The sequence below is a fragment of the Desulfurobacteriaceae bacterium genome (assembly GCA_039832905.1).
In the GTDB taxonomy this organism is placed as follows: Bacteria; Aquificota; Aquificia; order Desulfurobacteriales; family Desulfurobacteriaceae; genus Desulfurobacterium.
Genome location: JBDOLX010000095.1, coordinates 1 through 57,539, shown reverse-complemented (window position 1 = coordinate 57,539; position 57,539 = coordinate 1). Strand labels below are relative to the sequence as shown.

At 35.5% G+C, this 57,539-nt stretch carries 61 protein-coding genes and 1 pseudogene; 39 read left to right on the top strand and 23 right to left on the bottom strand.

Going from position 1 to position 57,539, the window contains the following annotated elements:
- Nucleotides 1–40 precede the first annotated feature (40 nt).
- Nucleotides 41–1,633: a phosphoglycerate dehydrogenase gene (serA, locus tag ABGX27_07410; protein MEO2069321.1), complete on the bottom strand. Its 1,593-nt coding sequence runs from the start codon at nt 1,631–1,633 to the stop codon at nt 41–43.
- A gap of 207 nt (nt 1,634–1,840) precedes the next feature.
- Between serA and ABGX27_07405 the strand changes: the two genes are divergently transcribed.
- Complete coding sequence (locus ABGX27_07405) at nt 1,841–3,403, top strand: FIST N-terminal domain-containing protein (protein MEO2069320.1); 1,563 nt, start codon at nt 1,841–1,843, stop codon at nt 3,401–3,403.
- The gene (locus tag ABGX27_07400) at nt 3,391–4,662 is read left to right on the top strand and encodes a bifunctional diguanylate cyclase/phosphodiesterase (GenBank protein ID MEO2069319.1); all 1,272 of its coding nucleotides are present in this window, start codon (nt 3,391–3,393) and stop codon (nt 4,660–4,662) included. The genes ABGX27_07405 and ABGX27_07400 overlap by 13 nt, the downstream gene beginning before the upstream one ends.
- 5 nt (nt 4,663–4,667) lie before the next feature.
- Here the strand turns inward: ABGX27_07400 and truD are convergent, their stop codons facing one another.
- Nucleotides 4,668–5,738 carry a tRNA pseudouridine(13) synthase TruD gene (gene truD / locus ABGX27_07395; protein MEO2069318.1) on the bottom strand — a complete coding sequence of 357 codons (1,071 nt, stop codon included), beginning with the start codon at nt 5,736–5,738 and terminating at the stop codon, nt 4,668–4,670.
- Nucleotides 5,739–5,805: 67 nt separating this feature from the next.
- On the opposite strand from truD, the gene ABGX27_07390 reads away from it, so the two are divergent.
- The 10 genes from ABGX27_07390 (at nt 5,806) to ABGX27_07345 (ending at nt 14,750) form a co-directional block, all read left to right on the top strand.
- Complete coding sequence (locus ABGX27_07390; protein MEO2069317.1) at nt 5,806–6,045, top strand: hypothetical protein; 240 nt, start codon at nt 5,806–5,808, stop codon at nt 6,043–6,045.
- A gap of 141 nt (nt 6,046–6,186) precedes the next feature.
- On the top strand, nt 6,187–6,393 hold the full coding sequence (locus ABGX27_07385) for a cold shock domain-containing protein (GenBank protein ID MEO2069316.1): 207 nt from the start codon (nt 6,187–6,189) through the stop codon (nt 6,391–6,393).
- 99 nt (nt 6,394–6,492) lie between these two features.
- A complete protein-coding gene (locus tag ABGX27_07380) occupies nt 6,493–7,746 on the top strand; it encodes a DEAD/DEAH box helicase (protein ID MEO2069315.1) in 1,254 nt (417 codons plus the stop codon).
- Nucleotides 7,747–7,789: 43 nt separating this feature from the next.
- Nucleotides 7,790–8,530, top strand: coding sequence for a DUF481 domain-containing protein (locus tag ABGX27_07375; protein ID MEO2069314.1), 741 nt, complete (start codon nt 7,790–7,792; stop codon nt 8,528–8,530).
- Between the two features lie 21 nt (nt 8,531–8,551).
- Nucleotides 8,552–9,103, top strand: a complete 552-nt coding sequence (locus ABGX27_07370) for a hypothetical protein (GenBank protein ID MEO2069313.1) — start codon at nt 8,552–8,554, stop codon at nt 9,101–9,103.
- The gene (locus ABGX27_07365) at nt 9,039–11,513 is read left to right on the top strand and encodes a TIGR03936 family radical SAM-associated protein (protein MEO2069312.1); all 2,475 of its coding nucleotides are present in this window, start codon (nt 9,039–9,041) and stop codon (nt 11,511–11,513) included. The genes ABGX27_07370 and ABGX27_07365 overlap by 65 nt, the downstream gene beginning before the upstream one ends.
- Nucleotides 11,500–13,002 carry an Rne/Rng family ribonuclease gene (locus ABGX27_07360; GenBank protein MEO2069311.1) on the top strand — a complete coding sequence of 501 codons (1,503 nt, stop codon included), beginning with the start codon at nt 11,500–11,502 and terminating at the stop codon, nt 13,000–13,002. The genes ABGX27_07365 and ABGX27_07360 overlap by 14 nt, the downstream gene beginning before the upstream one ends.
- Nucleotides 13,003–13,015: 13 nt before the next feature.
- A complete protein-coding gene (gene bamD / locus ABGX27_07355) occupies nt 13,016–13,963 on the top strand; it encodes an outer membrane protein assembly factor BamD (GenBank protein MEO2069310.1) in 948 nt (315 codons plus the stop codon).
- 11 nt (nt 13,964–13,974) lie between these two features.
- The gene (rsfS, locus tag ABGX27_07350) at nt 13,975–14,340 is read left to right on the top strand and encodes a ribosome silencing factor (GenBank protein MEO2069309.1); all 366 of its coding nucleotides are present in this window, start codon (nt 13,975–13,977) and stop codon (nt 14,338–14,340) included.
- On the top strand, nt 14,337–14,750 hold the full coding sequence (locus tag ABGX27_07345) for a 23S rRNA (pseudouridine(1915)-N(3))-methyltransferase RlmH (protein ID MEO2069308.1): 414 nt from the start codon (nt 14,337–14,339) through the stop codon (nt 14,748–14,750). Before rsfS ends, ABGX27_07345 begins: the two co-directional genes overlap by 4 nt.
- Nucleotides 14,751–15,444: 694 nt before the next feature.
- On the opposite strand, the gene ABGX27_07340 is transcribed toward ABGX27_07345, so the two are convergent.
- Together ABGX27_07340 and ABGX27_07335 are read right to left on the bottom strand one after the other, a co-directional pair.
- Entirely contained in the window at nt 15,445–16,362 is a 918-nt protein-coding gene (locus ABGX27_07340; GenBank protein ID MEO2069307.1) for a TIGR01212 family radical SAM protein, read from the bottom strand.
- A 21-nt stretch (nt 16,363–16,383) separates the two neighbouring features.
- On the bottom strand, nt 16,384–16,758 hold the full coding sequence (locus ABGX27_07335) for a hypothetical protein (protein ID MEO2069306.1): 375 nt from the start codon (nt 16,756–16,758) through the stop codon (nt 16,384–16,386).
- Nucleotides 16,759–16,834: 76 nt separating this feature from the next.
- On the opposite strand from ABGX27_07335, the gene pgsA reads away from it, so the two are divergent.
- The 8 genes and pseudogenes from pgsA to ABGX27_07295 all read left to right on the top strand — a co-directional run bounded on the left by pgsA (nt 16,835) and on the right by ABGX27_07295 (nt 22,469).
- Complete coding sequence (gene pgsA, locus ABGX27_07330; GenBank protein MEO2069305.1) at nt 16,835–17,407, top strand: archaetidylinositol phosphate synthase; 573 nt, start codon at nt 16,835–16,837, stop codon at nt 17,405–17,407.
- Entirely contained in the window at nt 17,404–18,435 is a 1,032-nt protein-coding gene (mltG, locus tag ABGX27_07325; GenBank protein MEO2069304.1) for an endolytic transglycosylase MltG, read from the top strand. The genes pgsA and mltG overlap by 4 nt, the downstream gene beginning before the upstream one ends.
- Nucleotides 18,395–19,555 (top strand): ATP cone domain-containing protein, encoded by a 1,161-nt coding sequence (locus ABGX27_07320; GenBank protein ID MEO2069303.1) that lies wholly within the window; start codon nt 18,395–18,397, stop codon nt 19,553–19,555. The genes mltG and ABGX27_07320 overlap by 41 nt, the downstream gene beginning before the upstream one ends.
- The gene (gene crcB, locus ABGX27_07315; protein ID MEO2069302.1) at nt 19,552–19,923 is read left to right on the top strand and encodes a fluoride efflux transporter CrcB; all 372 of its coding nucleotides are present in this window, start codon (nt 19,552–19,554) and stop codon (nt 19,921–19,923) included. The genes ABGX27_07320 and crcB overlap by 4 nt, the downstream gene beginning before the upstream one ends.
- 24 nt (nt 19,924–19,947) lie before the next feature.
- Complete coding sequence (locus tag ABGX27_07310) at nt 19,948–20,556, top strand: TIGR00296 family protein (GenBank protein ID MEO2069301.1); 609 nt, start codon at nt 19,948–19,950, stop codon at nt 20,554–20,556.
- 10 nt (nt 20,557–20,566) lie between these two features.
- The gene (locus ABGX27_07305) at nt 20,567–21,190 is read left to right on the top strand and encodes a site-2 protease family protein (protein ID MEO2069300.1); all 624 of its coding nucleotides are present in this window, start codon (nt 20,567–20,569) and stop codon (nt 21,188–21,190) included.
- Nucleotides 21,191–21,200: 10 nt separating this feature from the next.
- Nucleotides 21,201–22,226 (top strand): thymidine phosphorylase, encoded by a 1,026-nt coding sequence (locus tag ABGX27_07300; protein MEO2069299.1) that lies wholly within the window; start codon nt 21,201–21,203, stop codon nt 22,224–22,226.
- A gap of 12 nt (nt 22,227–22,238) precedes the next feature.
- A pseudogene (locus ABGX27_07295) lies at nt 22,239–22,469 on the top strand (hypothetical protein).
- Here the strand turns inward: ABGX27_07295 and ABGX27_07290 are convergent.
- The 11 genes from ABGX27_07290 to ABGX27_07240 all read right to left on the bottom strand — a co-directional run bounded on the left by ABGX27_07290 (nt 22,466) and on the right by ABGX27_07240 (nt 31,300).
- Complete coding sequence (locus tag ABGX27_07290; GenBank protein ID MEO2069298.1) at nt 22,466–23,203, bottom strand: methyl-accepting chemotaxis protein; 738 nt, start codon at nt 23,201–23,203, stop codon at nt 22,466–22,468. The pseudogene ABGX27_07295 and the gene ABGX27_07290 sit on opposite strands and share 4 nt — an antisense overlap.
- Nucleotides 23,176–23,958 (bottom strand): MBL fold metallo-hydrolase, encoded by a 783-nt coding sequence (locus ABGX27_07285; GenBank protein MEO2069297.1) that lies wholly within the window; start codon nt 23,956–23,958, stop codon nt 23,176–23,178. Before ABGX27_07285 ends, ABGX27_07290 begins: the two co-directional genes overlap by 28 nt.
- A 91-nt stretch (nt 23,959–24,049) precedes the next feature.
- Complete coding sequence (locus ABGX27_07280; protein ID MEO2069296.1) at nt 24,050–25,033, bottom strand: carbohydrate kinase family protein; 984 nt, start codon at nt 25,031–25,033, stop codon at nt 24,050–24,052.
- A complete protein-coding gene (locus ABGX27_07275; protein ID MEO2069295.1) occupies nt 25,030–25,569 on the bottom strand; it encodes a YlxR family protein in 540 nt (179 codons plus the stop codon). The genes ABGX27_07280 and ABGX27_07275 overlap by 4 nt, the downstream gene beginning before the upstream one ends.
- Complete coding sequence (gene nusA / locus ABGX27_07270; protein ID MEO2069294.1) at nt 25,569–26,693, bottom strand: transcription termination factor NusA; 1,125 nt, start codon at nt 26,691–26,693, stop codon at nt 25,569–25,571. The genes ABGX27_07275 and nusA overlap by 1 nt, the downstream gene beginning before the upstream one ends.
- Before the next feature lie 16 nt (nt 26,694–26,709).
- The gene (gene rimP, locus ABGX27_07265) at nt 26,710–27,198 is read right to left on the bottom strand and encodes a ribosome maturation factor RimP (GenBank protein ID MEO2069293.1); all 489 of its coding nucleotides are present in this window, start codon (nt 27,196–27,198) and stop codon (nt 26,710–26,712) included.
- 153 nt (nt 27,199–27,351) lie between these two features.
- Nucleotides 27,352–27,816, bottom strand: a complete 465-nt coding sequence (gene smpB, locus ABGX27_07260; protein ID MEO2069292.1) for an SsrA-binding protein SmpB — start codon at nt 27,814–27,816, stop codon at nt 27,352–27,354.
- Nucleotides 27,792–28,808, bottom strand: a complete 1,017-nt coding sequence (locus tag ABGX27_07255) for a S1 RNA-binding domain-containing protein (GenBank protein ID MEO2069291.1) — start codon at nt 28,806–28,808, stop codon at nt 27,792–27,794. The genes smpB and ABGX27_07255 overlap by 25 nt, the downstream gene beginning before the upstream one ends.
- On the bottom strand, nt 28,759–29,658 hold the full coding sequence (gene ispH / locus ABGX27_07250) for a 4-hydroxy-3-methylbut-2-enyl diphosphate reductase (protein MEO2069290.1): 900 nt from the start codon (nt 29,656–29,658) through the stop codon (nt 28,759–28,761). Before ispH ends, ABGX27_07255 begins: the two co-directional genes overlap by 50 nt.
- Nucleotides 29,649–30,296 (bottom strand): lysophospholipid acyltransferase family protein, encoded by a 648-nt coding sequence (locus ABGX27_07245; protein MEO2069289.1) that lies wholly within the window; start codon nt 30,294–30,296, stop codon nt 29,649–29,651. The genes ispH and ABGX27_07245 overlap by 10 nt, the downstream gene beginning before the upstream one ends.
- Before the next feature lie 29 nt (nt 30,297–30,325).
- Entirely contained in the window at nt 30,326–31,300 is a 975-nt protein-coding gene (locus ABGX27_07240; protein MEO2069288.1) for an outer membrane beta-barrel protein, read from the bottom strand.
- Between the two features lie 82 nt (nt 31,301–31,382).
- Between ABGX27_07240 and rsmH the strand changes: the two genes are divergently transcribed.
- Entirely contained in the window at nt 31,383–32,270 is an 888-nt protein-coding gene (gene rsmH / locus ABGX27_07235; protein ID MEO2069287.1) for a 16S rRNA (cytosine(1402)-N(4))-methyltransferase RsmH, read from the top strand.
- A gap of 5 nt (nt 32,271–32,275) precedes the next feature.
- Here the strand turns inward: rsmH and ABGX27_07230 are convergent, their stop codons facing one another.
- The 5 genes from ABGX27_07230 to dapA form a co-directional block, all read right to left on the bottom strand.
- Entirely contained in the window at nt 32,276–32,992 is a 717-nt protein-coding gene (locus tag ABGX27_07230; GenBank protein MEO2069286.1) for a hypothetical protein, read from the bottom strand.
- 220 nt (nt 32,993–33,212) lie between these two features.
- Nucleotides 33,213–33,935: a 1-(5-phosphoribosyl)-5-[(5-phosphoribosylamino)methylideneamino]imidazole-4-carboxamide isomerase gene (hisA, locus tag ABGX27_07225; GenBank protein MEO2069285.1), complete on the bottom strand. Its 723-nt coding sequence runs from the start codon at nt 33,933–33,935 to the stop codon at nt 33,213–33,215.
- Nucleotides 33,936–33,972: 37 nt separating this feature from the next.
- A complete protein-coding gene (dapB, locus tag ABGX27_07220; GenBank protein MEO2069284.1) occupies nt 33,973–34,755 on the bottom strand; it encodes a 4-hydroxy-tetrahydrodipicolinate reductase in 783 nt (260 codons plus the stop codon).
- A gap of 3 nt (nt 34,756–34,758) precedes the next feature.
- A complete protein-coding gene (locus ABGX27_07215; GenBank protein MEO2069283.1) occupies nt 34,759–35,775 on the bottom strand; it encodes a protoglobin domain-containing protein in 1,017 nt (338 codons plus the stop codon).
- On the bottom strand, nt 35,775–36,647 hold the full coding sequence (gene dapA / locus ABGX27_07210) for a 4-hydroxy-tetrahydrodipicolinate synthase (protein ID MEO2069282.1): 873 nt from the start codon (nt 36,645–36,647) through the stop codon (nt 35,775–35,777). The genes ABGX27_07215 and dapA overlap by 1 nt, the downstream gene beginning before the upstream one ends.
- 101 nt (nt 36,648–36,748) lie before the next feature.
- Between dapA and thrC the strand changes: the two genes are divergently transcribed.
- From thrC to ABGX27_07195, 3 genes are read left to right on the top strand one after another with little or no spacing between them, the layout of a single operon-like run.
- Entirely contained in the window at nt 36,749–37,810 is a 1,062-nt protein-coding gene (gene thrC / locus ABGX27_07205) for a threonine synthase (protein ID MEO2069281.1), read from the top strand.
- Between the two features lies 1 nt (nt 37,811).
- Nucleotides 37,812–39,059, top strand: a complete 1,248-nt coding sequence (gene hisZ, locus ABGX27_07200; protein ID MEO2069280.1) for an ATP phosphoribosyltransferase regulatory subunit — start codon at nt 37,812–37,814, stop codon at nt 39,057–39,059.
- A 12-nt stretch (nt 39,060–39,071) separates the two neighbouring features.
- Nucleotides 39,072–40,361, top strand: coding sequence for an adenylosuccinate synthase (locus ABGX27_07195; protein ID MEO2069279.1), 1,290 nt, complete (start codon nt 39,072–39,074; stop codon nt 40,359–40,361).
- A 15-nt stretch (nt 40,362–40,376) separates the two neighbouring features.
- Here the strand turns inward: ABGX27_07195 and ABGX27_07190 are convergent, their stop codons facing one another.
- Nucleotides 40,377–41,288 (bottom strand): dihydroorotate dehydrogenase, encoded by a 912-nt coding sequence (locus ABGX27_07190; GenBank protein MEO2069278.1) that lies wholly within the window; start codon nt 41,286–41,288, stop codon nt 40,377–40,379.
- Entirely contained in the window at nt 41,285–42,568 is a 1,284-nt protein-coding gene (locus tag ABGX27_07185; GenBank protein ID MEO2069277.1) for a class I SAM-dependent RNA methyltransferase, read from the bottom strand. Before ABGX27_07185 ends, ABGX27_07190 begins: the two co-directional genes overlap by 4 nt.
- A 105-nt stretch (nt 42,569–42,673) precedes the next feature.
- On the opposite strand from ABGX27_07185, the gene ABGX27_07180 reads away from it, so the two are divergent.
- Nucleotides 42,674–44,479, top strand: a complete 1,806-nt coding sequence (locus ABGX27_07180; protein MEO2069276.1) for a methyl-accepting chemotaxis protein — start codon at nt 42,674–42,676, stop codon at nt 44,477–44,479.
- A complete protein-coding gene (locus ABGX27_07175) occupies nt 44,466–44,738 on the top strand; it encodes a hypothetical protein (GenBank protein MEO2069275.1) in 273 nt (90 codons plus the stop codon). Before ABGX27_07180 ends, ABGX27_07175 begins: the two co-directional genes overlap by 14 nt.
- A gap of 362 nt (nt 44,739–45,100) precedes the next feature.
- Here the strand turns inward: ABGX27_07175 and mqnC are convergent, their stop codons facing one another.
- Nucleotides 45,101–46,168: a cyclic dehypoxanthinyl futalosine synthase gene (mqnC, locus tag ABGX27_07170; protein MEO2069274.1), complete on the bottom strand. Its 1,068-nt coding sequence runs from the start codon at nt 46,166–46,168 to the stop codon at nt 45,101–45,103.
- Nucleotides 46,169–46,224: 56 nt separating this feature from the next.
- On the opposite strand from mqnC, the gene ABGX27_07165 reads away from it, so the two are divergent.
- The 13 genes from ABGX27_07165 to ABGX27_07105 all read left to right on the top strand — a co-directional run.
- Nucleotides 46,225–46,905 (top strand): ATP-binding protein, encoded by a 681-nt coding sequence (locus ABGX27_07165; protein MEO2069273.1) that lies wholly within the window; start codon nt 46,225–46,227, stop codon nt 46,903–46,905.
- Nucleotides 46,877–47,764 carry an NAD(+)/NADH kinase gene (locus tag ABGX27_07160; protein ID MEO2069272.1) on the top strand — a complete coding sequence of 296 codons (888 nt, stop codon included), beginning with the start codon at nt 46,877–46,879 and terminating at the stop codon, nt 47,762–47,764. Before ABGX27_07165 ends, ABGX27_07160 begins: the two co-directional genes overlap by 29 nt.
- Complete coding sequence (locus ABGX27_07155) at nt 47,755–48,540, top strand: ATP/GTP-binding protein (protein MEO2069271.1); 786 nt, start codon at nt 47,755–47,757, stop codon at nt 48,538–48,540. The genes ABGX27_07160 and ABGX27_07155 overlap by 10 nt, the downstream gene beginning before the upstream one ends.
- The gene (gene rapZ, locus ABGX27_07150) at nt 48,537–49,421 is read left to right on the top strand and encodes an RNase adapter RapZ (GenBank protein ID MEO2069270.1); all 885 of its coding nucleotides are present in this window, start codon (nt 48,537–48,539) and stop codon (nt 49,419–49,421) included. Before ABGX27_07155 ends, rapZ begins: the two co-directional genes overlap by 4 nt.
- Before the next feature lie 251 nt (nt 49,422–49,672).
- Nucleotides 49,673–50,116: a hypothetical protein gene (locus ABGX27_07145; protein MEO2069269.1), complete on the top strand. Its 444-nt coding sequence runs from the start codon at nt 49,673–49,675 to the stop codon at nt 50,114–50,116.
- Nucleotides 50,113–50,751: a hypothetical protein gene (locus tag ABGX27_07140; protein ID MEO2069268.1), complete on the top strand. Its 639-nt coding sequence runs from the start codon at nt 50,113–50,115 to the stop codon at nt 50,749–50,751. Before ABGX27_07145 ends, ABGX27_07140 begins: the two co-directional genes overlap by 4 nt.
- 11 nt (nt 50,752–50,762) lie before the next feature.
- Nucleotides 50,763–52,403 (top strand): hypothetical protein, encoded by a 1,641-nt coding sequence (locus ABGX27_07135; protein MEO2069267.1) that lies wholly within the window; start codon nt 50,763–50,765, stop codon nt 52,401–52,403.
- On the top strand, nt 52,400–53,239 hold the full coding sequence (locus tag ABGX27_07130) for a hypothetical protein (protein ID MEO2069266.1): 840 nt from the start codon (nt 52,400–52,402) through the stop codon (nt 53,237–53,239). The genes ABGX27_07135 and ABGX27_07130 overlap by 4 nt, the downstream gene beginning before the upstream one ends.
- A complete protein-coding gene (locus ABGX27_07125; protein MEO2069265.1) occupies nt 53,233–53,949 on the top strand; it encodes a hypothetical protein in 717 nt (238 codons plus the stop codon). Before ABGX27_07130 ends, ABGX27_07125 begins: the two co-directional genes overlap by 7 nt.
- Nucleotides 53,943–54,452, top strand: coding sequence for a hypothetical protein (locus ABGX27_07120; protein MEO2069264.1), 510 nt, complete (start codon nt 53,943–53,945; stop codon nt 54,450–54,452). The genes ABGX27_07125 and ABGX27_07120 overlap by 7 nt, the downstream gene beginning before the upstream one ends.
- Nucleotides 54,453–54,459: 7 nt before the next feature.
- Nucleotides 54,460–55,575 carry a hypothetical protein gene (locus ABGX27_07115; protein MEO2069263.1) on the top strand — a complete coding sequence of 372 codons (1,116 nt, stop codon included), beginning with the start codon at nt 54,460–54,462 and terminating at the stop codon, nt 55,573–55,575.
- Complete coding sequence (locus tag ABGX27_07110) at nt 55,565–56,971, top strand: hypothetical protein (protein ID MEO2069262.1); 1,407 nt, start codon at nt 55,565–55,567, stop codon at nt 56,969–56,971. The genes ABGX27_07115 and ABGX27_07110 overlap by 11 nt, the downstream gene beginning before the upstream one ends.
- Nucleotides 56,968–57,539, top strand: a 572-nt coding sequence (locus ABGX27_07105) for a hypothetical protein (GenBank protein ID MEO2069261.1), incomplete at its 3' end; no start/stop codon positions are given. The genes ABGX27_07110 and ABGX27_07105, both read left to right, overlap by 4 nt.

Sequence of the window (57,539 nt, the reverse complement as noted above, 5' to 3'; positions counted from 1 at the left end):
AAAATGAACAGTCCCCAAGAAAGGGGACAAAAATAAATATTTAAAGACTTATCTGCTTAACCTCTAAAATCTCTGGGATATTTTTAATTTCATTAAGAGCTTCTTGAGGAACGTCATCGTCAACCAGGATAACTCCCTTAGCTTCTTTACCTCTTTCAACTCTTCCAAGCTGAAATCCTGCAATGTTTACGTTGTACTTTCCAAGTATAGAACCAATCTTTCCGATAACTCCTGGAACGTCAAAGTTCTTGATAAGTAGAAGTTTCCCTTCCGGAGTAAGTTCAAATAGGAAGCCATTAATCTCAACAATCTTAGGGAATTTATCATCCATAACCGTTCCGGCGATTGTAAACTCTCCAGCATCAGATTTACAAGAAACCCTTATTAGTTTCTTAAAGTTAATTCCTTCTGGTCTTTTTACTTCAACAATAGTAATTCCTTTTTCCTTTGCTAAAAATGGTGCATTGATGAGGTTTACTGGAATATCAACAATCTTTTCTAAGAAACCTTTTAGGAAGGCTGTTGTAAGAGGTTTAACATCTTCCCCTAAATCTCCTCTAAATTCAAGGACAATCTCCTTAGACCTAGAACAAGCAACCTGAACAGCAAAAAGTCCTAGCTTTTCCGCAAGCTCCATGTAAGGTTTTAAAGTTTTAGCAGCAGCTGTATCATCGTATGGAGCATTAACTGCAAACTCTACTTCTTCTCCACGAAGAGCAGCAAGAACTTGGTTTGCAATTATTACTGCAACATTTGTTTGAGATTCAAAAGTGTTTGCACCAATGTGAGGAGTAACAACGATGTTTGGAGCATCAAGCAAGATATTATCTGTGGCAGGTTCTTTAGAGAAAACATCAACAGCAGCAGCTCTTACCTTACCACTTACTAAAGCCTCGTAAAGGTCTTTCTCGTTTATTATTCCACCCCTTGCAATGTTGAGGATGATAACGCCATCCTTCATTTTTTCAATTTCTTTCTTGGTAATCATATTGCGGGTTTCATCGGTTAAAGGAGTGTGAACAGTAATGATGTCTGAACGGCGAAGAAGTTCGTCAAGATCATCAACGAGTTCCACTCCAAGTCTTTCGGCTTTTTCTCTTTTAATATAAGGGTCATAGGCTATTACTTTCATATCAAAAGCCTTTGCTCTTATTCCGACCCTTGAACCTATCCTTCCAAAACCGATAATTCCAAGGGTTTTACCGGCAAGTTCTACTCCCATAAACTTCTTTCTATCCCATCTTCTTTCTTCTTTCAAAGATTTGTGAGCATAAGGAATAAGCCTTGCCGCAGCTATCATCATTCCCATTGTGTGTTCTGTAGCCGCCAAAGTGTTTCCTGTTGGTGCATTTACAACCAAAATTCCGCGGCGAGACGCTTCTTCCAGGTCAATATTGTCAACTCCAACCCCCGCTCTTCCTACAACCTTTAGCTTCTTTCCTCTCTCAAGAAGTTCCTTATTTACAGGCGTTCCACTTCTTGTGATAAGAGCATCGTATTCAGGGATGATTTCAAGGATCTTGTCAAAGTTCCTAAAAAGTTCAGGGTCGTAGGTTAGTTCCACGTCTGGTTGCTTCCTTAAAAGTTCAATACCAGCTTCTGCTATGTGTTCCGTAACAAGAACCTTAAACATCTATTTAAACCTCCTAGATTTTTTACAAATAGTGTAGATTTCATTCTATCAATTTACCTAGCATCTCTTTAAAACAAGAACTAACAATTCATTTTCAAAACTTTCAGCTTAAGTTTTTGAAAATAAACCTTTGAAAAACTTTGAATCCCATTTAAAATTATTTGGGATAATCAAAGTAACGGGGGATTTGAGGAAAGAATGATCAAAATGAAAAACTTCTCTTTTAAAGATGCAAGAGAACTAATAAAAGATTTCCAGATAGAAAAAATAGCATTCCTTACTCCAGAGAAAAGTGTTATCTTTATCTTCTGTGCCAACGGAATAGAAGAACTACAAAAAGTAGGAAGATTTTTTAGGGAAAATACAAAAACCCAAGTTGTTGGGTGCACAACTGCGGGAAACATTTTTAATTCCAAGCTTTATGAAGAAGGAATCGTTGTTAGTATTCTTGAAATAGAGGAAGGAGTAATTTCCTTAGCTTATGCTGATGAAAAAGACGATTACTTAAATGGAAAAATAGTAGCCAGCAGTTTTTCAAAACTTCTAAATGAAAATGAAACTGCTCTATTAATCCTCTTAACAGATGGAACCTACACAGAAGGAGAAGAAGTATTAAGGGGAATTTTTGAAGTCTCTAATAATTTTTCCGTAGTAGGAGGAAAAGCAGGAAATAAAAACATACTTTCCGAAACAGCAGTTCTAATAAACGACAAAGTAACTACCCATGGCACAGTAGGAGTTTTACTAAAAGAGAAAGATGTGAAATATAAACCAGACTTCCTCTTTGACTGGAAAGAAATAGGTAGAGAATATTTAGTTACAAAGTCAAGGAAAAACCGTGTTTTTTCCATCAACCATTTACCTGCCGTTGAGTTTTATAGAAAATATTTGGGAAACGAAGTTGCCAAAGAATTACCAGTAACAGGCATTGAGTATCCTTTAATCTTTAGAGAAAAAAACATCCCAATAGCAAGAGCTTGTATAAAAAAACATAAGGATGGATCTTTATCATTTTCTGGTAATGTTCCTGAAGGCACAAAAGTAAGGTTAGGATGTGGTTCTTTAAGGGATAAAGATAAGTATCTGAGCAAGTTCCACGAATTGGCAAGCAGTTTCCACTGTTTTTTTATTTTTTCTTGCACTGCAAGAAAAACTTTCCTTGGTGATATAGTAAAAGAGGAATTAAAAGTTTTTAATGTTCCAAATTGTGGTTTCTTTACTTTTGGAGAATATTTTTCCAAGTATCTCCTAAACGAAACGCTAACAGTTGTTGGATTAGGGGATAGGAAAAAAGAGGAAAAGGAAATAGGAGAAAAAAAAGAAGAAGAGAAAAAGAAAGGTATTTTACATTCGCTAACACACCTTATTGCAGAAATTTCTAAGGAATACGACCAGTTGAAAGATGCTATAAACAATAGTGGTTTTGGACTTCTTATATTGAACGAAGTAAAAGGAAAACGGGTTTGCGTTTTTGCTTCGGAATCTCTAAAAGAAATTCTAGGTTATGATTCAGAAGACTTTATTCTTGGAAAAGTTAACTATTCTATTATACATCCTGCCGATAGGAACAAGATAAAAATGATGAGAGATAAGTTAATCAACAGTAAGGTTGCTTCTACAAGAATTGACTACAGAATAATTCTCCCAAACCAAGAACAAAGGTGGATACGATCTTACGTGAAAGTCATCGAAAAAGGAAAGGAAGTTATTCTTTCTTTCGAGGATATAACTGATAAAAAAGTGTCAGAAGAAAGAAGATTTTCTACTTAGCAATTTATGACTCTTTAACGGGACTTTACAACAGAAGATTCATTAAAAAGTTTCTTAATAAAACGTTTAGTGCTGTTCTCTTCATAGACCTTGACCATTTTAAACTCATTAACGACGTATACGGCCACGATGTAGGAGATAAAGTTTTAAAAGTAGTGGCAGAAAGAATAAAAGAAGAAACCAAAGAACCTAACGTCGCTTGTAGGTTGGGAGGAGACGAATTCTTAGTTGTATTAAGTGGTCTTGGCAAGGACAGGTATCGGGCCCTTGAAAAAGCAAAGAACGTAGCAAAGAGGATCTCTAAAAGGATAAGTGAGCCCATAGTCCTTGATAAAAATGAGAAGGATTTTATTCTTACCTGTAGTATAGGAATTCTAGCCTTCTCTGGAGAATACTCCTCTAAGGAAATTCTCAAGTTCTCTGATATAGCTGGACACGAAGCGAAAAAAGACGGAAGAAACAGAATCCACTTCTTTGATTCATCCTTAAAAGAACGAGTGGAGTTAGAAGAAAGAATAGGGAACTTACTTAGAAAAGCAATACTTAACAATGATTTAGAGGTTTCCTATCAACCTCAGGTTTATATTGAGCGTTTTCTGCAGCAACCTAAAATTATAGGAGCAGAAGCATTAGCCAGATGGTCTGACAAAGAAATAGGAAATGTTTCTTCAAAAGTCTTTATTCCCATAGCTGAAGAAAGTGGACTGTCAAGCGAGTTAGGGCTTCTTGTTTTGACTAAAGTAACAGAACGTCTTCTAGAATGGCAAAATGATAAAAGAAAAAGAGAGTGGCGTATAAGTGTAAACGTAAGTTATCATCAGTTGATCCGTGATGACTTTATAAAGAATGTAAAAGAAATTCTAGAAAATTCAAAAGTACCTCCTTCAAAAATTTGCTTTGAAATAACAGAAAACATTCTTGTCAAAGATATTCAGAAAGCGAAAGAAATTTTAAATTACCTTCGAAGCTTAGGTTTATCATTATCGCTTGATGACTTTGGTACAGGATACTCTTCTTTAGGTTATCTCCAAGAATTACCAATTGATGAAATTAAAATAGACAGATCTTTCATAACTGGAATTAACAAAAATCCCAAAAGTCAGCAACTGGTTAAGGCAATAGTATCAATTGGAAAGATATTCAAAACACAAGTATTGGCTGAAGGTGTGGAAACAAAAGAAGAACTTCAAACACTTTTAAATTTGGGATGTAAATTTTTCCAAGGATTTCTCTTTGGAAAACCTCAAAAAGACCTATGAAAATTTCAAACGGCATCGTACAAAAACCTTACTACGTTTGTTGCGTAAGAACCGGAAGGTAAGAAGAATTTTAAACGTATCCCTTCAGTTAGGTTTTCTACCTTAAATTCTTTTGGAAAAACAAAAGTCTCTCTTCTAAACCTATGGAAAAGTCCCCTAAATTTTAAGAGCCCTTCTATTTCTATCCCAAGTTCTTTCAGCTTTTCTTCATAAAAGGAATTTGAACTTTCAGGATGAAAGACAGGTAATTCTCTAGGAAGTTCCACTCTTTCTAAAGGGAAAAGCATAAATCCAAGTTTGTACTTGAAAGATAAGAAGTTTTTAGTCCTTTCCTCTATCAACTTTTTTAGCCACTCGTTAAAAAGATAGCTTTGTAAAACGTTCATTTGGAATTCAATTTCCGACTTTGGAATAAGTTTGAATGCTTCCTTAAATCCTCTTGGATTTTTTGAAAGAAAGAAACAAACTTTTTTTCTCCAACCTGTAAAAAATTTACTTGCAGCCTCAAACTTTCCTTCTATAAATAGCTTTTTTCCTTTCTTAATTTTTGAACCTTCCCAACCGGCAGGAGTGAAAAGATAGAGAATAGCTCCTTTTAAATCTTTCTTTGATATGTATTTTGCAAAAAATTCTCCATTTCTAACAGGAGTAAATCTTTGTTCCCCGTAGTAATTTGGAATTCCTACTTCTTCTAGAATCTTTATCCTATCCTCTTTTAATTTTCCCCCTCTAACTACTATTTCAAAAAAGTTTCCTTTTACTAAAGAAGGAGTAATTGATTCCTGAAGGTATCCCACAAAAGATAACTTTAAATTTTCCTTAGATATTTCCCTTAACTTAAATTTCCCTGGAATAGAAAGGAACTGTAAAGTTTCTGCATTCTTGTCTTTTAGTCCTCCATAAGAAATCACCTTTGGAGAAATTTTTGAAATTTTTGCTATGATATTTATAGCTTCTTGTGTTTCAAGGCCTACTTTGTAAAGTCTATAGACCTTATAAGTCCCTTTCTCTCTTAAGGGTTTCTTTAAGACCTCTACAACTTTAAAGTCCTTAGGATCTCTTTTTATCTTTGCCAACTTTAATTCTAAGTTGAGAATTCTTTGATACAATCAATTTTAGCAAAAAATTTTGGGAGGAAGCCCTATGAAACTCTATATTATTGTTTGTTCACCTAACTGTCCTCAGTGTGGCGAAGGTAGTTTTATTTTCGCTGAAGAACTTGAATTTCTTAATGATACCCACATAAGAGTAGTTGGATACTTTTCTTACAGTGAAAGCGTGAATGAATATAGGCGTCTTAAGAAACAAGGTGTTAAAAGGAGAACACTAATACTTCCTCAAAATGCCTACCAGTTTATTGAAGAAGTAGAAATAGAAGATTAATATTGACAAACTAAAAAATTGCCTTAAATTACAGCTAAGTTAGTTGAAGGCAGCATCGGAACACAATCAGCCCTGAAGGCATGCCGTTTCTGCCTTCAGGGCTTTTTTATTTTTGAGAAACTTTTAAGAGAGGTAAGACACATGGAGAAGTACACAGGAACAGTTAAGTGGTTCGACGCTAAGAAAGGCTACGGCTTTATCACAGCTGATAACGGACAGGACGTTTTCGTTCACTACACAGGAATCTCTGGAAATGGATTCAGAACTCTTGAAGAAGGAGAAAGAGTTTCTTTTAACGTTCAGGAAAGTGAAAAAGGTCTTAAAGCTGTAGAAGTAGAAAGACTTTAACAACAATAACAGTTGCCACGATTTCGTCTTGAAACGGCGGCGAGGTCGTGGCAATTTTTTTTATCAATCAACCATTTCATAAAGTATCAAGGAGAAAAAATGGAATTTACGTTCAGCAACCTTAGCCCAAAAGTTCAAAAATCTTTAGAAGAAATGGGATTTGAAAACCCAACTCCTATACAAAAAGAAGCTATTCCAACTGCACTTCAAGGATATGACATTGTAGGGCAAGCCCAGACAGGAACAGGAAAAACTGCCGCTTTTGGTATTCCCCTTGTAGAAAAAATAGACCCAAGAGAAAGAGCTGTTAAAGCAATTGTCCTTACACCAACAAGAGAACTTGCAATTCAGGTAGCCCATGAACTTTCTCTAATAGGAAAAAATAAAGGAATTTCTGCATATCCAATTTACGGTGGCGTTTCTATAGAAAAGCAGATAAACATCTTAAAAAGAGGAAAAAAACAAATAATTGTTGGAACTCCCGGAAGAGTAAAGGATCTAATAAACAGGGGCATCCTTAGACTTGATAATGTTAAGTTTGCAGTTCTTGATGAAGCAGACCAAATGCTTGATATGGGATTTATCGACGACATAGAAGAAATCTTAGAAAAAACTCCAAAAGAGAAACAAACTCTTTTCTTTTCCGCTACTATGCCAAGCGAAATAAGAAAGCTTATAAACAGATACTTAAAACGTGGCTATAAGACTGTGAGAATTGGAAAAGATTTAATAACTCCAAAAGTTCATCAGAAAGTTATTCTTGTAAAGAGTGAGGATAAGCTTAAAGTTCTTGAGAAAGTATTAAGAGAGAATCAAGAAACATTTACAATCGTTTTCGTTAAAACAAAGCGTGATGCAGCAGAACTTGAGAAGAAATTACAAGACAAAGGAATAAAAGCAAGAGCAATTCATGGTGATCTTTCTCAAAGAGCAAGAGAAAACGTTATGAAGTCCTTTAAGGAAGGAAGGATAAAAACCTTAGTTGCAACCGACGTAGCCGCAAGAGGAATTGACATTAAGAACGTTGGGCTTGTTGTAAACTACGAGCTTCCAGAGAACCCAGAAAGTTACGTTCACAGAATCGGAAGAACAGGAAGAGCTGGAAGAGAGGGAGTAGCAATAAGCCTTGTTGCCGATAGTGAAAAAAGAAGACTTTACAGAATAAAAGGTTTAAAAAATGTAAAACCTGAAAGATTCAAATACAACAACCTAAAAGCATTAAAAGAAGAGATACTCTCTCTAAATCCGGAAAAAATTCCAGAAGAAGCTAAAAAGCTTAGTAGAGAGCTGTTGAAAGAAATGGATGCAGAAAAGCTAGTATCTTTCTTTATTTCAAGACTACTCCAAAGCTAATATATAATTTGTCTTCCACACTTTAGGTTCCGGAAGGGAGTTAATGAGGTTAAAAACTTATCTTCTCTCTCTCTTCTTCCTTTTAATTCCTTTTGTAGCCTTTGGAGAAGATATCCAAGAGGAAAACAACACAGAAGAATACAAAAACCAAATAGAGATTTCTTACTCCGATTCTTCAGGGAATACTAATACTGAAACCCTCGCCGTTAAATATAAGTTACGTAAAGAATGGAAAAAAGCTAGGTTTTACTCAGATGGTTCTTATCTTTTAAAGTTTGATGAGGATGAAAAAACAACAGAACAGCTGGATATAGACAGCAGATTTGAGTTTGATTTAAGCGAAAGGAGTCTTTTCTTCCTTAAAAATTTCATAAAGAGAGATATTTTTGCCGGATATGACTTGAGAATCGGTCTTGGACCGGGTATTGGTTACCAAGTAATAAAGGAAGAAAAACAGAGCCTCAAAGTTTTCATCGGTATTGATTACACTTACAATGACTATACCGAAAATGGTGAAGAAACCTACACAGCTTTGGATATAAGTACAGAATACCAAAGACAATTTGTAAGGGATTTAACCTTTATCCAAAAAGCTTCCTATTTGGTATCTTTAAGGGATAGCAAGGACTATTTTGTTAACAGTGAAACTAAACTTGAAATTCCTATTACAAAGCGAACGATGCTTGGAATCTCGTATAAGATTGAATACCGCAACATTTTGCCAGACGAAGCTGAATATCACACTGATAAGCTGTTCCTTGTAAGTTGGATTTACAGGTTTTAAACTTCTATAAGGAGAAAAGAGATGGGCTTTCTACTGTTTCTAATTTTAGTCGCTGTAATCATATTTGTAGTACTACCAGCACTCAAGAGTAACAATTTATCCAAGAACTTTAATTCTAGAAATGTAGTAGAAATCAAAGGTCTTGATGGTTCTGTACTTAACTTTTCAGATGATGGTGTTTCCTACTTTAAGGATGGAAACTTTACCTTCTTTAGAGCTTCTGAAATAAAACGTTTTTCTTTTGAAAAACTTGAAGAGGATATCTACGAGATAAAAATCGACAACGGCAGAGAAATCATTAGAGTACCTGTTAGAAAAGAGGAGATTCAGAAACTTTTTAAAAGGACTCAAAGCGGTTATGATCCAAGTTTCCCATGGCTTTCTACAATTCTTGGTACAGCAGTAGGCTTCTTAATAGCAGACCTAATCGCAGATACCGTTCACGAAGCTTTTGCTTCTCAGGAAGAAAAAAGTGAAGAAGAAACGAAAGAATCAATAGAAACAGAAAATGAAAAAATTACAGACTATGACGATGGAGATTATGAAGACTTTGGCGATTTCGGAGATTTTTAAGGACGAAAAATTCTTACAGGAACTTTATAACGTTCAAAAACCTGCTTCTTACTTACCTTTGGAACTAAACCAAAGAGCTCCAAAATTTGAAGAAAGAACTGTAAGGTTCGTTATTACATATCCCGACTTGTATGAGGTCGGAAGTGCCCATATAGGTGGGAAAATCCTTTACCACATTATTAACAACTTAACCGATTTTGCCTTAATGCACAGAGCATACCTCCCTCGTCCTGATATGCAGAAATTAATGGAAAAGAAGGGAATTCCACTTTACACAATAGAGGCTTTACGTCCTGTAAAAGACTACGACCTTTGGGGATTATCCTTTTCATCAGAGCTTACGTTTACAAACGCTTTAAGGGTAATAAACCTAGCAAGTCTTTCCTACAAATGGGAAGAAAGGAAAGGTTTTCCAGTTATTTTTGCAGGTGGTCCCTGTATGTACAACCCTGTTCCTCTATCACCTTTTGTTGATTTTGTCTGTATTGGAGATGGCGAAGAGGTTCTCCTTGAAATAGCAAACTTAATGAAAGATATAAAACAGCAAGGAGGAAACAAAGAAGACTTTTTAAGTGAAGTTAGAAAAATAGAAGGTGTCTGGGTTCCAAAGTTTGGAAAGTATCCAGTAAAAAAAGCAGTCTTTGTTAAAGTTCCTGAAGGTTATTTTCCAACTTCTCACCCTGTTCCCATAGTAGAAACAGCCCAAGATAGAATTGCAGTAGAAGCTGCAAGAGGTTGTCTAAGAGGTTGTAGATTTTGCCAAGCTGGTTATATCTATAGACCTTACAGGGAAAGGAATAAAGAACTTATAAAGAAGCTGATAATAGAAACTTTCAAAAATACTGGATACGAAGAAGCTTCTCTCTCTTCCCTTTCAATATCAGACCATAGTAAGTTTAATGCCTTAGTTCCAGAGGTGATGACTGTCTGCTATGAAGAGATGATATCCCTCTCTTTACCGTCAATGAGAGTAAGAGGATTTAACCCAGATTTAGCATCTCAAATAATGCAGGTTAAGAAAACCGGTTTCACTTTAGCACCGGAAGCAGGATCAGATAGACTTAGAAGAATAATAAACAAAGAACTTACAAACGAAGACCTATTTAAAGCTGTGGAAGGTTTATTTTCTAGAGGTTGGGGAAGGCTAAAGCTTTACTTTATGATAGGTCTTCCGTTTGAACTTCAAGAGGACATAGAAGCTTTAGTAGATCTTTTGTGGCAAGTTTATAAGATTGGAAGAAAGTATAAAGGAAAAAAACATCTTGCAGCAGGAATATCCATTTTTGTTCCCAAACCTTTTACTCCGTTCCAATGGGAAAGGTTTGAAAGTGAGGAAGAGGTAAAAGAGAAGATAGATTTTATAAAGAAGAATTCTCCAAGAAGTTTCACCCTGAGATTTCACGATTATAGACAATCCCTAATTGAAGCTATCTTTACAAGAGGAGATGAAGAAACTTCAAAACTTTTAGAAGCGGCCTACCTTGAAGGATGTCAGCTTGACGGTTGGGATGAGTTCTTCAACTGGGACGGGTGGTTACGAGCATTTGAAAAAACAGGAATTGACATTGAAAAGATAACAGATAAAAGAAGCTTAGAAGAAGAACTTCCGTGGGACTTCATAGAAGGAGTAATAAGTAAGAAGTTTTTACTGAGAGAACTAAAGAAAGCCCAAAGTGAGGCTTGGACTCCTGACTGCAGAATAGTTGGTTGCCATGCTTGTGGCGTTTGCACTCCACAGCAGATAAAGGACTTAAAAAACTTTCCAATATCGGAAAAAATAGAGTTCAAAGTTCCTCCAAGACCGAAAAGAGAATTTCCTTTAAAAAGGAAAGTAGCTTTAATCTTTGAAAAGGTTGGTTTTGCAAAGTATTTATCTCTTTTGGACTTAACAAGAGCCTTCACAAGGACATTTAGAAAGTTTGGAGTTCCTCTAAGATACTCTCAAGGATTTAATCCTCACCCAAAAATTAACATAATACTTGGACTACCGGTAGGAGTGGAAGGCAAAGGAGAAGTTGTAGAAATAGAGCTTGTAGAAGAAAACTTCAACTTTGAAAAATTTATCTCTGAATCCTTAAATTTCTTACCAGAAGGTTTAAAGTTCAAAGAATTTATAGATTTAGAACCTAAAGAGAGCATTCTAAAGAGGATAAAAACCGTTACTTACACCATTACGCCTTTTAAGGATTACGACATAACTCCTCTCTTTGAAGAAAAGCAAGTTAACAGAAAAGGTAAAGAGATTATTCTCAAGGAACACATAAAGAAAATAGAAGAAAAAGATGGAAAGGTTAGAATTGAAATAAATGTTATAAACGGTAATATTTTGAACATTCAAGATATACTAAGTTGGATGAAATTATCTCTTGGGACGGCGAAAGTTGAAAGAGAAGAGCTTGTCAAAGCCTAAAAAACAGATACTGATAAACGTTCACACAAAAGAAGTTAGGATAGCAGTACTGGAAGACGGAGAGCTTGTAGAGTTTTATGTAGAAAGAAAGGAAAATAGAGGAATCGTTGGAAACATTTATAAAGGTAAAGTCTTAAAGATTGTTCCTGCTGTCCAGGCAGCTTTTGTTGATATTGGAATATCAAAGAAGGCATTCTTGTACGTTAGAGACGCTGTAAGCTTTGATTTTGAGGAAGATGACGAGCTCTTTGAAGAAAATGGAACGACAACTCAAGAAATAGAGCTACCTCCGATAGAGGAGGTTTTAACCCCTAACCAAGAGATAATAGTTCAGGTTTCAAAAGAGCCTATAGGGACTAAAGGACCACGAATAACCACTAACATAACAATTGCAGGACATTACCTTGTCCTTTTACCAACAGTAAACAAGATAGGAATATCAAGAAGAATTACCGACCAAGAAGAGAGAGAAAGACTAAAAGAAATAGCCCAAAAGATAAAACCAAAGGATTACGGAATTATCGTTAGAACAGCAGCAGAGGGAGCAAAAGAGGAGGATTTACGAAAAGATCTTGACTACATTCTTAAAGTTTGGAAAGGATTACTCGAAAAGGCCGAAAATAGACCTCCTCCAGCACTCCTTTATCAAGATTTGGAAATAGTTCCTAAAACTCTCAGAGACCTTCTAACAGAAGATGTAGGAGAGGTGATAATAGATTCTCGAAGAGAGTTTGAAAGAGCTGTAAGTTTTGCCAAAGCTTTTATTCCTAAGCTTTCTGGCAGAATAAAGTACTACAATGGAGAAGTGCCCCTTTTCCAAAAGTTTGAGGTTGAGAAAGCAATAGAGAAAGCCCTTTCTAGGAAAGTATATCTTCCAAACGGTGGTTACATCGTAATAGACGAAACGGAAGCTTTAGTTTCAATTGATGTAAACAGTGGAAAGTTTAAAAAGACAAAGAGCTTAGAGGAAACTGCTTTAAAGATTAACCTAGCTGCTGCTAAAGAGATTGCAAGACAGCTAAGATTAAGGGACATTGGAGGAATTATCGTAATTGACTTTATAGATATGAAGGAAGAAAAAAACAAAGAGCTACTTCTTAAAACTTTGGAAGAGGAGCTCTCAAAGGACAGGGCAAGAACTAAGATAGTAAGTATGTCCGACTTAGGACTTGTTGAAATGACAAGGAAACGGGTAAAGAAGAGTCTTGGAAAAACTCTTACAATGACCTGTCCTTACTGTGAAGGAAAGGGAAGGGTAAAATCTGTTGAAACTGTAGCTTTTGAAATAGAAAGGGAAATTCTTTCTCTACTAAAACTTTCCAATTCTAAAAGGAAAATTAGAGTTTATGCCAATCCATTGGTTGCCGAAAAACTAAAAAACGACGAAAAAGATATAATTGATAAATTGATGGAAACCTTTGATGTAGAGATAAAAATTGTTCCTGTCGAACACTACCACATTGAAAGGTTCACTGTTGCTAAAAGCTGAAAAGGAGGCTTTAGTGAAAAGAATAATTTTTGTTCTTTTAGCTTTCCTCTTTGTGTCTTGTGAAAGAATTCCTCAAACTGCACAAGGACTTTACCAAAAAGGAATAGAGGCTGCTAAAAAAGAAGACTACGGAAAAGCAATTGACTACTTAGAAAAAGCCTTAGAGAAGGAACTTTCAGCAAAAGAAAAAGAAATAGCTTTAATTACATTAGCCAATGCTTACTTTAACGAAAAAGATTTTGAAAACGCTGCTTTAAAGTATGAAGAATTTTTGACTCTATATCCTGCTTCTCCTTTTGCCAAAGACGCACTTTTTAGACTTGGAGTTTCTTACTTAAACCTAATAAAAGGCCCTGAATGGGATCAGACTTTCACTAAAAAAGCTATAGACTCTTTTGATGTTTTCATAATGAGATTTCCAGATGACAAAAGAGTAGAAAAAGCAAAACTCTACAAGAAAATGGCAAGGAAGGTCTTAGCTGAACACGAAATCTATATTGCTGGAACTTATGATATGTTAAGAAAGTTCACAGCTTCAATAGATAGATATGAAAAGGTTAAAGAGGAATTTTCAGATATAGAACCTGCTGATAGGTTAAACTACCTTCTTGGAAGAGCTTACTTTTTCACAAAGCTTGAAGCAGAAGAAGAAATAGAAAAACTCACTGAAAAACTTGAAACGGAAAGAGAAAGATTAAAGTCCAAAGACGAAGAAGAAAGGAAAGTAGCACTAAATAGAATAAAACTCATAAATAAAGACATAAAGAAATGGCAGGAGATTTCCCAAAAGAACTTTCTTAAAGGAAAGAGAATTTTAGAAGAAGTAGCAAAGAATTACCCCCAATCTCCTTACGGGAAAAAAGCCAAACTTATACTTAAAGGTGAAAAAATTCTTGACGTTGAACCAGTTGAAAATCCTATAAAACATTCTATATGGTGGAAAATAAAGAACACTCTTTAAAGGAGGAAAAGTTGGATACCTTAGAGAAGCTAAAACTAATAGTTTCAACAGGTTTAGATAAGAAAGCAGAAGATCCTGTAATCATAAATCTTAAAGACCTTACAACCCTTGCAGATTACTTTGTAGTTTTTACAGCTACTTCAGACACCCACGCAAGAACCATTGCAGACGAAATAAGAAAGAAGCTAAAAGACGCTGGAATTCTTCCTTTAAGTTTTGAAGGTTATGAAACTGCCAACTGGATACTGATGGACTATGGAGATATTATTGTTCACATATTTAAACCAGAGTTTAGAGAACTTTACAGCCTCGAAACTCTATGGATGGATGCCCCAAGAGTTGAAGTCTCAGAACTTTTACCAGAGGAAAGTTTATGAAACTTAGAGTTATAGCTGCTGGGAAAATTCCCTCCCATTTTGAAGAAGCCCAAGACTATTACCTAAAACGGATTAAGAACTTAGAAATCATTGAAGTTAAGAAACAAAGAACTAAAGAAGAAGAGGGAAGAAAACTTTTAGAAAAAGCGAAAGGTTTCATTGTTGCCCTTGACGAAAGAGGTAAAGAAATGACTTCCCTTGAGTTTGCCTCTTTCGTTCAAAAACACTCTTTTTTAACCTTCCTTATAGGTGGTGCTGATGGTCTATCCCAAGAAGTAAAGGAAAAAAGTAACTTCCTCCTCTCTCTTTCCAAAATGACCCTTCAACACGATGTTGCAAGAATTGTTCTATTGGAGCAAATATTTAGAGCTCTTGAGATAATAAGGGGAAGTCCTTATCATAGGGAGTAATTTTTGATTATTGGTCAAAGAGTTAGAAGAAGAAAGTAGCAAGGAAAAAGAAATTATTCACTAACTAATCTCTTTTAGCGTTCTAACAGCAATACTAATAAGAACTTTAGGAGTTTTTCCTTAATCCCTTCCACTTTTCAGGGCATTTCAAGGATATTCAGAAGTGATATTAGAATATTGGCAGAGACAGTCGCAATCCCTTCCACTTTTCAGGGCATTTCAAGCAGAATCTATACAGCGGAGTTTAGCAGAAACTCTGTTCTTGAGGTGTCGCAATCCCTTCCACTTTTTAGGGCATTTCAAGCTAATGAGGGAGAGGAAAAATATACAGAAGTTATACTGGAATTCTGGAAGTCGCAATCCCGTTCACTTTTTCGGGCATTTCAAGTTGATTAGAATTTGGACAGGAAAACCGTATCTTGTTGATCCGAAAGAGTCGCAATCCCTTCCACTTTTTAGGGCATTTCAAGAGAGGTCTTAGAATGGGACATTGAAAATCAACGCCTCCAAAATTTAAGTTTTCTATATAAATCTAATAAACATTCAGCCTAAACATCTATCGCCAAACAGGTCTCAAAACCTTGAAAGCCAATACTCTATTCATCCAAACTTTAGAATGGAGGCCAACTTCCCTTCTTCCAAGCCCTTCCTGACCTTATTCACTTTTCAAAGAACTAAAATTGGGAATATTATATCAAAATCTACACTTTGCACCCTGAAAAGTATCCCTTTCTTCAAACTCTTTCCTTATAAGTTCTATAACTTTCATCTTTTCTTTATGACTACACCAAGAAGGGGCTATTAAAAGGTCTTGAGGAGCTTCTCCGGTAATTCTTTGGATAACTGTATCTTTTGGGAGTCTTTCTATAAAATCAACAACCAATTTCACGTATTCTTCTAAGGATAAAAGTTCAAACTTTTCAGAAAGGTAAATTTTTTCTAGTGGAGTGTTCTTTATAACGTGCAAGGGGTGAAGTTTTACTCCATCAATTTTTAAACTTGCCAGAAAGTCTGCAGTTTCCATAATGTCTTCGTAATCTTCAGTTGGAAGTCCTAATATGATATGGGCACAAATTTTTATCTTTGTATATTTTCTCGTTCTTAAAACGGCATCTATGAAATCTGAAACTCCATGACCTCTATTCATCCACCTTAAAGACTTAAAGTGAGAGCTCTCAAGCCCATACTCTATCCAAACAAGATAGTTATCCGTGTAGGAATTAATAAGTTCCAAAACCTCATCCTGAACACAGTCAGGACGAGTTCCAACAATAAGTCCAACAACTTCTGGAAACTCCTTAATTATGTCGTATAGTGGCTTTAACTTTTCAATAGGTGCATAAGTGTTAGTATAGGCCTGAAAGTAAACCAAAAATTTTTTTGCCTTATAGCGTCTTTTTACCCTTTCTATACCTTCTAAAATCTGCTCTCTAACACTTTTTAGCCTTTTACTTTCGTCGTAATCCGACCCCGCATAGCAGTAAATACATCCCCCTTTCCCCTTAGAACCGTCCCTATTTGGACAGGTAAACCCTGCATCAACAGTAACTCTAAAGACCCTTTCTCCAAAAAGCTTTCTTAGATACTGTGAATAGGAAAAATATCTATCCATCTTCGAGTTCTCTATCTACCTTTATTCCTCTTCTTCCTCAAACTCGATTCCTATTGGAACGAATTCGGCAACATCTGAAAGTCCCCATTCATCAAACTTTTCCTTTCCAAGCTTCTCACACTCTAAAGGAACGGAAAAGATAAATCCTTCTCCTGACCTTCTACAATGCTCTGCAATCGTCTTTGCCTTAGCTTCAGCCTCAGGGGTTAAAATCGTTTGGCAGTCTTCCACTTGAACTGCTATTTGTCTCTGTTCCCCATCTTCATCAAAGAAAACAGCTAAAAAGTCTGGTAAATATTCTTCATCTCCTTCAGGCTCATAAAGCTCAAATCCTTCAGCATCCATTAATGCGGCCATCACTTCTATTAGCTCTTCTTTCGTTAATCTTTCTTCCATAGTTTCTCCTTTTAAAAGGTGTTGTAGATAGTATAATTTCAAAAATGCAAAAAGCCAAATTAAAGGTTTAAAGCTTATGGTTAGTTCCACAAGATTAAAGAATAAAGTTCAAGAAGTTTTGGAACCACTGGTTAAAGAGTTAAAAGTTTCTCCAAACGTTATTACCGTTTTAGGTTTTATCTTCTCTCTCCTTTCCGGAGTTTTCATAGGGATAGAGAGCTTAAATGTAGGTATTTTATTTTTCGTTCTTTCTGGTCTCTGCGATATGCTTGACGGTATAGTAGCAAGAATAAACGGAAAAACAACAAAGTTTGGGGCTTTTTTAGATTCATTCCTTGATAGATACGCAGATTTTTTCCCACTAATGGGGCTAGCAGTTCTAGGTTTTTATAAACAGGACTTTGTTTTATTCTTCTTTTCTCTTTTATCAATAGTAGGTTCATTTTCTACAAGCTATGCAAGGGCAAGAGCTGAGGGGCTTGGACTGGACTGCAAAGTAGGAATACTTGAAAGACCAGAAAGATTTTTCCTAATTTTATTTGGATTAGTTTCTGGACTTTTACACTACACACTTTTTATTTTAGCTATCCTTTCAAATATAACGGCATTTCAAAGACTCCTTTACGTTTGGGGAAAACTTAAGGAATGACAAGGTTCTTTTCCCTATTCCTTGTAATAACAGTTTTTATAGGTGGTTTATCAACCTTTTATTTTTACCATTCACTTACAGAAAAGAAAAAAGTAAATCTTGAACTAAAAGTTAAAAAAAACGAAACTGTAAAATCTGTTATAAAAAAATTAAAAGAAACTAAGGTTATAGAAAATGAAATTCCTCTTTATATTTACACAAAGTTTAGTAACGCGGAGATTAAGGCTGGTTGTTATAAATTGGAAGGAGAGCTTTCCCCTTTAGAGATCTTAAAGGAACTTTCTACCGGTTCTCCTTGTCTTGTCAAGATAACAATTAAAGAAGGAGATGACATATTTTCAATTGATAAACTCTTGAGCCAGAAAGGTTTTTGTAAAAAAGGAGAAGTTCTAAAACTTTCACGAGATAGTGCTTTCCTAAAAAACTTAAAAATTCCTTTCCTAGAAGGATTTATTTTTCCAGATACCTATTATGTAAATGAAGACGCTAGCTGTAAAGAAATAATAAAGCTAGCAGTAGAAAACTTTAAAAGGAAAACAAAAAACATCTTTGATAACTACGAGCCTCTAAAGCTTGTAAAAGATGCTTTGGGAAAGATTAACAAAGAGAAGATACTCATCGTTGCTTCGATAGTTGAAAAGGAAACCTCATTAGAAGAAGAAAAACCAATAATTGCAAGCGTTATTTACAATAGATTAAAAAGAAAAATGAAACTTCAGTGCGATCCAACAGTTCTTTATGCTTACAAAATGAAAGGAGTAGAAAAAGATAAACTCCATAAAGGGGACACCAATATCGCTTCTCCTTATAACACTTATTACATAAAAGGTCTTCCTAAAACACCTATCTGCAACCCTTCTCTTAGTTCAATAAAAGCAGCTATGTATCCAAAGGAAACTCCCTATCTTTATTTTGTTGCAAAGTGCAAAGGACACATATTCTCAAAAAGTTATAATCAACATTTAAAAGCAATCAGGAAAGTAAGAAATGCAAGGGAAGCGAAAAAGGAAACGTTATGTAATAGATAGTTCTGGAGAAAAGTATCCCTTTTCTCGGGGAGTTCTTGTAAGATCATTAACAAAAGCAGGACTTTCGGTAGATGATGCTTACAAATTGGCAGACGAAGTAGCTTCAAGCTTTCAAGGAACTATTCACTCTAACGAACTTGTTAGATTGGTTTACAAGCTTTTGAAAATTTCTCATGGCAAAAGAATCGCAGAAAAGTACAAGCAACTTGTTGAGGAAAGGGAAATTTTAGTTGCTGAAGAAGATGGAAAAACTTTTGTTCCTTTTTCTCGCGGAATCTTGGCAGGTTCCATACGTTCAACAGGAATAGATGTTCAACAAGCTTTTGAAATCGCTAAGGAAATAGCCGATTACCTGCAAGAGAAAGGTAAATTTAGAATAAAAAGAGCAGAGCTCCGAGATTTAACAAGCCAGTTCCTAAAAAAAAGACTAGGAAAAGAGTATGCTCAGAGATATATCCTCTGGCGAAAGATAAAAGAATTACAAAACCCCATAATAATTCTGATTGGTGGAGCAACAGGAGTTGGAAAATCCAAGCTTGCTGCGGAACTTGCTGGAATTTTAGAAATAAACAGAATGGCTTCAACAGATTCAATTAGAGAAGTAATGAGAAGAATGGTATCTCGAGAGCTTGTCCCTTCAATTCACGTTTCAAGTTATGAAACTGGAGATGTAATCTACAAGTTCGCAAGTTTGGATAAAGAACAAAAGATTATTTACGGTTTTCTTGACCAAACAGAAAAAGTTCTCACAGGTATTGAAGCTGTAATAAATAGAGCAATTAAGGAAAACGTAAGCTTAATAGTAGAAGGAATCCATCTGATACCAGGAATTTTTGAAAAGCTAAAAGGTAGAGCTTACATCATCCATCTTATACTAACCACTCTTGATGAAGAAATACACAAAAGCAGGTTTAGAACAAGAGAGAAAACCTCCCAAAGAACAAGCAAGAAATACCTTAGAAATTTTAAAGCAATAAGGTTAATTCAAGATTTTCTTTATAAAACAGCACTAGAAAAGAATATACCGGTAATAGAAAACATAGACTTTGACGAGACAAGAGAGAAAGCTATAGAAATAATTACAAGTCAGCTCATAAAAGAGGTAGGAGTAAAAGTATGACTCTCCTTTACGTTGGACTTGGAGGTTTCTTCGGAGCTATTTTTCGTTTTTTAATCTCTGGTTTTTTGCAAAAACTTTTTGGAATTTCATTTCCAGTTGGAACTTTAGGAGTAAACGTTATTGGAAGTTTCTTAATAGGTTTTCTAGTAATGCTATTTGAGAACGTAATAGCCCCAGAGTGGAAAGCTTTCTTTATTACAGGTTTTTTAGGGGCTTTAACAACGTTTTCAACCTTTAGTTTTGAAACGGTAGTTCTAATTCAAGAAGGTGTATATCAAAAGGCCATTCTTAATATTTTTCTTAACGTTACCTCATGCTTAATGGCTACTATTTTAGGAATGAACCTTTTTAGACTTATATTTAAATAGGTTAAACACTTTCAGGGAGAAATAATGAAACTTTTAGACTTACAAGAAGGAAAATTCTTAGTAAAACTCGCAAGATCTTCTATAGAAGAATACTTAAGAAAAGGAATAAAAATAGAACCTCCAGCAAATACTCCTGAAACCCTTTTTGAAGAAAGGGGAGTTTTTGTCACTTTGAAAACATATCCATCACAAAACTTGAGAGGCTGTATTGGGTATCCGGAACCGATAATGCCTTTAGTTTTTGCAACGATTGACGCTGCAATCTCTGCAGCAACAAGAGATCCAAGATTTTATCCTGTAAACTTAGAGGAACTTCCTAACTTAACTGTGGAAACTACAGTCTTAACTCCTCCGCAAGCCTTAAACGTTCTACCAGATGAACTTCCAAAAGCTATAAAAGTGGGAAGAGATGGACTCATCGTAAGGTACGGCATGGCAGCAGGACTACTACTTCCGCAGGTCCCTGTTGAATGGGGATGGGATGAAAGAGAATTCTTATCTCAAACTTGTGTAAAAGCTGGTCTTCCACCAGACTGCTGGCTTGACCCAAGGTGCAAGTTTTTCAAGTTCCAAGGACAAATATTTACAGAAGTTGAACCTTACGGAGAAGTTGTAGAAGAACCTTTAAAATAAGGAGGACAGGTTGATAGATTGGTTTCAAAACCTGATAATATCGCTACCTGCTATTCTTTGGGCTATTACCGTTCACGAGTTTGCTCACGGATTTGTAGCTTATAAACTTGGAGACCCAACTCCTAAAATTTCAGGAAGGTTAACATTAAATCCTTTTGCTCATTTAGATATTATCGGTTTCTTAGCTCTTTTGCTTGTTCACTTTGGTTGGGCAAAACCTGTAATGGTAAATCCAAGAAACTTCACAAGAGTTAACCAGAATTTAGGAGAAATTCTTGTTGCATTTGCAGGTCCATTTTCAAATTTCTTAAGTGCCTTTGTAAGTATTCTCTTTATCAAGTATTTTCCTTTTACTGTTCTACCCCCAAATATTGCAGAACCCTTATTTTTAATCTTCAAATACAGCGTATTTATAAACGTTGCTTTTGGAATATTCAACTTACTGCCAATTCCTCCTCTTGACGGTTCCAAAATCCTTGAGGCAATCCTTCCTCCCAAACTTTATTTAACTTACAAGAAAATAGAACCTTATGGACCAATTATTTTAATTATCCTCGTAATAAGCCCTTTCTTAAGCTGGATACTTGCACCAATGGTTAGAGGTTTGATTTACTTTATGTATTCAATAGCATAAAGGAAAAACAATGCTTTTTAAAGAACTTATAGAAAAGAAAAAGAAAGGAGAAAACTTTTCCCGAGAGGAAATCGCATTTATTGTCGATTCTTACGTTTTTGGAGAAGTTTCTGATTACCAAATGGCGGCCCTTCTAATGGCAATCTACTTTAACGGCCTTTCCTATGAAGAGACTCTTTACCTTACAGAATCTATGCTAAGGAGTGGAGAAACAATAAACCTTCAAGTTGATGGAACAATAGTAGACAAACACAGTACAGGTGGTATCGGGGATAAAGTCTCCTTAGTTCTTGCACCCGTTTTAGCGGAAATGGGATTTAAAGCTCCTTTCCTTGCTGGAAGAGGTTTAGGATTTACAGGTGGAACCATTGATAAACTTGAAAGCACCGGAATGAAGGTTGAATTAACAAAAGAAGAAATAGAAGATGTTCTAAAAAAGTTTGGCTTCTCAATATCTGCCCAAACAAAAGAAATTGCTCCTGCTGATAGGAAGATATATGCTCTAAGGGATGCTACTTCTACAGTAGACAGCATTCCTCTTATAGTCTCAAGTATTCTAAGTAAAAAGCTTGCTGTAAACACGGAAGCTATCGTATTTGATGTCAAAGTTGGAAGTGGAGCATTTATGAGAGATTTAAAAAGCGCAAAAGAATTAGCAACTAGCCTTGTTAATGTCTCAAGGCTTTATGGCAAAAAAGCTGGAGCTTTGATAACCGAGATGGGACAACCTCTGGGAAGATATGCTGGAAATGCCCTTGAAGTAGAAGAGTCTATAAAAGCTTTATCTGGAGACATAGAGGAGGACCTTTTAGAAATTACAACTTCTTTAGCAGGGTATTTATGTGAATTAACAAATACAGCTACTTTTAACAAAGGAAAAGAGAAAGCAAAAGAGATAATACTTTCTGGAAAAGCTGTAGATAGGTTCGTTAACTGGGTTGAATATCTTGGGGGAAGTTTAGAACTAAAAAAAGCAAAAAATAGAAAAGAAATTCTTTCTGATAAAAGGGGATACATAGCCTCAATAGATGGATAGGATCTTGGGTACCTTTTGACTGAAATGGGAGGCGGAAGGAAAAAAGCAGAAGAAACTATAGACTACTCTGCAGGACTAAGGTTTTACAAAAAAGTGGGCGATCTTGTGAACGAAGGAGAACCAGTAGGAGAAATAATATATAACGAAGGTAACTCAAAAATATTTACATCTAAGTTTCTAAAAGCCTTTAGAATATCCGAAAAGAAAGTTCCTAAACCTTCACTAATCAAAGAGAAAATTTAACTAAGTAATCTCTTAATGGTACTTACAATATTTACTTTCACTCCTGAAAGAATTTGAAATATCTTCTGAATACCTGCAGAGATTCCAGAAAGACCTTTTATGTCGTTGATAACCCGCGATTGTTCCTTGTAAACTACATCAAGTTCATTTGATATAGAAACCACATTTTCTATATCAGCTACCATTTTATCACTGCTTTCCCTAAGCTGTTCAATAGCAACAATACTCTTTTTCAGCTTTAGCAGTTTCTCATCAATTTCCTTATCGATAGACTTTATCTCCTCAATGAACTTAAACGTATCCTTTGCCATAGTCCTTATTTCGTTTGCAACTACAGCGAAATTCCTGCCAGCTTCTCCGGCCCTTGCTGCCTCAATGGAGGCGTTAATTGCTATAAGTTCTGTATGTTCAGCTATCTTCTCTATACTTTCAAGAGAACGTCTCATATCGTTTAAGCTTCCATAAAGCTTTTCAAACTCACCTGATATCTCCATAAGTTCTCTCATTAAGGGCATAAACTTATCAACAAAGAGTTTAAGGTCTTCAGATATTTTCTTTAAAGTCTCCACATCTTTAGCAATGATTTTGTTATTTTTTAGAAAGACCATCTCTATTTCTTCTACCAAAGTCTCTATGGTCTCTGCCATTCTTTTCTGAGATAGATAACACCTTTCAAGTCCAGAAAGTGCTTTTGACAAGCTGTCTATTAATTTTGTAGTAGATCTACTCCGCATTTTAAGTTCTCCATAAACTTTATAAAGTATTTAACATACTCTTCCGGAATTATTGCTCCATGCTGAGGCAAAATAGCTTTTATCTCGTAATTTTTTACTCTCTCAGCCCAAGCTTTACTAACTTTATTGCTACACATTAAGATACGATGAGGAAGGTATATAAGGTCAAGGTGCTTCACCCAGTCCTTTACTACCAAGTAATTAAACTTTCCAAGAGCAATTCCTATATCACCAGTAAACAAAAACTTGGAAACCGGGTCGTAAAGAGAAAAATGGTTAGGAGAATGTAAATAGTGAGCAGGAATAACATCTATTGGTGTTTTTCCAAGATTCATATTTCCACCTTCAGCAGGAATAGGATAAACCGCTTCTTCGACATCTTCTACACCAAAATGTGGTAAGAACCTTGTCCAAAGTTCCCCTATCGCTATTTTCACCTCTGGACAAACGTCTTTCCACATAGGTAAAGAACCGCAAACATCAGGATCTTGATGACAAAAGTAGATATATTTAATTCTGTCAAGGGAAATGTACTTTGAAACATTAGAAACTATTAAAGAAAAAAGATGATATCCTCCCGGATCTATAAGTAATCCCTCATTATTGTCAACAACAAGGTAAGAAAGAACATCTACAGCACCGGTTGAAGAACTTATTCCTCTACTCCCTAAATAAACAACCTTATGTTTCCCATCATCATAAAGAACTATATCTTCCTTTGGGTCAAGGTCAGGAGAAACATTGTAGACCCCCATGTTTCCTCCAGCAATGATAAATTTTTCTTATTTTACTAAATGAATAACTTTCTTTAAGACTTTACCCTTAGTTACCTTTCCGACTTCTTCCTTACTTATCGTCTATGATAGTTTGCAACTTTAAACTTTTCTCACAAGTTTTGGGTTCTGGAAACCTCTCTTTGAAAAACTCCTCATACCTTTTCATTACCTTTTCCCACGTAGGAAGGCTCACCTGCGCACCTTCTGCCTCAATTGTAAAGGAAGCAACAGTTGAGGCAATTTTTGCAGCTGAAAGAACATCGTACCCTTTTAAGAGTGCCACAAGGAAACCTGCTCTATGGGAATCACCTGCACCTGTCGGATCAACAAGCTTTTTAGGCCTAACGGCAGGAACTTTGAAGGTTTTTCCTTTAAGAACCACTAAAGAACCTCTTGCCCCCAAAGATACGCACATAAGTTTTGGTCCCCTTATTTCTTCTAAACTCCTGAGTTTTAAGATCTCCTTTATCCTCTTGGCTTCATACTTGTTCATAAATAAAAGATCTACATACTTTAAAAGTCTTGCTACTCTATAAGGATAAGTAAAAGTTTCCTGTCCAGGATCAAAGCTTATAATGTTCTTAAAAGGATGATTCTTCAAAAGTTTATAGTAGAACTCAAAATGTCCTGTTGAAAAGTGAAGGACTCTGTAATTTTTACAAAGTTCCAAAGCCAAGTTCTCATTCTTGAATAAAAGCTCTGCTGTTCCTTTCTTGTCTTCATAGTAGTAGATTATTTGATCATCACTATCTTGCTTGCTAATTATGAAACTTCTTGGCATTGGAAAACTTTCTGCCTTGATAACTCCTCTTATATCTACTCCCTGTTCTTCCAAACATTTTTTGTAACTTAACTTCTCAAAGTCATATCCAGAAACAGCAAATATTCCACTTTTTGCAGAAAGCCTTGCCGCCGCAACGGCAACATTTGATCCTGCTCCTCCATAGGTATAACGGAATTTTCCAGCCAAGACGGTTTCGTTAGGAGAGGCAAACTTTTTTACTACAAGAACATTATCAACGACAATACTTCCAAAAGCTAAAATATCCCTCAAGATTTCTCCTTAGATGCTGTAAGTTTCAAAAGTTTTCCCCCTACATTCTTTAAAGTTCTTCCTATACCAACGTTTTCAACAAATACAGCTCCGATAGATGTATCTTTTCTCAAAGAGTTTCCTATCTCGAAAGAATCAAAAAGGTTATCAACAACTAAAAAATTCTCTCTTATCAATCTTTTTTTTGTTTTCTCGCTTAAATCTTTAGCCAAGATGAGCGTTCCTTCTCTATCGTAAAGAGGCTTTATGTTATCCTGACCAATAACCGTAATACCGGTTTTGTGGGAAAGAGAGAGAAGGTGTAGAAAATAACCCTTTAGAGTTTTAACTGTATATTCGTAAACTTCTTGAGGATCTACCTTTCCCTTAAACTGTTTCTTTACAAACTTCTTTATACATTCAAAATCTGGACAAACGTTTAAACCCCTACCCGGTAATTTCCTTGCTACATCAGGTAGGGGTTTCCCTTCAAATTCGACAAATCTTATAAAGTCCTCAATCTCCCCCTTCTTTTTGCAACTTACACAAGTTCTCATTACTCCTCTTCCATTGCTTCAAGTTCTTCAAGCTTCTTAAAGTCGCTCTCTTTAATTATGTCTATTCCAACTATTTGTCCAACAAGTTTTGAAGCAAGACGGGCATTAACTCCATGTTTTCCTATAGCCAAAGAAAGTTGATCATCAGGAACCACAACTTCTACTCTAAGCTCCCCATTTTCATCTTCGTAAGAATCATAGTGAAGAACTTTAGCAGGAGACAAAGCCCTTGCAACAAGTTCAGCTACATCATCAGACCATCTAATAATCTCTATCTTTTCTCCAGAAAGTTCCTTAGAAATAGGAACTATTCTATTTCCTTTAACTCCTATACACGCTCCAACCGGATCTATAAAATCTTCCTTTGCGTCTACTGCAACCTTTGCTCTAACGCCCGGTTCCCTTGCTACAGCTTTTATTTCAACAAGTCCTTCTGCTACTTCCGGAATTTCTATCTCGAGAAGTCTCTTTAAAAACTTAGGGTGAGTTCTTGAGAGAATAACGTATGGAGGTTGGTAATCATCAATTTTTGAAGGCTTTCTCCTGTTGTACCTTTTATAGTCAAAAACAACATCGTAAATGTAAGCTCTTATCCTTTCTCCTATTTTGTATTTTTCCTTTGGAATCTGTTCCTCTTTTGGAAGAATACCTATAATCCTTCCAAGCTCTAAAACGATATCACCGTTTCTCCTTATTTCCTTAACAGTTCCAGAAATTACATCTCCTATCTTCTCTTTAAAGTAGTCAAAGAGAGCTCTTCTTTCTGCATAGGAAATCTTTTCATGTATTGCCTGTGCCGCAGCTTTTGCTGCAATACGTCCTAGTTCCTCCGTCTTTATTTCAACAAGAACTTTATCTCCAAGTTTTACATTTTCCCCAAAAAGCTCTCTCGCTTCTTCAAGGGAAATTTCGTAGTTAGGATCCTTTACCTCTTCTACAACGGTTTTTTCCTGAAAAATTCCAAAGTCCTTGCCGTCTTCATCTATCTTAACGACAAGATGTCCTTTATATCCAGCCTTTCTTGCTGCGTTAATAATTCCTATTTTTACAGCTTCAATAACATCTTCTTTTGAAATCCCTTTTTCTCTACATACAAGTTCTATTGTTTTACCAAGACTTTCCATAAGTTATCCTCCTTATTTACTTGTTGAAAAGAGAATCTATATCTACCCTTGCACTCTTAATGTTCTCGTAAGGTATCTCAACCTGTGCATTTCTTGATACGTCATGGATAACTACACCATCTTCCGTAGTTGAAATAACTTCTCCTTTAAAGTTTCTTTGGTTATCCATCGGTTCTAAAGTTTTAACCTTTACTACTATGCCAATGTGCCTCTCAAAATCTCGCTTAGTCTTTAAAGGTCTATCAAGACCTGGAGAAGAAACTTCGAGATTGTAAGAATGGGGTATTAAGTCCTCCACATCAAGAAGTGTCCCTATTCTTTCACTAATCCATTGACAATCGGATATAGTAATACCGCCAGAAGGTCTATCGGCATAAATCCTCAAAACCCAACCAACAGGTTCTCTTACAAATTCTATATCCACAAGCTCAAAACCACCTTCTTCTAAAATTGGCAAAAGAAGTTCCCTTACTCTATCCACAACCTCTTGGATTCTTTCTTCCATGGTAAACCTCTTAAAAGACTTAATAAATAAAAAGGAGCGACCCCTTTCGGAGCCGCTCTAAACAGCTCTAGGAATATGAGTGCGATGAACACAAGACAATCGCTAAGAAAGAAATTTAGTGCTTGACTGGTGAAATAGCAAACGAAAGTTTTTTTAAAATAATTTAAAATACTTCATAGCCTTCTGAGCTTCTCTTTCCATCTCTCTTCTCTTTATTGCTTCTCTTTTATCATACTTCTTCTTACCCCTTGCAAGGGCTATTTCAACTTTGACCTTTCCTCTGTTGTTAAAGTACATTCTAAGAGGAATTATTGTAAGACCCTTTTCTTGAGTTTTTCCTAGAAGTCTTTTTATTTCTGACTTATGAAGTAGAAGTTTTCGAGTTCTTGTAGGTTCGTGGTTAAAAAGGTTTCCATGAGTATAGGGAGCTATATAAGCGTTAAAAAGAAATGCTTCTCCGTTTTCAATTCTAACGAACGCATCTCTCAAATTGGCTTTACCTTCCCTTAAGGACTTAACCTCTGTTCCTTTCAGGGCAATTCCTGCTTCGTATTTTTCAAGTATCTCGTAATCGTAGTATGCCTTTTTATTCTTTATTTCTGGTGTTCTTCCTGCCATTTTAGAATAACTCTCCTTGCCTCCTTATCTATCTTCTCCACAAGAAATTTGTATTTGTGGTGATACTTTAATTTAATCCCTTTTGGAAGAGTTTCTATAGGAACAAAACCTGCTACGTCACCTTCAAGTTCTATGTAGTATCCAGATTTATCCTCCTTAGCAACAACTCCCTCTACCGTGTCTCCTACTCTAAATCTTTCTTCTATATTTTCCCAAGGATCGTTAGTTATCATTTTTATACTTAAAACAAGCCTTTCCTTATCGTACTCAATTTTCTTAATCTTAACTTTTATCCTATCACCTATTTTTGCTACATCAAACGGAGTCTTAAGACCTGACCAAGAAATGTCGCTTTTGTGAACAAGACCATCTACTCCCTCTACATCAACAAATATTCCAAAATCTACTATATTCTTAACAATACCCTCTACAACATCCCCCTCTTTTAGTTTTTTGAGGGTCTGTTTGCGCATCTTCGATCTTCTTTCTTCTAAAAGCTTACGTCTTGAGATAACGATACTTCTTCTCTTCCTATCTATAGATAGAACTTTCGCTTCTATAACTCTATCAAGCCAATCATCTGGTTTTAAAACCGGCATGATATCTACCTGAGACATAGGTAGAAAGACTGTAAGTCCTTCTTCTAAGCGAACCTTATACCCTCCCCTCACTCTCTGTTTTATTCTACCTTTAACAATTCCCTTCTTTTCTATTTCATCTGCTAACCTTTTCCACTCTTTAATGGAACGGGCACAATTTACGGACAAAAGAGCATATCCTTCTTCTGTTTCCGATTCAACAACACAAACATCTATCTGTTCACCAATTTTCGGTTTATAACCAAGTTCCTTTATAGGAACTATCCCTTCTGACTTCCAACCAAAGTCAACAAAAACCTCACTGTTTGTAATTTTAACAACTGTTCCTGTAATTACCTCATTGTCAAGACGTTTGAAGCTCTCTTCCAGAAGTTTTGCAAATTCCCCTTCCACTTATCTCTCCCCCTTTACATAAGTCTTTAATATAATCTATAACCTCTTTTATAACCCACTGGGGTGTTGAAGCCCCTGCAGTAATTCCTACGCTTCTTGCTCCTACAAACCAACTTTTACTTACTTCTTCCTTAGATTCAATATGGTAGCTTCTTTCGTTTACGCTTTTTGAAATTTGATAAAGCTTGGTTGTATTTGAACTGTTCCTCCCTCCAACAATAAGCATTACATCAACAGATTTAGCAAGTTCCCTTGCTTCTTTTTGTCTTACTGAAGTAGCTTTACATATAGTATTGTAAACCTTTAGCTCCTTAACTTTCAAGGATAGAATAGAAATGGCTTCTTTGAAAAAGTTCATATTAAGAGTCGTTTGGCAAACAACTCCAAGTTTAGGAAAGTTTGGCAGTTCCTCAAGTTCCTTAAGAGAACTTACTATCATCGGATTTTTCTTCACATGTCCAGCAATCCCTATTACTTCTGGATGATTTGGATTTCCTAAGATTAGAACGGGATAACCTTCTTTCTCTAGCTTTATTACTTTATCGTGGACGTCTTTAACAAAAGGACAGGTGGTATCAACAACGCTTAGTCCTTTTCTTTTTAAAAAATCCAAAACTTTTGGATCTACGCCATGAGAACGGATTACAACCGTATTACCAGGTTCCAACTTTTCCATATCCTCAATGAATTCCATTCCAAGTCTCTGTAGTCTTTCTATTTCCCGCCTGTTATGTATAAGTTCACCCAAGCAGTAAGTTTTGGCGGTTTTTCCGATAGAATTAACGGCAATGTTTACAGCCCTTTTTACTCCCCAACAAAACCCAGCACTTTTTGCTACCTTTATTTCCACTTCCTTAGCTCCTTTATCTTCTCCATAAGTATATCAGCAGCTTTCTGGTAGTTTTCCTTACTATCTTCTAAATCTATGTAAAAAGGCTTTCCAAAGCTAATACTAACTTTTGGAACACCACTAAATAGTTTTTCCTTACCTATCAGCTTCTCACTTCCTTCTATAAGACAGGGAACAATAGGCACCTTTGCTTTTAAAGCTACCATTCCGGCGCCCCATTTAGGCCTTACAAACTTTCCAGCAGGAGATCTTTGCCCTTCAGGAAAAATACAAACAAGTTCTTCTTTTTCCAAAATCTCCAAAGCAGTTTTCAAAGCTTTTAAGTCTGCTTTCCCCCTCTTTACAGGGAAGGCATTCCCCCAAAGTTTTATTAAACTTCCCAAAACTGGCATATCAAAAAGTTCCGACTTTGCCATGAAAAAGACAGGTCTTTTTTTTACAGCGTAAGCAACAAGGGGAGGGTCCAAATAACTTCTATGATTTGCAACAAGGAGAACTTTCCCATTCTCAGGAATATTTTCTCTTCCAAATACTCTTAACCTACAAATGGTAGCTATTAACCTTCCTACCGTATTAAGCCAAATCCAATAAGCCTTTTTTCTCTTTACCCAAGGATAACTTTTTGTTAAGGACTCCATAAAGTTATTTTAACAAAATAATTTTAAAACTACCTTAAAAGGTAGAGCACCTGAAAAACTACTATGTCGTTAGAAATAGAACCTCCCGAGTGGACAAACTCTACTCTTAGCTTTGTTGTATCAGAAAGCTTATAAGTTGGAGTAACTGTAATGGAGTAAAGATATCCTCCGTCATTGGTAAAGATGTTAGAGCCTCCAAAGTCGTTTTCATATTCAAACCTTAAAGGTAGGGAATATCTTCCTTTCTCAGGAACTACCCAAAAGGCAAAGCCGAAACTATCCTTACTACTTCCGTCAAGCCACTGGTAATCTATATTTAGAGCAAGAGTAACTTTCTCCCAGTAGTTAAAAAGGAAATCATCTGAAGAAGTTGATAAGACAACATCAAAAATGTTTTTGAAAGCTGAATAATCAAAGTAAGAAACAACGTAGTCAATTCCCATTTCTTTTCCAATTACCCCAAAAGAATGGGCGTGGTCATTATCGTTCCCGTTTAACTCCTTCCCTCTTGCGTAAGTTCCGTAGAAAGAAAGGTCATCTTCTACTTGATAGGTAACTCTTACTGCCCTATAAAAGAAAGGTTGAGAACATCCAAGAAAGCTAAAAGATATGTTCGGATTGTAAAAGGTAGCCCCCGTAGTATAACCAACTAACGAACCAAAAGCTCCAACATCTACTTTCAGCTTTTCCAAAGGTTTTAAAGTTAAATATCCCCATACGATACCGAATTTATCTCCAACAGTCGAAATATTTTCTTTATCACTCCAGCCAGAAACCGAAGGTTGAACTATGGAACCCAAACCAACATCAAAAGAAATTTGATCTTCTTTCTTGTAAAGTCTTAAAATGGTGTCTGTGAACTTTATATCGTCTCCTTCCTTATCTTTAAAACCTGAAACAGAAAGAATAAACGAAGTTTTAAGCTTTTCTTCTTCCCCATAAGAACCTAAGGTAGAAGCCAGTAAGATGGAAAGTGTAATAAGAAACCTTACAAGATTTCTCACTGTGCAATCCTCCCAAAAGAAAGAGTCCTTATTAAATTTTAAAATACCTTTAAAATCTATATAAAAGCTTGGAGTAAACAGAATGGAAAAGGAAATATACCACCCGCCGGTTCTTTTAAAGGAATCAATAGAATACTTAAAAGCTAAGGAAGGAGGAATCTTTGTTGATGCTACTTTAGGTGGAGGAGGTCATACAGAAGCAATTTTAAAGGCAAATCCTAAAAACAAGGTTATCGCAATAGATAGAGATGAAGAAGCAATTGAGAGGGCAATGAAAAGACTTGAAAAATACCAAGACAGAATTTCTATCTACCACGCGAACTTTTCCCAAATTGGAGAAGTCCTTGAAGCTGAAGGAATAGAGGAAGTAAATGGAGTCCTTTTTGACCTTGGGGTTTCCCATTTCCACTTAAGAGGGAACAGAGGTTTTACAGTTTGGGAAGAACAACCTCTTGATATGAGAATGGACAAAAGGCAAAAACTTACTGCAAAGGATGTGGTCAATGAACTTTCTGAAAAGGAACTTGCCGATATTATCTTTAGATATGGAGAGGAGAAATTTGCAAGAAAAATCGCTAGGGAAATTGTAAGAAGAAGAAAGAAGAAACCAATTGAAACAACCTTAGAACTTGCAAAAATCGTTGAAGAGGTTATTCCAAAAAAACTTTGGGTAGGTAGAAAGAAACATCCAGCAATTAAAACATTCCAAGCTATAAGGATATACGTAAACAAAGAATTTCAAGAAATAGAAGAAGGAATTCCTGAAGCTGCAAACTATGTTGCCTGTAACGGTAGGATAGCCGTTATAACCTTTCATTCCTTAGAAGATAGGCTTGTAAAAAGCATCTTAAGAAACCTTGAAGGGTTTAGAGTAGTAACAAAGAAACCTGTAGAACCAACGGAAGAAGAAATAAGAGAAAATCCTGCATCAAGAAGTGCAAAATTAAGGGTAGTGGAAAAAAAGTGCTAACTTAACTACTCTAACTCTGCAAGCTTTAAACCATAGACAGTATTGCTATACAGTGATCTTATTAGAAAAACCTTCTTTCCTTTTAATTTATTGCACCTAAGATAAGAACCTACCTTGTCTTTTCCTGTTTTACAAATGACTTTTGCAAAAAAAGATGTAGATAAATACACTTCTTCTTTTTCCCCACATTTTGCGTAAAAACGAGTACCACTCCCTCTGCCACCATGCTTAATTACTAACCCTTGGAATGTACAAGGTTCATAAAAAGCTTCTTTACCGACTGTGTAATATGCTTTTAAGTCTTTAGCATTATAAACAGCTGATAAGAAAAAGGCTACACCTAGGAAGAAAAATATGGGAATCACTAAAAGCATTGCAAGGAATTTTTTGATTTCAAATCCTTTTTTAATATTTTTCCAAACTATATACACCACAAATGCCAAAATTACTACAGATACGTCTATATGTTCTGTCAAACGCCAAAATATTATTTTTTCTTCAAAAGTAGTTGTAAATAATCCAGTAAGCCAATCACCAAGCTTAAAAAGTATTCCTGTTACCAAAAAAACAAAGTACATAAAAATTAGGAAAGAGGTTACAAATCCCACTGAAGCTTTTTTCAGAGGATCATCAGCATTTCCGGAAGCCGTATTACTAGAAGAACTACCTACCCAAAACAAAATGAAAATAGGAACAGAAGATATAACAAAATCTATAATCAATATTAGGATATACATCGAAATACTTTAAAAGCTTATATAAGAGACTTGAAACAATAACTTGGAAAAAGATCAGAAATAAAGCCACTAAAACAAGCTTCGACCTGTTCATTTTACTGTCTTTAATATCATTCCCCGCTTTATTTTTCCTATTTTCCTAATTTTTAAAATTTTTATGAAATCTTTTTAAGTACTAAATACCAAGGTTATCTTACCAAAACAATTAAACTCCTAAATTTTCAAGACATTCCCTTAAAGATATTTTCCCTTCATAAAGAGCCTTACCTACTATTGCTCCAACCACATTCTTAATCCCTGAAAGTTTGATGATATCCTCCAGTTTAGAAACGCCACCAGAGGCTATTACAGGCTTTTTAACGCTTTTTGCAAACTTCTCCACTTCTTCAAAGTTTGGACTTGTTAAAGTTCCATCTCTTGAAATGTCCGTATAAACAAAGCCCCATATATCCATTTCGTCGTACTTTTTAGCAAGCTCAATTGCAGGTATCTTCGTTACTTCAACCCAACCTCTTGCTGTAACCATTCCGCCTTTTGCATCTATTCCAAGAACAATCTTTCCTGGATACTTTTTGACCATTCTTTCAAAAAGTTCTGGTTCTTCTACTGCAACAGTCCCAACAACGACTCTATCGACTCCAATTGAGAAAAGCCTATCCAAAGCTTCAATAGTTCTAACTCCTCCCCCAAACTGAATTGGGACACTAACACTTTTCACTATTTCCTCAACAATTTTTATGTTCTTTGGAATTCCTTCAAAAGCCCCATCAAGATCAACAACGTGAATTCTTCTAGCTCCTTCACTTTTCCACTTTTTGGCAACTTCAACAGGGTTCTCAAAATAGACCTTCTCCTGATCAGCTCTTCCCTGATAGAGCCTTACACATTTTCCGCCTTTTATGTCAACTGCTGGAATGACTTCAAACATATAACCTCCCATTTATTCGCCAAAATAACCTTTTTCATCAAATCCCCAAAACATCAAACATGTTGTAAAGTCCCGGTTCTTTACCTACAACCCACTTTGCAGCGACTATCGCTCCTCTCGCGAAAGTCTCACGACTTGTAGCTCTATGGGTAAGTTCAAGTCTTTCCCCAAGTGTTGCAAAAAATACCGTATGGTCTCCAACAACGTCTCCCATTCTTGCAGCAAAAACTCCAAGTTCATTTTGTTTTCTTTCTCCAACAATCCCTTTTCTACCGTAAACGGCTATCTCATCCAAATCCTTTCCAAGGTTTTCAGCAATTATTTCAGCAAGCCTCATTGCAGTTCCAGAAGGAGCATCCTTTTTGAACCTATGGTGAATTTCAAATATTTCAATATCATACCCTTTGTCTTTTAGGGCTTTCGTAACTTCAGCGACAAGTTTAAAAAGGAGGTTTACCCCAAGACTCATATTAGGAGAGAAAACAATTGGAATAAACTTCGCCACTTCCTCTATCTTCTTCTTTTCCTCTTTTTTAAAACCCGTTGTCCCTATAACAAGAGCAATATTTAAATCTTTTGCTTCTTCTAAAAGGGAAAGAGTTGCAGCAGGAGTAGTAAAGTCAATAATAACATCTGGTTTTTCCGGTATTTCTCTTATGGAAGAATAAAACTTTACACCCTTTACAAAGTCTTTCCCTATAACGTTAGAATCTGGCTTTTCTGTAACTCCAACAAGCTTTAGATCTTTATCTTCTAAAACAAGATTTGCAATTAAGTTTCCCATTCTTCCTTCAGCACCAAGAACAGCTACTTTAACCATAAGTTAACCCCTCTTTTTCTCTTTTTTCAATTCAAACCATTTAACTATTCCAAAAACTATTCCTAGAATGAGTATTAAGGCACCTATTCCCAACTTAAACTCTATAGGTTTTGTGTGTTCGAGTGAGGCAACCAACGCTTCTCTAATGGTAGCAGCAAGAGCAACACTTACAAAAGCACTAACAGCAAGCTCTCCACCAAGCATAAACTTGATTTCACTGTTAAGAAGCTCTAGTACTGTCCACAAGATTAGAAGATCACCAAGAGCAGCAATAAGACCGTGAGCAAGGTTTCCGTGGAATATGTGAGATATATCCATAGCAAACAGACCGATTACAAAGATTGCAAGGAACATAAGCCCCAAAAGAATAGCAATATCCATAAATATTGCGAACTTTTTACTAAAAGAAATAGTAAACCTTTCTAGTTTTGTTGCATTTAGGAGCGTTCTAAGCTCTGAATCTATATAGTAGGAAAACAAAATATCTTCATTTAAAGCTAAAAACTTCCGTAAAGACCTGTTTAAGTCTTCCATCCTTTCAAAAACTTCATCTAGGATAAAGTCTTCTATTATTTCCTTTTCCCCATCGTGATATTTATCAGTTCTTTCTTTACTATTTAGAAATTCCTTAGCTTGCTGAGAGAAAAATCTTGCCACTCTTCTTGTACAAAATCTTCCAACAAAGTTCATAGCAATAATGATGTAGTGAGGAGGTATCGCTTCCTCCACGTGAACTTTAGCTACCCTAAGAAGATAAAGAAGGTACTCAGAATCATAGTTTCCGGAAAAAAGCTTTCTGTACCACTCTTTTATTGTCTGTTTAAGTCTATCTATCTTATCTTTCGGTAAGTACTCTTTTATGTCCTCAAATTTCATCAAGTTATTGTAGAAAGCTTCTGCAAACTCCTCTTCGTAAGGTAAAAGAATCTTTCCCAAAAATTGCATATTCTTTCTATCCTTTTCCCTTATCTCAAAGTAATGGAAAAGCCTTTCCAAGTCCCTATAGTCTGAAATTGCCATCATATAACTCCTAAGTTGGTTAAAACCTCTCTAATTTTAGCTTCCTTCTCTATGGAAGTAGGACACAATGGAAGCCTAAATTCCTTCTCCATTCTTCCCATAAAGTAAAGGGCAGTTTTAACAGGAATTGGGTTTGTGTCTATAAAGAGAACTTTTGAAAGTGGATAAATTTCAAAGTGGAGATCCATTGCTTCTTTTATTTTTCCATCTACGAAGTTTTTGTACATTTTAACCATTTTGCCAGGAACGATGTTAGCAGTAACGGAAATTACACCTTTTGCCCCAACAGAAAGGAGAGGGAAGAATGTTAAGTCATCTCCTGAAAGGACTGTTATTTTTTCTCCACAAAGTCTAACTATCTCGGTTGTTACGTTCATATCGCCTGTTGCTTCTTTTATCGCTACTATGTTTTCTATTTCAGAAAGTCTTGCCACAGTTTCTGGTAGCATGTTAACGCCAGTTCTTCCAGGAACGTTATAAAGAACTATTGGAATGTTTACAGATTCAGCTACCTTTTTAAAGTGTAAGTAGAGTCCTTCCTGGTTAGGTTTGTTATAGTAAGGAGTTATAAGAAGAGCACCATCAGCCCCTATTTTTTCTGCAAACTTTGTAAGTCTTATGGCTTCTTCAGTGGAGTTTGAACCTGTTCCAGCAATAACTTTTACTTTTCCTCTACACTCCTCAACCGTTAAAGCTATTACCTCTTCATGTTCTTCGTAAGAAAGAGTTGCACTCTCACCTGTTGTTCCACAAGGAACAATTCCATCAACTCCATTTTCTATTAGGAAATTTAAATGATCCTTTAAAGCCTTCTCATCAACTTTTCCATTTTTAAAAGGCGTTGGAATGGCAACGTAAATGCCCTCAAACATATTGCCTCCTACTTTTTCTTTGGCGTAAATCTTATCATAAGTAAATAGATTTTAGGTGATAGAATTTCCCCTACATATTCAAAAGTTTTTGGAGGAAACTAATGAAAAAGTGGAGAGGTGTTATAGAAGAGTTTAGAGATTTTTTACCCGTTTCTGAAAAAACACCTGTAATAACACTACTTGAAGGAAATACTCCACTTATTAAAGCGAACAATCTTGCAAATGAGATAAAGCCAGGAATAAAACTTTATCTAAAGTTTGAAGGTCTTAACCCTACCGGTTCTTTTAAAGATAGAGGAATGACTATGGCCGTTTCAAAGGCCGTTGAAGAAGGTGCAAAAGCAGTAATTTGCGCTTCCACCGGAAATACATCCGCTTCTGCCGCAGCGTACGCAGCAAAGGCGGGTCTAAAAGCAGTTGTTTTAATTCCTGAAGGAAAAATAGCACTTGGAAAGCTTTCTCAGGCAGTAATGTATGGAGCAAATGTTGTTCAGATAAAAGGAAACTTTGACGAAGCTCTTGAAATAGTTAGAGAAATTGGAGCTGAATATCCGATTACAATTGTTAACTCCATAAATCCTTACAGACTCCAAGGACAAAAAACTGCTGCGTTTGAAGTTTGCCAGCAACTTGGAAGAGCTCCAGATTACCACTTCATTCCTGTAGGGAATGCTGGAAACATCACAGCTTACTGGATGGGATATAAAGAATATTTTAAAGCCGGTAAAGTTGACTCAAAACCTAAAATGTGTGGTTGGCAGGCTGCTGGAGCTGCACCAATCGTTCTTGGACATCCTGTGAAAAATCCTGAAACCATAGCTACTGCTATTAGAATTGGAAATCCTGCAAGCTGGGAAGGAGCTGTTAACGCTGCTAAAGAATCTGGCGGTTTCATAGATATGGTAACGGATGAAGAAATCTTAGAAGCTTACAGACTTGTGGCAAGAACTGAAGGAATCTTTTGCGAACCTGCATCTGCTGCTTCAATTGCTGGAGTAATAAAGTGTGCAAGAGAGAAAGGAATGTTTGAAAAAGGCGACGTAATAGTTTGCACGCTCACAGGACACGGACTTAAAGATCCAGATACCGCGATGTCCATTGGAGTAGAACCACTTACTTTACCAGCAGACAAGAACGAAATAGTAAAGGCATTGGGACTGTAAGATGGTAAAGACAGAAATACCCAAAGGTTTTAAAACCCTTTTGCAGGATGAAACAAAGGTTAGAGAGGCAATACAAAGAAAAATAGAAAAAGTTGTATCCCTTTGGGGATATAGGGAAATTTCTCCTCCCACTATAGAGTACCTTTCCACCTTTAAGATTGTAGGTGAAGACCTTGAAGAAGTGAGTTTTAAACTTGTAGACAGGTTTACAGGAAAGTTAATGGCTGTTAGACCAGACTTCACTCCTCAAGTTGCAAAAATTGTTGCATCTTCTTTTAAAGATGATGAACCCCCTTTTAGATTTTTTTACAAGGGAAAAATCTTTAGAGACATAGACTCCGATAGAGAACAGTTTCAGTTTGGTATAGAACTTATAGGAGTCCCACACGTTGAAGCCGACGCTGAAATAGTAGCGATCGTTGTAAACGTCTTGGAGAACTTAGGATTAAAGTCTTTTCAGATAGATATAGGAAGCAGTGAATTTATAGAAGGAGTAATTGAAGAACTTGAGATAGATGACAAAGATACCTTCATAAAACTTTTAAGACACAAAGATTTATCGGGAATTGAGATTTTTATTGAAGAAAGAGGAATAGAAAACGACAAAAAGAGAAAAATAGAAGTCCTTTTAGAACTTTACGGCAAGGAAGAGGTCTTAGACGAAGCTTTGAAAATTTTTAAAAATGAAAAATCCCAAAAAGCTGTCCTTTCCTTAAAGGAGATGGTTTCCATTCTCAAGACTTATGGATTTGAGAAAAAGGTAATCTTTGACCTTTCAGAGAAAAGAGGAATGGAATATCATACAGGGGTTACTTTTGAAGTTTTTCATCCTCTTTTTGGCTTCTCTCTTGGTGGTGGAGGAAGATACAACGAACTTTTAGCAAAGTTTGGAAGACCTCTCCCTGCAACGGGAATAGCTTTAAACATAGATGCTATACAAGAACTTTTGGAAAAAAAAGGAGTGTTAAAGGCAAGCCAGAAGCTTGACTTTTACATAGTTGATCTAAAAAAAGAGCTTTTCAAAGCACACAAGATCGCCAAAACCTTGAGAAAGAAAGGATACTCTGTTGCAAGGGACATTGTAGAACGGGATTTAAAAAGCTCTTTGAAAGTAGCCTTCAATAAAGGTTATGAAAAAGTTATTGTCCTAAACGCTGAAGGATTAAAAGAGGATGAGTGTCTACTCTTTGTAAGGGAAAAGCAAGAACCTATTAAAATAACAATTGACGAACTTACCAATAGCTTTTGAGGAGGCGGTTTAATGTCTACACTTGCAATTGTCGGAACCCAATGGGGCGATGAAGGAAAAGGAAAGATAGTTGACATTCTCTCTGAGAAAGTAGATTTCATTGTAAGGTTTCAAGGAGGAAACAACGCTGGTCATACAGTCGTAGTCGACGGTAAGAAATATATCCTCCACCTTCTCCCCTCCGGAATACTTCACGAAGGGAAAAAGTGCGTCCTCGGAAACGGAATGGTAATAGACCTTGAAGGATTACTGAAAGAGGTCGAACTGGTAAGAAACGCAAAAATCTCCGTTGAAGGAAGAATCTTTGTCAGTGAGAGGGCACACATAATATTCCCTTACCATAAAGCTCTTGATGCAGCAGCTGAAAAACTAAAAGGAAACAAGTCAATTGGAACAACTCTAAAAGGAATTGGCCCAGCTTATAGAGACAAGGCTGGAAGGGTCGGAATAAGGATTGCAGACCTTAAAGATGAAGAAACTTTCAAAGAGAAATTGAAATGGAACATAAGGGAAAAAGAGTTAACTTTAAAGCACGTTTACAACTATGAAGTAAACTTTAATTTTGACGAAATATACACAAACACTGTGAAAACTTATGAAAAGCTCCAAGATTTCATCACTGATACAGTTTCCATACTAAATAACGCAATAGATGATGGAGAAAGAGTTCTTTTTGAAGGCGCTCAGGCAACCTTACTTGACATAGATATAGGAACATACCCTTACGTTACATCTTCTAACTCTTCATCTCTTGGAATATCCTCTGGAACAGGAATAAGTCCCAAGAAAATCAAGAAAATATTTGGAATTGCAAAGGCTTACACCACAAGAGTAGGTGGTGGTCCATTCCCAACAGAATTAAAGGACAACGTGGGAGAACTTTTAAGGGCAAGAGGACATGAATACGGTTCTACTACTGGAAGACCAAGAAGATGTGGTTGGTTAGACCTCTTTTCCCTAAAGTTCTCAAAAATGGTAAATGACCTTGACGGTCTGATAATTACAAAACTTGATGTTTTAGATGCTTTTGACGAAATAAAGGTATGTGTTGGATACTCTATAAACGGAAAGAAAATTGACTACTTCCCATCAACAGCAAAAGAACTTAATCAGGTTGAACCGATTTACGAAACTTTACCCGGCTGGAAAACAGAGACAACCCACATTAAAAAGTTTGAGAACTTACCAAAAGAGGCTCAAAACTTTATAAGATTTATCGAAGATTACTTAGAAACCGAAATTCCAATGATTTCAACCGGTCCTCAGAGAGACGAAATAATCATACGTAAAGAATTATGGTAGTTCCCGCAACGGGAACTACTCTTCCTTTAAATCTCCAACAAGATCTTCAATGCTACTATATCCCATTTCCTTTAAATAGTTCTCTAGTCCTTCAACTATCTCCTCTACTGCCTTTGGATTAAAAAAGTTTGCAGTACCAACCTGTACTGCAGAAGCTCCTGCAAGGAAAAACTCAACTGCATCTTCCCAAGTAGAAATACCACCTATACCTATGACTGGTATATTTACAGCCTTTGAAACTTGGTAAACCATTCTAACTGCAACAGGTTTTATTGCAGGACCGGATAAACCTCCAAACTTGTTCTTTAGTTTTGGTTTCCTTTTATAAATGTCTATCGCCATTCCAAGAAGGGTGTTAATAGCTGAAAGAGCATCGGCTCCTGCACTTTCCACAGCTTTGGCAATTTCTACTACATCCGTAACGTTGGGCGAAAGCTTTACTATTACAGGTTTATCAGTGTTTTTCTTCACAGCTTCAGTAAGCCTTGCAGCCTCAACCGGGTCAACTCCAAATGCCAATCCTCCTTTTTTAACATTTGGACAAGAGATGTTAAGTTCTATCGCATCAACTCCATCTATGCCTTTTAACTCTTTAGCAACGGCAACGTACTCTTCAACTGTCGAACCGTAGATGTTTGCAATCACTTTTGTTTTGTACTTCTTAAGTTCCGGAACAATTTTTTCAACAAAGTATTTAACTCCCGGATTTTGAAGTCCTATCGCATTAAGCATTCCACAAGGGGTTTCCCAAATTCTCGGTGGCTCATTTCCTTGCCGTGGGTTTATTGAAAGACCTTTTACACAAACCGCCCCAACTTTGTTTAAGTCAAGATAAGGCGCATACTCAAGACCAAACCCAAACGTTCCAGACGCAGTCCACACAGGATTTTCAAACTCTACTCCAAAAAGTTTTACTCTCAACATCATCTTACCTTCCTTAAAAATGCTATTGTTTCAACATGGTAAGTTTGTGGGAACATATCTATCAGCTTTGCCCTTTCCATGTTTATTCCATACTGGTGGAAAAGGGCTATGTCTCTTGCAAGGGTTGAAGGATTGCAGGAAACGTAAACTATTTTCTTAATCTTCGGAAGATTTGCAATTTCTCTTACAACCTTTTGGCTTAAACCACTTCTTGGAGGATCGACTACAACAAGATCAGGACAGTATTCTTTTACTATATCAAGTCCTTCCTCTGTTTCTCTACAGTAGAAAGTTATGTTCCTAAGTCCGTTTATATCTTTATTGTAGAGAGCATCGCTAATAGCAGAAAAGTTAGCTTCTACCCCAAAAGCTTTATGAACGTATCTGCCAACAGGAATTGTTAACGTTCCAACTCCACAGTAAAGGTCTGCTGCTAAGTTAAACTGATATTCCATTGCCGCCCTAGAAACTCTATCTGTTAAGTTCTCAAGCTGGAAAATGTTTACTTGGAAAAAAGAATCTGCGCTTACTCTAAACTTAAACTTTCCAACCGTTTCATAAGTAAAGTCTCTACCAAAAAACTTGATTCTTTCCGGATAACCTTCTGTCCCTACCTTATAAATACCAAAACCGACAATGTTAAGCTTTAAGATTTCCTTTATTCTTTGCAGAGTAAGATTTATCTTCTTGAACTTTCCTTGATAAACAATCTTTAAAAGAACTTCACCTTTTGAAGAAGAGTAGATATGAAATTCGGAAGGCTCTGTTGGAAGCTCTCTTAAGAGTCTTTTAAGCTTCGGCATTACATCTTGGATATCTTCCTTTAGAAGCAAACATCTATCTATATCAACAATGTTATGACTGTGTTTTGCAAAAAAACCAACCTTACCATCTTTGACCTTTAGTTGTGCTCTATTCCGGTAATTCCAACAAGAAGCAGATGAAATTACTTCATCAATGTTGGGCTTTTTTATCTTCCCTATTTTTTGAAGGTTCTCTTCCAATATATCCCTTTTAAACTTTACCTGGCTCTCGTACTTTATATGCTGCCAATCACACCCACCACACTTTCCAAAGTAAGGACATAAAGGTTTTGTTCTAAACTCCGAGGGTTTTAAGATTTCAACTACCCTAGCTTCACTATATCCACTTTTTCTTACTACTTCTTCAACTAAAACTACATCATTTGGAGCAACAAAAGGAACAAAAACAGCCCTACCGTTAACTCTCCCAAGCCCTTTACCACCGTAAACAAGCTTCTCAATTTTGAGTTTAAACTTCAAAGAGCCTCCTCCTGTTAAAAGTTTGAGAATTATATACAAATAAAGAAGAAGATTTGGTAATATAGTTTAAGTATAGGCTAGGCCAGCAATTTCAAGGAGTGAGGCATGAAAATAAAGACTAAACTTTTTGTTTCTCTCGTCGTAGAAGTTATGATGATACTCTTCCTTACAGAGTTTATCCACTTCAAACTACTTAGCTTCAAAAACCAGAACGAGCTTTCAAAAACTATACTAAGCGTTGAAAAAGACATTGCTGACTTAAAGAGCTATATACTCTTTCCAGATAAAACCGTCGAGGAAAACATTCAGAGAGATTTAGCAAGGCTAACAGAGTTTGATAATCCTAAAGCTACACAAGCTTACTCAATTTTACTTTCTGCAGTTTCAGAGATAAAGAAAGGAAACGTAGACCATGAAGTCTTGATTAAAGAACTTTCTCAGAAAGAAAGAACTCTCAAAAATATAAAAGAAAAAGTAGAAGAAGAAGCAAACAGTATCCTTTCTTCCGTAAGTTTCCTTGTAAGAATAATTCCTCTTTTCAGCTTGATAATAATTGGAATTGGTGCATTCAGCTCTTACAGAGCTATCGTTATGCCAATTCAAGCAATGACAAGAACAATGAGAGAAATTGAAAAAGGAAATCTAACTAAGAGACTTTCTATAGATAAGGATGATGAACTTGGACTTCTTGCAAAGGAATTTGATAAGTTCTTAGGATGGATAAAGAATACATTCGAAGAGCTAGAGAAACTCTCTGCAAAAGTTTCCACAGACGCAAGCCTCTTAATTATGGAGCTATTTAACACCGACATTAAGAGCAAAGATATAAAAGAAAAGTTTGTAGAACTTTCAATATCTTCTGAAGTTCTTGCAAATTCCATATCAGACATTAACAAGCTCTTAAAAACAGCAGGAAAGGAAGTTGAAGAAGTGGAATGCGAAACCCAAAAAGGTGCCAACATAGTCTCTAAATCTGTAAGCGACGTGCAGGAATTGGCCGATAAAGTCATAAAGTTAAGGAACAAAATCGAAGATCTTCAGAAAGGTTCTACCACAATTCAAAACGTCGTGGAAACGATAAAAAACATTGCAGACCAAACAAACCTACTTGCCCTAAATGCTGCTATTGAGGCTGCAAGAGCTGGAGAGGCTGGACGCGGTTTTGCAGTAGTTGCTGAAGAAGTAAGAAAGCTTGCTACAAGAACAGTAAGTTCCGCAGAAGAAATAGGAAACATAGTCAATAACATTATCCATCTTATAGAAAAATTCTCTCAAGACCTTGAAAAGAGAGCCAATGAAGCAATGAAGGTTAAAGGAGAAATGGCCAAAACTGAGGAGGTGCTTGTAAAAATCAGGACAAAGGTTGAATCTTTATCTGAGGTAACCGATAACATTCTGTTTACTCTTAAACAGCAATTGGGAGCTCTTGATACAGTAAAAGAAAATGTATCCTCAATTAACAACGAAATTGATAGGTTCAACGAAGTATTCAAGAAATTAGAGTCTACGATATACAGGACAAGGGCTTCTGTTAAGTCTGTTCACGAAAACATTTCTAAGTTTGACATTGGAAAACTCATTTCAACAATTATCAAAGGTATGGAACTCTTCTCAGACTGGGTGGCTAAACTTCCAACAATAAGAGAAATTCCTCAGTTTGAAAATTCAGAAATTAGAAAGTGGCTACACAAAGAACTCAAGAGTTTCAAAGTAGATGGTTTACCTGAAATATCCAATCAACTTGAAAGCGTTATAGAGGACTGCTACAAAATTGCAGGGGAAATTATTGAAGCTCTTCAAAATAGCAAAGATTCAATAGGTGATAAGTTCCAAGAACTTGAAAAGAAAGTACTGGAAGCTGCTGAACTATTTGAAGAACTTCTCGAAAAGGTAACAGATGATAGAAAATAGAAGGTACAGTGGTTTCTTTTTCCAAGAAATTAAGTGTAAAATAGGTTTAAGAGTGAAAATTCCTATTTTCTTTTTTTTCAAATTAGAAAAGCTGGAAGAAGATCAGTTTGTAGTAAAAAATGTTTCCCCTCCGGAAGTGTTAAACCTCATAAAGAATAAAGAGTTTCTTTTCATTAATGACCTTAACCTTAAAGGAGAGCCTTTTCTTGTAAAAGCTCTTCCCCTAAAGTTTTTCTCTGATGATTCTTTAGTGGTATAAATCGAAAATAGCCCACTGGAAGAAAAGCGTTTCTCTAAGAGATACACTTTCTGTCCAGAATACGCTGGAAAGTTTAAAGTACTTATAGACGGCAAAGAAGTAGGAGAAGCTTACATACATGATCTTAGTTTCAACGGCGTTAATCTAATAACATCCTCAAGTGAACTAAAAAGAGTTGAACCGGGAACAAAACTATCCGTTGTTAAAGACGTTCAAATCTTAAGAGTTCAAGTTGTAAGGATTACAGAACTGGAGAGATTTATCTCAATAGGGTGCAAGATAGAGTACGTAAGCTTTAACATTGTAGAATTTATTTTTAAACACTATGTAAAATTTGTAAAAGATTTAATACTTGGGAAACGTCAAAAGTAAGCTATCTTTCTGTAAAGAGTATCTCTTTGAACTGGCGTAAATCCAGCGTCCTTTATAAGCCTTACAATTTCAGAGAGAGGTAGTCTATATCTTACTCCAGTAGCTGCAACGACATTTTCCTCTATCATTAAAGATCCAAAATCGTTTGCCCCAAACTTTAAAGCTATCTGTGCCATTTTTCCACCTTGAGTTACCCATGAAGCCTGAATGTTGTCAACGTTATCAAGATAGATTCGAGATACTGCTAGAACCTTTAAATATCTTTCACCACTTGCTTTTTCTTTTACTTCATTTGAAAGCTCTGTGTAGTCCGGTTGAAAACTCCAAGGAATAAATGCTGTAAACCCTTCCGTTTCGTCCTGCAAATCTCTTATCACCTTTAGATGTTCAACTACATCCTCATCGGTATCAAGACTACCAAACATCATAGTAGCAGTAGTCCTTAAACCAACTTCATGCGCTACTCTATGAACTTCAAGCCACTCTTTAGTTTTTGCCTTATTTGGAGCTATCTTTTCTCTTACTCTATCTACTAAGATTTCTGCACCACCACCGGGAATAGAACCAAGTCCTGCTCCTTTTAACCTCCTTATGGTTTCTTCTATAGAAATCCCAGATAATTTTGATATATGAAGGATTTCTGGAGCCGAAAAACCGTGAATATGAATTTCGGGAAATTCAGATTTTATGAACCTTAAAAGATCCTCATAGAACTCAATATTTAAGTCTGGATGAAGACCTCCCTGCAACAAAATAGCTGTTCCACCTAAATCTACCGTTTCTTGGATCTTCCTTCTAAGATCTTCCTTACTTATTACATAAGCGTCTTTATCTTCTTTATTTCTGTAAAAAGCACAGAAACGGCATTTACATACACAAACGTTAGTGTAGTTTATATTTCTATCTATTACAAATGTTACTTCCTTTTCAGGATGTTTCCTATTTCTTACAAAATTTGCAAGTTGACCAAGGGTTAAAAGATCAAAATCTTTTAAAAGCTCTAAAGCTTCTTCTTCAGATATCCTTTTTCCTTCTATAACTTTCTTTACAATGTCCACCTTCTTCCCCAGATACTATAATTTTAAAGTAATCCCGAAAACTCAAGGAGCATAACTTGAACTGCAAAATTTGTGGTGGTAGTGGTTGGATTATAGAAAACAAAAGTGGAGAACGTAAAGCCGTAAGGTGCAAGTGTCAATTTGAAAAGTTTAAGAAAATCTACCTAGAAAGTAGCGGAATTCCTTTAAGATATAGATTGTGCAAATTTTCAAACTACGAACCTCAAACTATAGATCAATTAAGAGCACTTTACGAGTGTAGAGAATTTTTTTACCTTTTCCCTTTTGTAAAAGGAGGAATTCTTCTTTACGGACCACCCGGAACAGGAAAAACCCATTTAGCAAGTGCTACTTTAAGGAACATTATAGAATACAAAGGATTAAGGGGACTTTTTTACGACTTTAGAACCCTCCTTATAGATATAAAAACCACTTTTGACACGAACGAATCAAGCTATGAAGTTTTAGAACCTGTTTTGAAAACTCCTCTTTTGGTTTTAGATGATGTTGGTGCAGAAAGGAATACAGAATGGGCAAGAGACATTTTGGCAACAATCATAAACTATAGATACGTTAATAGCCTACCCACAATAATCACAACCAACCTAAGATTTGAGGTTTCAACAGACGAAAGCTTTGCTTCAAAATTTGATGAAAGGACAGAATCAAGAATTTACGAAATGTGCAAGATAATAAAGGTGGACGGTGATGACAGAAGGAAGAAAAGTAGCCTATAAGAGTATAGGTCTAATTGCCAATCCGACAAAACCCGAAAGTGCAAAAGGGATAAAACAGATAGTAGAAAAGTTAAAAGACTATCCTGTAAAACTCTTTACAGATGAAGAAACCTGTAAACTCACGAAAGATTCTTGCAAACCTTATGTAAAAGTTGTAGATAGATTAGTGCTTCCTGACAAAGTAGACGTAATCCTTGTTCTTGGTGGCGATGGAACTTTCTTGACAGTAGCAAAACTTGTTGACAAAAGACCGGTTCCACTCTTGGGAATAAACTTTGGAACGCTCGGTTTTCTAACAGAAGTATCTATAGATGAAATAGAAGAAAGTCTAGAAAGACTTTTAAACGGAGAATTTGTCTTAGAGAATAGACCTGTAATTAGAGTAAAAGTTTTAAGGGAAAATGGACACGTTTCCATTTATAGATGTGTCAACGAAGTAGCTATAAAGAGAGATATTTTAGCAAGAATAATTGAAATAGAAATTGAAGCCGATGGAAAGTACGTTACTACTTTTCGTGGTGATGGAGTTATAGTAGCTACCCCAACAGGTTCAACAGCATACTCTCTTTCTTCCGGTGGACCAATCTTAATGCCAACTTTAAATGCAATGCTTCTTACTCCTATTTGTCCCCACACTTTAACGTTAAGACCTTTAGTTCTTGAAGGAAACGTATGTCTTTCTGCAAGGTTAAAAACAAAAGACGAAACCGTAATGGTCATTTTCGACGGGCAAGAAGGAATAGAGCTTAGAAAGGGTGACGTTATAGAAATTACACGATCACCTCACGATCTTCTAATCTTAAGAGACCCAAGAAAATCTTACTACCAAACATTAAGAGAGAAGTTGAAATGGGGGTAAAAACTCTAAGTTTACTTTTTTTAATCTTTAGCATAAAAGGACTTGAAACTCCCGAAAGTGTAGAGTGTTTTAACGGAAAAATTTTCATTTCAAACGTAGGAAAACCGTATCCAGCTAAAAAAGATGGTGACGGATTTATTGCTATATTTGGCAAGGATAAGAAACTCCAAAAGTTTATATCCAACCTAAACGCTCCAAAGGGAATAGCTGTTGCCAACAAGAAGTTATTTATAGCTGATATCGATACTGTAGTTGTTGCCAATTCTGAAAGCGGTAAAGTTTTAAAAAAGATAAAAGTAAAAGATGCCCAGTTTTTAAACGATGTTGCTTACGACGGAAAAAAATTCGTTTACGTTAGCGACACCCAAACTAACACTATATACAGAATAGATACTGAAACTTTAGAAATTTCCATCTTTTTAAAAAGTCCTAATCTGGAACTGCCCAATGGACTCGCTTTTCTGAAAAATGGAAATTTAGTCGTTGCAAGTTGGGGAGAAGGAAAGTTATTTGAAATAGATATTAATAAGAAAAGCATTAAAACCTTAGCTTATGGGTTTTCAAATCTTGATGGGGTTACCGTTTTAAACGATGGAACCATTCTTTTTTCCGATTTCTCAGAAGGAAAAATCTACTCCTTTAAAGACGGAAAAGTTAAAGAATTAAAGTCAAAAGTTGTTATAACCTCTCCTGTCGATATTAATTACTGTAATGGTAAACTTTTCGTTCCTGAATTTTTATTTAATGACGTAAAGGTTTTCAAGGTGGAGAAATGAAAGGAAAAGAGATAATCATTATCACCGGTGAATCAGGTGCTGGAAAATCAAGTGCCATGAAACACTTAGAAGACCTTGGTTTTTATTGTATAGATAATATACCACCAGATCTTATACCGAACCTTTTACTATTAATTGAAGACAATCCAGAAATAGAAAAAGCAGCTTTAGTAATTGATATTAGAAACCCCGGTTTTAGAAAAACAGCTTCAACAATACTAAAGAAATTAAAAGAGCAGTTTCCTTTAGTAAAGATCTGGTACTTCACAGCACAAAAAGATGTTCTCATAAAGCGTTTTAGTGAAACAAGGCGCCCACACCCCTTTGAAAGATACAGTCCCAACAAAAGTTTAGAAAACCTAATAGACGAAGAAAAAGAAGTTCTGGAAGCAGTAAAAGAACTTTCTCACCTAATAATAGATACCTCCTTTATGAACACCCATGAATTAAAAAGGTTTATAAAGAACCTTCTTGCTGACGAAAAACCTACTTTGAAGATTACCTTTCTCTCCTTTGGGTTTAAGTACGGAATTCCTGCATCCGCCGATAACGTTTTTGATGTAAGGTTCTTACCCAACCCCCATTTTGTTTCTCACCTTCGCCCAAAAACAGGTATGGATAAAGAAGTTGTTGATTACATAATGGAACATGAGGAATCAAGAAAGATTTTTCATCTTATTTTTGAGTTTGTGAAGCTTACCATTCCTATGTATGAAAAAGAGGGGAAAGCATACATTACTTTTGCTATAGGTTGTACTGGAGGACAGCACAGATCTGTTGCTTTTGTAGAACTCCTTTCAAAAAAAATAAAAGAAACTTATCCTGACTACGAAATATACGTAGAACACAGGGAACAAAATATAAGGAAGGAGATTTTGTAAAGTTATTCTTATAAGGTTTCAAAATATCAACAATCGTGATACTTACTAAAGATTAAGTTAATTTTTAAACAGAAGAAACTAGCAGGGAAGCCAAATGATTGATTTTTTAAAAAAGAATAAAACTTGAGGGAATACATAGAAAACAAACTCCAAGAAATAGAAACAGGAAACTGGGTAGGGGTAACAAGCAAAGATCAATTACCTACAATAATTTGTTATGATTAGTTGTGAATATTAGAGGCAGACAAAGAATGGGGGTATATAAAAAAGCTTCTGCTCTAATACTAATTCTTTTCTGTAGTAGTGCCTTTTCCGCAGAAAGACCATTATGGATTGATAACCCTTTCTTAGGCGGAGTTATCGGGAGTATAGGATGGGCAGAACCAAAATACGAAGAAGACGAACAAGTTGAAATTGCAAAGCTCAGAGCACTTTCAGAACTTGCCTTTCAATTTAAAGTTTACGTTAAGAGTATATGTGAAAAAAGAGTTAAAAAGGCCCTTTCAGGAAACTATAGTAAGAAGTTTTCTTGCGATTCTTTACTAAGAGGAGAGTACTACTTTCTACCCGAGGAAACAGAAGTAAAAGATAAGTGGAAAGATCCCAAAAGTGGAATTCTTTACATTTGGTTAGTAGTTAAGCCTCAAATCCTTAAAACCTTTGAAATAAATCAAAAACAAGGAGAGAAAAAATGAGAAAGTTTTTCCTATTTATTAGCTTTTGCCTTACTACTCAACCTTTAATCGCAAATGCTTTAAACATTCAGGAGTGCACACCTGTTAGCTCAAATGAAAAGTTAGCAATAGATAATTTCAAGAAAGCCCAAAAGTTACTATCTCAAAAGAGGTATAAAGAAGCAGAAGAGAAATTAGTAGAAGCTATAAATCTTTTCGATGCCAACTCTTCAGAAGAAACTGTGTCAGTAGAATTTAAATGTTTGACTCCTCTTCCTGGAATTAATCTATTAAGATATGGAACTTTTAGAGAAAAGAGAGAAGTAGAATACTATCCAAAAAAACTTCTAAGCAAATTAAGAAAATCTTCTCCTCCAAAGATATTTGTAATAGTGGAAGAAGCTCCTGAAAAGATCAAGGTTGAAGTTTTTAACGTAAAAAAAGTTTTTAAAAAGACAGAAACGGGCTATATAAGCTCTCTCTACGATTTTAAGGTAAAAATATGGAAGTATTTCTCAGGTAGCGATGAAGTTGAATGTTCCAAAATACAAGCTGGAGAAGTGTGTGAGAAAGAGTTAAAGATAGGGCATTATGTAGTTAATAGTATTGACACTGATGAAAAGTTTGGTTTAAAACTCTTTGATGTTAGAGAATAAGGAGGGGAAAAATGATAAGAAAACTATTACTATCAACGATCACTGGTGTATTTTTTCTTAATCCTTCTTTCGCTAACGAAGAAAATCATTTCTTTATAAAGTATTTTTATTACCTTGCTAAGGATAAAGAACCAGTAGGAATGATACTTTTGGAGAAAACTGAAAACACTCTTTCTTCTTCCTATATTCAGGTTAGTCAATCATTACCCTTCTTTGCTCCTCAAAAAGAAATTGTTCTTGATAACCGTGGGAGAATTATAGTTTTCAAAACAGGAAAGGGAATCTTTAAAGTAAGTTACGACCTTTCCGACTTTAAGAAACGTTTTCTTAGAAGAGTTGGTATTTTCCGACCACAACAACAAGCTTTAATATACAACCCTAAAAAGAGATTCTACATAGCAATAGAAAAATTTCCTGTTCTTAACGTAGATACTTTGATTTTAGCTTTAATAAATCATCAATCTTTAGAAGGTAAAGATTTCTACATATACGAACCTTATAAACCAATTTTAATTAAAGCTACGGCAGAAAAAAGAGGAAATACTATCTATATTTTAGGATACAAAAGAGGTAGAAAAATAAAACTTTTTGAGATTCTTCTTGACGAGAAAGGTATACCGATAAAGCTGATTTCTGGAAGGAAAAAGTGGCGTTTTGAACTCAAAGGCTTAGGAGAAAAAGAAAAGAAAAACCTCAAGCTAATAGAAATTGTTAAAAAAAGGATAGAACAAGAAATAACTGATAGCCTACAAGACAGAAATGAAAAACTAAAAGTTGCTTTTAAAGGTTATAAAAGAAAAAACTCAAAATATCTTTTTTACTTTGAGGCAGAGAAAAATCCTATTTTGGCTCCAGAAGAATTAAAGAATTTAGTCTACCAGAAGTTAACTTTACCGGAAAGTATACTTAAAGAGGGTTATCTACGAGAAAAGAATGGTTTCATACAGTTTGAAATACCGTCAAGATCTGTTTGCGATCTACTGAGAAATAGAGAAAAAGGGCTATCTCGAAACTGCCAAGAGAGATTCTTTTCTCTTTTAGTAGAAGATATTCCCTTGTCAAACTTTAAAGGATGTAAAGTAGAAAAAGGCATGTTTAGAACATCTGTAAATTGTCAAGATGGATCCTTCAAAGAAAAATTAAAAAACTATTTAATAACTTCTACAGAGTATATTCCTAAAAACGCCACTATAGAGAAAGTGGATTACAAACTAAAAAGTCCTGAAGAATCCCTGACTGCCGACAGCGAAGGTTGGACAGTAGACGTTGAAGTTGAATACAAAACCCCCTTTGACTTTGATAAGTATGCATTAAAAGAATTAAAAAGCTACACAAATCTTCCTATAAAGAAAATGGATGACAGATACGTTATCACTGTAGAAAAGAAAGAGAAGATAATGAAAAATGCTTGCGAAAGCTACAAAGATGTCCTCTCAATTCCTCATTCCCAGGTAAAAACTTTGTTTATTTCACCTGCAAGCTGTCAAGTAAAAATAGAGTACAAGATTCCTACATCAAGATTTAGATCAATTGCTAAAGAAAACCTCTACAAACTCTATCCAGATCTAAAATGGACAAATGCCAAACTAAAATGGCATAAAGACAGTGTTGAATTTGAATACGTAAAAGAGTACCAAGGAGAGACAAAATGAAGAAGAAAATAATTATAGCTATCCTGTGTAGCGTTTTATCATTCGGAACGGTATTTGGAGACTCAGAAATAAAAGTTGCTTTAGTCGCTCCCGGAATAGAAGAAGAACTCTCGGAAAGCTTAGAAATGGCAACGGATGAAATAGAAGACTTAGAAACAAAAACACAGAGAGAAATTGCATCAGAAATTGTGAAAAAAATAAATAGAAAACTTTCTCGACTGAGAAAGTATAGCTACTTTAACTTATCATACATAGGTAAAGGAATCGCTAAAAAGCTAAGAAAACCGGTAATTTTTATCTCTATACACTGCTTTCCAGAGTATAACAAAGAGGAAAAAAAGTTTATAGACGACGAAGGAAGAAAAGTTTGTTTGGGAATTAGTAAAAGGTGTTTAGAAGATGTAAAAGAATTCTATGATAACATAGAGGACCAAACTTTTCTTCCCAATATCCTTGAAGTTAACGACGGAGATATTGTTGTCTTTGCAGAAATAGGTCTATCTACCGAAGTAAATGCTGATATAACAGAAAAGGTAATAGGTGAAATCCAAAAATGTTTTGCCAGTGGAAAAGAGCCTGGAGAATGTAAAAGAAAGATAGAAAAAGAGATTTTTGATTATCCTTTCCAAATCAACGTAATGGCATTTGAAGGAAACTCAGGAGCCCTCTACACCTCGTTAATTCCTATTACACTAAGGTTCAACAGTGGATCGTTGAAAAAATCTATGTATAAAGCCGGGGCTGATCTTTTCACAGTAACCATAAACTCTTCTTCCATCGGACAAAAGGTTGAATCTTCTCAAGAAACTCCAAGCAGTGGAGATGAAGGATGGTAAGAAAGAAAATAGCCTTCTTTCTTTTTGTACTTTCCCTCTATATACCTTCCTTTAACATAATTGCTTCAGAACTTAAAGTCTCCATTATTGCTCCTGAAGAAACGAATATAGAAAGATATTTAATTGATACATCCGACTTTCTGTCTAAGTGGATCATAAAAAAAACGAAAAGAGAAACGGAATACTTAAGAAAGAGAATTTATTTTTCTATTTCATACTTTTATAGAGGTATTGCTTGTAGCTATGAAAATCCCATTGTTCTTATTCCTATAGAGAAACTTCCGAATCTTAAAGAAAAGGTTTGTCTGGGAATTGCTCTACGTTGTCGTAAGTACTTGGAAGAGTTTTACAAACACTCACATGATATTTCTTACCTATCCGCTGTAGAAAAAATAAACGGAGTTAACATCATTATTTTTTCCAAATTGAATCTTTCTGAGGAAATTTTAGAAAATTTACTAAAAGAGGGTAGGAATTGTTCTTCTTCAGGAAAAAACAAAGATGAATGCAAAAAACTTATTCAGAAAAAGTTATCAAATTTTTCTCTACAGCTGGAATTGGCAGCTTTTAACATTAAAACAGAGAAGATTTGTTCAGTTTCCATCCCGGTTTCCTTTTCGTCGAAAAAAATTAAAAACCTTCTATACCAATCGGGTATCAAATTAGCAAACTGTTTACACCTTTCAGCTGGAGGAAAAACGAAATGGTAAGGAAATTATTTACCCTTGTAAGTATAGTGGTCTTCCTAATGTTGGGATTCAAGAATGCTTTTTCCATATCCCAAGAAAGAATTATTATTGTTCCTCCTGTAATTCAGGAAGAAAGTTCATTCAAATATGACTCGAGAGTAGGAAAACTTGTTCATAGAGGTATAAACAACGGTATTATGAAATCAAATGCCAACTCATCTAAGTTTTTCTATTCTATTGTAAGAAAGGTTACTCCGTCGAAAAGATACAAAAAGACAATTCTTAGTTTTTATCAGAAGTATCAGCAGCAAGGATTGAATTTTCTCTCGAAGGTTAGCCGAAAGTACCGAGTAAGGTACGTAATTTTCGGTTTTGCCAAAAGAGAAAACGGAAAACTTAACGTTGAAATCAATATATTTGATCGTAAATACAACGATATTTACACAGTAGAGCTTTCCTCTACAAATGATAAGGAACTTTTAGAGTCTATAGAAAACTCCATCTACAATTCAATTGAAAGGTAGAGAAACAATGGGGGTGTTCTTTAAGTTTGGAATTAAAGTTTTATGTAGAAGAAAACTTTACGTAGTAATATTGTTATTGATTCTTGGAATTCTCTTTTTTACCAACTCCATAATAGAAAACGGATACAGAATATACATAGAAAAATTAAAAGGTATATATCCTCCAATTTATATAGAATCTTTAAATCCTCCTCGCCTTGAAATTAAAGATGAAATTAAAGATGGATACGTGACAAAGGAGTTTTTATCCTTAGACAAAAATAAAATAGTAATTAAGTTACCGGATGAGAAAAAACTCTTACTAAAAAACGTTTCCGTTAGAAGTTTTGATGAAAGATTTATTCCTTTCCTTCTCAAAGACTACTCTCAAATTGTAAAAGATAGAAAAAATGTTGTATTTGTTACTCCTGAGCTTAAAAACCGCCTATCAGAACTGTTAAAAAAAGAAAATGAAATTATCTTCATTAAAGGAAATAGAGAGATTAAAACACAGGTCAAAACCGTAGATGCCATTGTAGGAGAATCATGGTTAATCATCCCCAACTATATGGTTGAAAGAATTCTCTCTTTAACTCCTTTACAAGAAAAAAGCTGTTATAAAATGGTTATCTATCCAAAAGAGGGAAAAGAGGATAGAGTATTAAAAGAAATTCCAAAAGAGTACTCCGTAGAGACCTGGATAGATTTGGTTCCTTTCTCTTTCAGAGCGTTTTACTTTGTGGTTGAAAAAGGATATTCTATATTTTCCCTGCTTTTCGTTGCTTTTTCCATACTTTTAATCTTAACCGTTTGGACAGACATCGCTTACGATTTTAGAAAATACATAGGTTTCTCTTTCCTTTTCGGAGTAGACAAGAAAAAATTAATACTCTACACCTCAGCTTTTTCTCTTTTTATAGTTCTAATTTTTATAGTGCTTGGAAACACCATTGCTGTTGGCATTTCCTTGTTAGGTAGCACTTTTGGAAAAGTAAAAGGTTTAGAAGATATATTTAAAATAAAGAGTAAATACATAATAGACAGCTTCAAGTATCTTCTATTTGGAATATTAAGTCTTCCTCTACTTTGGCATTTTGTTGAGAAAAATTACCGTTCTCCAATAGGAGAAAGTGATGATGTATAGAAAGCAACTGCGTTATTTTATAGAGGGTTATAAAGGAGATTTTCTCTTTATAGCCTTTTTCTTCCTTATTGCAAATAGTTTAGTAGCCCTCTTACTTTTTGGAAAAGAGGTTTTCAGAAGTTTGTTCGGTTCCTACACTTCTTTTTTACCAGAGAAAGTTGTAATTTCCAAGAATCCATTACCTATAAAGTCCCAAGAGGGCGTTTTAAAAGGAAAGGTTTGGTTTACCGAGAATGGGGAACTTTTCACTAACGGTGAAAGAATCTTTAAGGGAAAAATTTCCGTTTTTGGAATGGAATTTCCAAAAGACATCTACCTTGACATTACAGACTCTAAAGGAAACAGGAAACACTGTAAGATAACTTCTATAGAGGGAGAAGGAACTTTATGGGAGATAGGTTTAAACTGCCAGCTGGAAGAAGGTAAAGTAACTTTTTCCTATAAAGGGGAAAAGGCTACTTGTACCGCTTTTGAAAACACTATTACGTGCGAAACCTGTGATATGGATAACCCAAAGGATGTAGAAAATGTTTACAACGTCCTTTTAAAAATAGGTAGTCCCTTTATGTTAAGATTACCTACTTCTTATCTATCAAACTACCAACAGACGGAAGTTGCCGAATGTGAAACAAAAGAAGCTTCAAAATATTCTGAAAAATGGGGAAAGAAACTAAACGATTACTTTTCTCTGCTTTACGGAAATAATCAGGCTTTACTTTCAAAGTTCTTATTTTCCTTCATAAGTGATTATGACATTATAGGAAGCGAAGTTTCCTTTGATAAAGACGGAGATAGATCCGTTTTTGTCGTTAATCAACTAATTATTGACGTTGATTTCACAAAAGAAAAGTCGAAAATTTTCAAGAATCTTTTTTTAACAAGCTTTAAAACTTTTGAAAATCTATTCGGAAACAAGGGAAACTATGTTTACTTTTTCTATGACTCTTCTAAGAATGTTCATAGCGGACAAGGGATAGTGGAAACAATAAAAAAGAAAGATATTTGTGGAAACTATACGTATCTTAAAAAAAACGTAGAGTATTTTATGGTCTTTACAGTTATTCTTATTGGTATTGTATGGTTTTTAATTATAAAGGCAAAACTTGAAAAGTTCTTTTTAACTTTTGAAAAAGAGTTTAAACTCTTATCCTACTTGGGTAGTAAAAAAATCTTTCCATTCTCAACCGTAGTTGCCGCAATTTCGTTTGTAACCTCTTTCTTAGTAGTAGAAGTCTTTCTTCCATATACAGAAAAAAGTATGAACTCTATCCTTGTGGAATACCTGATTCCTAAGGTATATCCTGAAGGAATAGTGATCAAAATAATAATTATAAACATTGTTACCATCCTCTACTCTTTCCTTTTGGAAAACAGAAAATTGGGGAGGATAGAGTGAGAAGATATTTAACAATAATAGGAATCATCTTCTCGCTCTTTTTCATAAAAAGCGGAAAAGCTGATCCTTTCGGAATATACCCTACTTCTAAAGCCCTTTCTCTTGCCGGAAATTTGGTAGCACACGGATTAGGAGAAGACGCTCTCTTTGAAAATCCAGCTGGTCTTGTTTACCCGTACCCTATTGGTAAAAAAAGAATAATAGGACTAGGATTAAGTGAATTTTTAGCAAATACAACCGAAACAGAGACTAATTTAGGATTTTTTCTTTCAGGACTTCTTATAACTCCCTCAAAGTATGGCATAGGTTTGTATACAATCCTTCATAACTCATCTATTGATAATTACGAAAACACCAATGTTAATGAATTTGGAATAGGATTTGGAGTAAACCTATTCAATAGCAAGTTTTTAAGATTTAGTATTGGAGGAAGATATGGAATAGGGTACGAACTTAGAGATCCCAACTACTATGAAGAGACAAGAATTCAGTACAACACCTATGCAGTTGGAATCAGACTTCACCTTTTGGGAAAAAGAAAGATAAATTTTGATATAGGTTTTGTTAA

Coding starts and splice junctions, on each gene's coding strand:
- serA (MEO2069321.1), bottom strand. CDS start 1,633: ATGTTTAAGGTTCTTGTTACGGAACACATAGCAGAAGCTGGTATTGAA.
- ABGX27_07405 (MEO2069320.1), top strand. CDS start 1,841: ATGAAAAACTTCTCTTTTAAAGATGCAAGAGAACTAATAAAAGATTTC.
- ABGX27_07390 (MEO2069317.1), top strand. CDS start 5,806: ATGAAACTCTATATTATTGTTTGTTCACCTAACTGTCCTCAGTGTGGC.
- ABGX27_07385 (MEO2069316.1), top strand. CDS start 6,187: ATGGAGAAGTACACAGGAACAGTTAAGTGGTTCGACGCTAAGAAAGGC.
- ABGX27_07380 (MEO2069315.1), top strand. CDS start 6,493: ATGGAATTTACGTTCAGCAACCTTAGCCCAAAAGTTCAAAAATCTTTA.
- ABGX27_07375 (MEO2069314.1), top strand. CDS start 7,790: ATGAGGTTAAAAACTTATCTTCTCTCTCTCTTCTTCCTTTTAATTCCT.
- ABGX27_07370 (MEO2069313.1), top strand. CDS start 8,552: ATGGGCTTTCTACTGTTTCTAATTTTAGTCGCTGTAATCATATTTGTA.
- ABGX27_07365 (MEO2069312.1), top strand. CDS start 9,039: ATGAAAAAATTACAGACTATGACGATGGAGATTATGAAGACTTTGGCG.
- ABGX27_07345 (MEO2069308.1), top strand. CDS start 14,337: ATGAAACTTAGAGTTATAGCTGCTGGGAAAATTCCCTCCCATTTTGAA.
- ABGX27_07340 (MEO2069307.1), bottom strand. CDS start 16,362: ATGGATAGATATTTTTCCTATTCACAGTATCTAAGAAAGCTTTTTGGA.
- ABGX27_07335 (MEO2069306.1), bottom strand. CDS start 16,758: ATGGAAGAAAGATTAACGAAAGAAGAGCTAATAGAAGTGATGGCCGCA.
- pgsA (MEO2069305.1), top strand. CDS start 16,835: ATGGTTAGTTCCACAAGATTAAAGAATAAAGTTCAAGAAGTTTTGGAA.
- mltG (MEO2069304.1), top strand. CDS start 17,404: ATGACAAGGTTCTTTTCCCTATTCCTTGTAATAACAGTTTTTATAGGT.
- ABGX27_07320 (MEO2069303.1), top strand. CDS start 18,395: ATGCAAGGGAAGCGAAAAAGGAAACGTTATGTAATAGATAGTTCTGGA.
- crcB (MEO2069302.1), top strand. CDS start 19,552: ATGACTCTCCTTTACGTTGGACTTGGAGGTTTCTTCGGAGCTATTTTT.
- ABGX27_07310 (MEO2069301.1), top strand. CDS start 19,948: ATGAAACTTTTAGACTTACAAGAAGGAAAATTCTTAGTAAAACTCGCA.
- ABGX27_07300 (MEO2069299.1), top strand. CDS start 21,201: ATGCTTTTTAAAGAACTTATAGAAAAGAAAAAGAAAGGAGAAAACTTT.
- ABGX27_07290 (MEO2069298.1), bottom strand. CDS start 23,203: ATGCGGAGTAGATCTACTACAAAATTAATAGACAGCTTGTCAAAAGCA.
- ABGX27_07285 (MEO2069297.1), bottom strand. CDS start 23,958: ATGGGGGTCTACAATGTTTCTCCTGACCTTGACCCAAAGGAAGATATA.
- ABGX27_07275 (MEO2069295.1), bottom strand. CDS start 25,569: ATGAGAACTTGTGTAAGTTGCAAAAAGAAGGGGGAGATTGAGGACTTT.
- nusA (MEO2069294.1), bottom strand. CDS start 26,693: ATGGAAAGTCTTGGTAAAACAATAGAACTTGTATGTAGAGAAAAAGGG.
- rimP (MEO2069293.1), bottom strand. CDS start 27,198: ATGGAAGAAAGAATCCAAGAGGTTGTGGATAGAGTAAGGGAACTTCTT.
- smpB (MEO2069292.1), bottom strand. CDS start 27,816: ATGGCAGGAAGAACACCAGAAATAAAGAATAAAAAGGCATACTACGAT.
- ABGX27_07245 (MEO2069289.1), bottom strand. CDS start 30,296: ATGGAGTCCTTAACAAAAAGTTATCCTTGGGTAAAGAGAAAAAAGGCT.
- rsmH (MEO2069287.1), top strand. CDS start 31,383: ATGGAAAAGGAAATATACCACCCGCCGGTTCTTTTAAAGGAATCAATA.
- hisA (MEO2069285.1), bottom strand. CDS start 33,935: ATGTTTGAAGTCATTCCAGCAGTTGACATAAAAGGCGGAAAATGTGTA.
- dapB (MEO2069284.1), bottom strand. CDS start 34,755: ATGGTTAAAGTAGCTGTTCTTGGTGCTGAAGGAAGAATGGGAAACTTA.
- ABGX27_07215 (MEO2069283.1), bottom strand. CDS start 35,775: ATGGCAATTTCAGACTATAGGGACTTGGAAAGGCTTTTCCATTACTTT.
- dapA (MEO2069282.1), bottom strand. CDS start 36,647: ATGTTTGAGGGCATTTACGTTGCCATTCCAACGCCTTTTAAAAATGGA.
- thrC (MEO2069281.1), top strand. CDS start 36,749: ATGAAAAAGTGGAGAGGTGTTATAGAAGAGTTTAGAGATTTTTTACCC.
- hisZ (MEO2069280.1), top strand. CDS start 37,812: ATGGTAAAGACAGAAATACCCAAAGGTTTTAAAACCCTTTTGCAGGAT.
- ABGX27_07195 (MEO2069279.1), top strand. CDS start 39,072: ATGTCTACACTTGCAATTGTCGGAACCCAATGGGGCGATGAAGGAAAA.
- ABGX27_07190 (MEO2069278.1), bottom strand. CDS start 41,288: ATGATGTTGAGAGTAAAACTTTTTGGAGTAGAGTTTGAAAATCCTGTG.
- ABGX27_07180 (MEO2069276.1), top strand. CDS start 42,674: ATGAAAATAAAGACTAAACTTTTTGTTTCTCTCGTCGTAGAAGTTATG.
- ABGX27_07175 (MEO2069275.1), top strand. CDS start 44,466: ATGATAGAAAATAGAAGGTACAGTGGTTTCTTTTTCCAAGAAATTAAG.
- ABGX27_07160 (MEO2069272.1), top strand. CDS start 46,877: ATGACAGAAGGAAGAAAAGTAGCCTATAAGAGTATAGGTCTAATTGCC.
- ABGX27_07155 (MEO2069271.1), top strand. CDS start 47,755: ATGGGGGTAAAAACTCTAAGTTTACTTTTTTTAATCTTTAGCATAAAA.
- rapZ (MEO2069270.1), top strand. CDS start 48,537: ATGAAAGGAAAAGAGATAATCATTATCACCGGTGAATCAGGTGCTGGA.
- ABGX27_07145 (MEO2069269.1), top strand. CDS start 49,673: ATGGGGGTATATAAAAAAGCTTCTGCTCTAATACTAATTCTTTTCTGT.
- ABGX27_07140 (MEO2069268.1), top strand. CDS start 50,113: ATGAGAAAGTTTTTCCTATTTATTAGCTTTTGCCTTACTACTCAACCT.
- ABGX27_07135 (MEO2069267.1), top strand. CDS start 50,763: ATGATAAGAAAACTATTACTATCAACGATCACTGGTGTATTTTTTCTT.
- ABGX27_07130 (MEO2069266.1), top strand. CDS start 52,400: ATGAAGAAGAAAATAATTATAGCTATCCTGTGTAGCGTTTTATCATTC.
- ABGX27_07125 (MEO2069265.1), top strand. CDS start 53,233: ATGGTAAGAAAGAAAATAGCCTTCTTTCTTTTTGTACTTTCCCTCTAT.
- ABGX27_07120 (MEO2069264.1), top strand. CDS start 53,943: ATGGTAAGGAAATTATTTACCCTTGTAAGTATAGTGGTCTTCCTAATG.
- ABGX27_07115 (MEO2069263.1), top strand. CDS start 54,460: ATGGGGGTGTTCTTTAAGTTTGGAATTAAAGTTTTATGTAGAAGAAAA.
- ABGX27_07110 (MEO2069262.1), top strand. CDS start 55,565: ATGATGTATAGAAAGCAACTGCGTTATTTTATAGAGGGTTATAAAGGA.